Genomic DNA, 55450 nt, shown 5'->3' with positions numbered 1-55450 from the left:
TGTCCTCGCGGGTGGGGCAGATCCAGGGTGTGTGGGTGCATCCGATGTATCGCGGGCACGGGTTCGGGGCGGCGGGTACCGCGACGGTCGCGGAGGCCGTCATCGCGGAGGGCCGCATCGCCAGCCTCTACGTCAACAGTTTCAACACGGTGGCCCGCAGCGCGTACGCGCGCGTCGGCTTCAGCCAGGTCGCGACGTTCGCCACGATTCTTCTGGACTGACTCGCTGTCCGCTTACCGGGTCGGCGGTGTCCGCCGACATAGCATGGGCGGCGATGAACCTGCGGCCATATTCTCGCTTACGCGTCGTCCAGTCGATCGCCCTGTGCGGCGCCGCTGTGCTGACGGTGGGTCTCACGGCGTGCACGCCGAGACCGGACGGTCCGGAACCGGCCGCGCAGGCGTTTCTGACGGCCTTCGCCGAGCAGGATTCGGAGGAGGCCGCCGATCTGTCGGATCGTCCCGACGTCGCCCGCCAGGCCCTCGAGTCCGCGTGGACGTCGCTGCAGGCCGAGTCTCTCGACGCCCGGACGACGGACGTTCACGTCAGCGGTGACACGGCCACCGTCGGGTACACGTACGAGTGGCATCTGCCGAAGGACCGGGTGTGGACGTATTCGGGTGAACTTCAGATGGGGCGGCGCGGCGGCGACTGGGCCGTGCGCTGGAGTTCCACCAACGTCCACCCCCGGCTGGGGGACCGGCAGACTATGTCGCTGCGTTCCACGGCCGCCCCGCGGGCGCGGGTCAACGAGCATTCGGGGTCGGACGTCCTCGTCCCCGGCGTGGTGTACCGCGTGAAGTTCGATGCGGCGCAGTCGGGCAACGTGATCGGCAGCGCCCAGTCCCTCGCGTCGGCGCTCGCCACGTTCGACAACACGCTCACCGCGCAGTCGATCGTCGAATCGGCGACGGCGGTCAAGGGCGACTACCTCGTCACGAGGCTGCGGTCGGACGACTACGAACAGGTCGCCGGCGTGCTCGGCGCCATTCCCGGTGTGAGTGTGTCCGACGAGGCGGATCTCGTGGCCACCGACCGGAACTTCGCACCCGATCTGGTCGGTCAGGTGAAGAAGACCGTGATCGACGAGGTCGACGGCAAGGCCGGCTGGAGTGTGGTGACGGTGAACCAGAACGGTGTGGACACGGATGTGCTCACCGAGACGGCGCCGCAGACTTCCCCGTCGTTCTCGATCAGCCTCGACCGTCCTATCCAGATCGCCGCGCAGAACGCCGTCAATGCTCGCACCGACCAGACGATGATGGTCGTCATCCAGCCGTCGACCGGCGACGTCCTGGCCGTCGCGCAGAACAAGGCCGCGGACAGGGACGGTCCGGTCGCGCTCACCGGCCTGTATCCGCCCGGTTCGACGTTCAAGATCATCACCGCGGGCGCCGCGATCTCGTCGGGGATCGCGACACCCGACACGATGGTGCCGTGTCCGGGACGCATCGAGATCGGTGAGCGCAGCGTCCCGAACTACAACGAATTCGCGCTCGGCACCGTGCCGATGGCCACGGCGTTCGCCCGCTCCTGCAATACGTCGTTCGCGAAACTTGCCAGCGAGATGCGTCCCGACGCACTGACGGTCGCTGCGTCGCAGTACGGTATCGGCCCCGACTACGAAGTGGTGGGCCTGCCGACCGACTCGGGTTCGGTGCCGCCGGCCGAGGATCTGGTGCAGCGAACCGAGGACGGATTCGGTCAGGGCAAGGTGGTGGTGAGCCCGTTCGGGATGGCGTTGGCCGCCGCGACCATCGCGCACGGTTCGACGCCCGTGCCGCGGTTGATCGCCGGACGGGAGACCACGATCGACGGCGAGCATCCGCAGATCAGCCCGGAGATGGTCGACGGCCTGCGCGGGATGATGCGTCTCGTGGTGACGAGCGGTACCGCGGAGCGGATCGAAGACCAGGGCGAGGTGTACGGCAAGACGGGTGAGGCCGAGGTCGAGGGCGGTTCGCACGCCTGGTTCGTCGGGTACCGCGGCGATCTCGCGTTCGCGACGCTGGTGGTGCGCGGCGGCAGTTCCGACAACGCCGTCGCCGTCACCCGCGACATGTTCGCCGCGCTGCCCGAGGGGTACTGACGCGGGCCGCTGTCCACCGATCGGGGGACGCGGAATTCATCCTGTTCAGGGGCTGATCGGTGGACAGACGCTGCCGCCGGGGCGGTCCATAGTTGGTTGCAGACGGAAGAACCCGCACAGTCGGGATCGAAAAGCCAACGTGGACAGGAAGTCGGACCATGACCATCAGTGCAGAAGTGAATCGCGTGGAGACGGCGAACGGTACCCGGAGGGTGTTGTTCGTCGGGCGCCCGGGCGCCGGCACCGAGCTGACGCGGTGGGTTGCGTTGCGGCAGTGGGCTTCCGACCGCGGAATCGAATCGATCAGCGATTGTGAGGGTGACGTCGTCTGCGCGATCGCGACCGAGGACGTCCTGGACGGACTCTGTTCGCCGTCCGATGCGATGGCGATGCAGCTGGCGCGGGCTCGAGGGGTGCCCTGCGTCGGCGTTCGCGACGCACATGTTCTCGAGGATGCGGTCTGACATGGGCTTCGAGATCATCGAGCGCGGCGAGACCCTGGTGGCCGGTCTGCCCGTGCGAAGCCCCCAGCGCGCGTTGGGGAAGCTGAGCGACCCGCGCCTGGACCGCGCATGGACGAGAGTGCTCCACCACGAGGTCGGGGGGCCGCTCGCCTCCACCTACATCGACTTCGCTCCCGACGTCGAGTCGTATTACACCCAGATCGTCGGGTACGAGTGTGCGACGGTGGACGACGCCACGCGGGGTCACGTCATTTCGCGGATCCCGCCCGGCACGTACGCCAAGTTCTCCTCGCGGGGAATGTTTCCCGACGTGATGCTGCGGCTGTGGGCGCAGGTCAGCGAGGCGGAGACGAACGGCGACATCGAGCGGACGTACACCGGGGACCTCGAAGCGTATCCGCACGCCTACGCCGTGGACCTGTACATTCCGATCCGCGTGGACGAGTCCGGGGCGCCGTCGAGTGCGATGGGTGAGAAGCGATGATCGAGATCGTCAAGCGGCAGGCCGAATCGTTTGTGGGCCTGACCATTCCCGAAGGCAAACCCGGGCGTCCCGGGCCGGGCCGCGAACTCGTCGACTACACGGTGGAGCGGATCAGGGATCGGGGGATCTCCGAGATCTTCGTCGTCTACGCGGCCTCCCCGCCGCCTCGCACGTTCACGGTGGTCGTCGGATATCCGTGCGATTCGCCCGACAAGATGGAGCCCGGCGACGTCCTGGTCGGCGTACGTGCCGGCTATTTCGCCCGATTCTGTTGCGAGGACGAATCGGAACCGGATGCGCTCGCCGAGGCGTGGAGCGTCGCCGACTACGCGGCGGCGCGCGGCCGGATCGAACGTGCTTTCACCGAGGACCTCGAGGTGCATCATCCGGACGGGTCGGTCGATCTGTTCCTCTCACTGCACTGAGCGGCGACCGGGCGGGTCACTCGTGCTCGGCGAGTTTCTCGGGGTCGATCCGGGGCCCGCCCTTGCCGAGCCTCTTGTTCACGAGGACGGTCCCGGCCCACAGCACGACACCGATTCCGAGGAGAACGCCCGCGATCTGGTACTGCACCGCGGGACGGTCGGCGAAAGGAGTGACGAGGAAGCCACACGTGAGGGCGCCGATGATCGGAAAGATGGTCGGCACCCGGAAATGCTTGTGCTCCACCGGCTGTTTGCGCAAGACGAGCACGGTGATGTTGACGATGGTGAACACGCCCAGCAGCAGCAGCGCGGTGGTGCCGCCGAGTTCGGGGACCTCACCGACGAACGTGATGAGGCCGAACGCGAGGATCGTGGTGAAGACGATGGCAACGTACGGTGTGCGCCGCGTGGCGTGAACCTTGCCGAGCGGGGGAGGCAGGACGCCCTCGCGGCTCATGCCGTACAGCAACCGGCTCGCCATCAGCATGTTGATCAGTGCCGTGTTGGCGACGGCGAACATGGTGATGAACGCGAAGATTCCGATCGGGAACCCGGGCGCTCCGGCCTGAACGACCTTCAGCAGCGGAGTGTCACCCTCGCCGAGCTCGCTCACGGGTACGAGGGCGATCGCGGTGATCGACACGAACACGTAGATGCAGCCGGTGATGATCAGGCCGGTCAGTAGGACCTTGGGGAAGATGCGGCTCGGTTCCTTGCATTCCTCGGCCATGTTGACCGAGTCCTCGAACCCGACCATCGCGAAGAACGCCAGGGCGGTTCCCGCGACGACCGCGCCGAGTGCGGATCGGTCGCCGGTGTCGAACGTTGCCACCCGGGAGAAGTCGCCGTCGCCGACGCCGAGGGCCCACAGCCCGATCATGATGATGATCAGGAGACCGGACAGCTCGACGCAGGTGAGTACGACGTTGGTCTTGACGCTCTCGCTGACCCCGCGGAAGTTGACGAGACCCACCAGCGTCATGAAGCCGAGACCGAGCAGGGTGATGCCGATCCCGGTGGAGAAGTCGAGGTCGAATGCCTCCACGAAATTGGCGGCGAACGCCCGCGACGCCGTCGATGCGGACGTGATTCCCGAGCACATCACCGCGAACGCCACCATGTACGTGAGGAAGTGCACCCCGAACGCCTTGTGCGTGTACAGCGCGGCGCCCGCGGCCTTCGGGAACTTGGTGACCAGCTCCAGATAGCTGAATGCGGTGATGATCGCGACGACGAACGCCACCAGGAACGGCAGCCACACCGCGCCCCCGACCTGATTGGCCACCTTTCCGGTGAGCGCGTAGATACCGGTGCCGAGGATGTCTCCGACGATGAACAGCAGGAGCAGCCCTGGGCCCATCACCCGCTTGAGGCTCGGCTGTTCGGGCGAATTCGAATCTGGTGCATTCGAACTCGTGGCGTCCGCTGTCGATCCCATGATCCACCGCCTTTCGCTACCGCCTGCGTCCCTCGTTCGAGAAGACTGTGTTCGCTAGGGGAGCAGCCCGAGCCTGCGCGCGGTGACCACCGCCTCGTGCCGCGACCGTGCGTCGAGCTTGCTCATGGCACTGCGCAGGTAACTCTTGACCGTCTCGGGTCCCACCGAGAGGCGCTGTGCTGCTTCGCTGTTGGTGCATCCCAGGGCCACGTGGGACAGGACGTCGATCTCACGTGGGGTGAGGTGGACGCCGGGGTCCTCGTCGCCGCCGTCGGCGTCCGGACGCAGAATGCCCGCCAGTCGCTGCGACAGCCCGCGGAGACGGGCCTGCAACGAGGTGTCGGCGACGGTCTGTGCCACACTCCGCAGCTCCGCGTGGATGTCGCGGAGCTCCTCGGTGGTGGCGCCGCCGGCACCGCCCACGTCGAGCGTCTTCATCATCTCGAGGCGGCGATCCACCTCGTCCCGGATGGCGATCTCGGTGCCGAGGCGCCGGGATGCCGCGACGACGATGTCGGCGGTGCGGTCGCCGATCGGTGCGCAGTCGCGGATGGCGGCGTAGAGCACGGCGCGCGAGCTGCCCCGCACCATGACCGGCACCGCGAGGATGGACCGGAGTCCCTCACTGAGGACGGGCCGGTCGTAGTGGTGGGTAATGGTCGAGGAGCGGCCGTAGTCGTTGACCGCCACCGGTGTGCGCTGGGCGACCACGCGGCCACCGAGACCGGAACGCGAGGGGATCGCGAGGCCCTTGAGGTTGTTGGTGCGAGTGCCGACGAACTCGCTGAGGTGCAGTGTGCCGTCCTGGACCTCGCCGCCGAACAGGACCGGCGCGACGCCGTGAGCTGCGATGGAGCGCAGCTCACCCCGAAGTGCGTCCCCGTCCCGAGGACGCAGCAGCGACGGTGCACGAGCAACCAAGTCGGTCACCCCTTTCCGGGGGTAGTCACAGCGGTCTGTGAGCTAGATCATAACCGTAGTGAGTTCGGGCGACGGCCCGACCATCTGTCACGGGCCATGAGAGCACAAGGAGTACCGCATGACCACCGATCCCACCGCACGCGTGCGTGAGCTGCTGGACCAGTACGACACGCCGACGGCGTCCGCCGCGGAGCTGCTGTGTGATCGACACCCCGCCGACGACGTGGCATTCACCGTCGTCGAATCGGATCTGTCGTCGACGGACCTCACCTACGGCTACCTGCGCGAGCAGTCGACGCGATTCGCCGCCGCACTCGCGGACCTCGGCGTCGAGCCGGGTGACCACGTCGCGACGCTGATGGGAAAGTCGGCCGAACTGGTCGTCGCGCTGCTCGGCATCTGGCGGCGGGGTGCCGTCCACGTTCCCCTGTTCACCGCGTTCGCGCCGCCCGCGATCGCGTTCCGGCTGGGTGCGAGCGGGGCGAAGGTCGTGGTCTCCGACGCCAACCAGCTGGACAAGCTGACTCCCGGGGAGGACATCCCCGCGGACGCGTCCTGGCAGGTCGTCGTCGTGGGCGGGGCCGGCGCCGACGCGCTCGACTTCGCGACGCTCGTGGAGTCGCACGACGCCGCGGATGCGAAGGGGGCGGCCGTCACGGTCGGCGGTGACGGACCCCTCGTCCAGTTGTTCACCAGCGGCACGACCGGCACACCGAAGGGGGTGCCCGTCCGGCTGCGGGCCCTCGCGTCCTTCCACGCCTACCTGGAGTTCGGCCTCGACGTCCGCAAGGACGACGTGTTCTGGAACGCCGCCGACCCCGGCTGGGCCTACGGCCTCTACTACGCCCTGCTCGGACCCCTCGCCGCGGGCACCCGCAGCATCCTGCTGCACGCCGGATTCTCCGCGCCCCTCACCTGGCAGGTGATGGAACGCTTCGGCGTCACCAACTTCGCCGCCGCGCCAACGGTCTACCGCAGCCTGCGGGCCGACCCCACGCCGATCCCCGAGACGGTGGCACTGCGACGCGCGTCGTCGGCGGGTGAACCGCTCACTCCCGATGTGATCTCGTGGGCCGAGGCCAACCTGAACGTGTTCGTGCGCGACCACTACGGCCAGACCGAGCACGGCATGTTCATCGCCAACTCCTGGGCCGACGGACTGCGGGAAGAGGTGCGCGACGGGTCCATGGGCAAACCGCTGCCGGGGTGGGCGTGCGCCGTGCTCGAGGACGACTCCGACGCGATCGCCCCGCCGCGGACCCCCGGTCGGGTGGCGATCGACACCCTGGGCAGCCCGCTGATGTGGTTCACCGGCTACGTCGACGCCCCGGAGAAGACCGCGCAGCGGTTCACCGCCGACGGTCGCTGGTACCTCACGGGCGATGCCGGGCAGACCGACGAGGACGGCTTCTACTTCTTCTCCGCCCGCGACGACGACGTGATCATCATGGCCGGCTACCGGATCGGGCCCTTCGACGTCGAGAGTGTGCTCGTGATGCACGACGAGGTCGTCGAGGCTGCGGTCGTCGGGATGCCCGACGAGTTGCGGGGTGAGGTGCTCGAGGCGTTCGTGGTCCTGCGCGACGGCGTCGACGGGACCGACGAACTGGAGGTCGAGCTGCAGACGCTGGTGAAGAAGAAGTTCGCGGCGCACGCCTACCCGCGCACCGTGCACTTCGTCCCCAACCTGCCGAAGACCCCCAGCGGCAAGGTGCAGCGCTACCTGCTCCGCCAGAAGTAGGCCCTCCGGGCCCGTGCGCCTTTCCGGTAGCTCCAGCTACCAGAAAGGCGCACGGGTGCGTCAGCGCCTGCGGAGGCGGCCGACGACCAGCAGGGCGAGGAGGGTGACCGCCAGCAGCAGGGTGGTGTCGGCGGCGGCGAGGAACACCTGACCGCGGTCGGTGAGCCCGAAGATGCTCACCGGCAACGTCTTCCATGTTGCCGGGTACACCATCACGGTGGCGCCCAGTTCGCCCATCGACAGCGCGATCGACAGGCCCGCGGCGGCGCCGAGCGCTGGAAGCAGGAGTGGCAGTGTGATCCGCAGCAGGACGCGGGTGGGACCGGCGCCGAGGGATTCGGCCGCCTGCCGGTAGGCCGGGTCGAGCCGGTCCAGTGCCGCCGACACGGCACTGAACGTGAAGGCCAGCACGAGGATCGTGTGTGCCAGGATCACGATCCACTTGGTTCCGCCGAGCAGGAGCGGTCGCGAGTTGAACGTGATCAGCAGGCCCAGACCGATCGCCACGGACGGGATCGCGATCGGCAGGTGAAAGACGGCGTCGGTGGTGCGGCGCAACCACGTCGGCGCCTCCCGCGCAGCGAGTGCCGCCCACGTCCCGACCGCCAGCGCCAGCGCGCCCGCGACGAACGCCGTCTGCAGGCTGACGGTGAGGCTGGCGAGATTCTCGTCGGACAGCGCCGCCGCGAAGTTCCGGCCGCCGAGGTTCGAGGGCAGTGGGCCCGTCCAGGATCCGGCCAGCGCGGCAGCGATCACGGTGACGATCGGTGCCGCGAACACGACGGTCACCACCAGGGCGAACAGGCTCAGGGTCAGCGCCCTAGATCTTGTCGTCCACAGCAGCACGGCTGCCTCCCGTCAGCTTGGCGAACACGAATCGGTACGTGCAGTACAGGGTCAGCGACAGCGCCACCTGGATGGTGGCGATCACGGCGGCGCCCGGCAGGTCGAACGTGACGATGCCGCGCGTGTAGATCAGGACGGGCAGCGTCACCACGTCCTTGGCGCCCGTGAACAGGACGATGCCGAACTCGTTGAGGGTGAGCAGCAGCACCAGCGATCCACCCGCCAGCAGTGCGGGCCATGCCTCGGGCATCACCACGGTCCGGAGTACCCGCAGCGGCGACGCCCCGAGACTGGCGGCGACGTCGAGTTGTTCGCGGGGGATCTGGGTGAACGCGGCGAGCAGGGGGCGGACGACGAACGGCGTGAAGAACGTGATCTCCGCGGCGATCACCCCGAGTGGGGTGCCGAGGAAGTTCAGCGGTCCGTCGGTGTCGCCGGTGATCCGCGCGATCAGCGCGTTCACTGCCCCGGCCGTGCCGTAGAGGAACGTGAACGCCAGCGTGATCAGGAACGAGGGCAGCGACAGCACCGCGTCGATCAGCCGTCCCACGACCTTCGATCCCGTGAACGGGACGAACGCCAGCACGAGCGCCAGGAACGTGCCGAGGATCAGGCAGCCGACGGTGGAGAGGGCGGCGATCTGCACCGTCCGCCACAGCGCGGTGCGGAACAGTTCCGACCCGAGGACGCCGGACCAGTTGTCCAGACCCGAACCGGTTTCGGAGTCGAGGGATTCGGTGAGTACCCGGGCCATCGGGTGGGCGGCGAATCCGAGCACGAGTAGCAGGGGTGGGAGCGTCCACGCGATGCCCCGCCACCGGACCGGCTCGGGGCGGGGTGGGGCCGCGGCGGGCGGACGCTCGAGTGTCGCGGTCATGTCGCCGGCACCAGGACGCTGCCGTCGGACGGGAACTGCACGCCGACGACGGTGCCCGGAGGGCGCTGGTCGTGCCCGGGCACGTCCGCGTCCACCTGCACTCCCTCGAAGTCGTCGACGGCGAGCGTGATCCGCGTGGTCGATCCCCGCCACACCGTCGAGACGATCCGTGCCGAGAACGAACCCCGCGCGCCGGGCGCCGTCAGCGTCACCGCATGCGGGCGGACACACAGGAACGCGGGCAGGTCCGACTCCCATTCCACGTGCCCGATGTCGGGTTGAGGGGCGGTGGCAGTGACGGGCACCCCTCCGATCGACACGAGCGCCGACGTCCCGATCACCCGGGTGACGGTGCACGGCAGCAGGTTGGCACCGCCGAGGAATTCCGCGGTGAAACTGCTCGGTGGCCGCTTCCAGAGGTTCTCGGCGGTGTCGATGTCGGCGAGCCGGGAGTTCCGCATGACGGCGATCCGGTCGGCCAGCGCCAGCGCCTCGCTCTGATCGTGCGTGACGTAGAGCATCGCGGTGTCGGGCAGGGCCGCACGCAGTCGCGAGAGCTCACCGAGCATGCTCTCGCGTAGTTGTGCGTCCAGCGCGGCGAGTGGTTCGTCGAGCAGCAGGACTGCGGGCCGGATCGCGAGGGCCCGCGCGATCGCGATCCGCTGCTGCTGTCCGCCCGACAATTCGCGGGGCAGGCGTTTGCCGTAGGCGGCCATGCCGACCATGTCGAGGGCCTCGGCCACCCGCGCGCCGATCTCCGCGCGTGGCACCCGTTGGCAGCGGAGGCCGAACGCGACGTTGTCGGCCACCCGCATGTGCGGGAACAGCGCATAGGACTGCACGACGACGCCGATTCCCCGTTTCGCGGGCGGTAGGTTGGTGACGTCGCGGGATCCGAGCCGCACGGAACCCGAAGTGGGGCGAACGAATCCCGCGAGCGCCGCGAGCGCGGTCGACTTCCCGGAACCGCTCGGGCCGAGCAGGGCCACCGTCTCACCGCGGCCGACGCGCAGGTTGAAGTCGATCAGGGCGTGGGTGACGCCCTTGCCGCGGCCGTAGCCCACGGTGACGCGGTCGAACGTGATGGCCGGCGCGGAGAAGTCGGTGGCTCCGCGGACCGCGGTGGTGTGCGACGGGTGTGCCCGCCTGGCTGGAAGTCCCGACACGATCAGCTCCCGGTGGCCTTCTGGTACGCGGCGACGTCCGAATCGAGTTCGGTGAGTACGTCGTTCCAGTTCGGCGACCACACCTGGACCCCCTGCAGTGCCCGTGCCGGGGCGCTCTCGCCCGCCGCGGCGCGCACGTCCTCGCGGACCGGCATGCCGAGCGCCTCGTCGGCGACCGTCTTCTGCGACTCCTCGGAGAGCAGGAACTCCATCAGCTGCCTGCCTTGCTCGCTGCGGGGCGCCCCCTTCGCCAGACCCATCACGTACGGCAGGGCGACGGTGGTGCGGGTGCCGTCGGCGGCAGCGGGGAAGAAGAGCGCGAATTTCGAGCCGTCGTCGGCGATCGACGTGAGGTTCATCTGCACGTCACCGTTGGCCACGAGCAGTTCGCCGTTGCTGACCTTCGGCTGCAGCTTGCCGGTCGAGGACGACGGTCCCACGTTGTTGGCCTGCAGCTTCGCGAGATAGTCGAGCGCGCCCTCCTTGCCCCTCAGATGCTGGAGGAGCAGTAGCACCGCGGTGCCGTCACCGGCCTGGCCGGGGCTGGAGTATTGGATCTTGCCCTCGAACTGGTCGGACAGCAGGTCGTCCCAGGTCCGGGGAGCAGGTGAGGCCGCCGGGTTGGCGATGAAGGACAGGTAGTTCTCGACGACGGGAACGTAGTGACCGGCGGCGTCCTTCTCCGCCGCGGGAACCGCGGAGGTGTCGACACCGCTCGGAACGAGGAGTCCCTGGGAGTCGGCCTTCTGGATGAACGGCGGCAGCGTGACGACGACGTCGGCCTGTGGGTTCGACTGTTCCTTCTCGAGACGGGAGACGACTTCGCCGGATCCGGCCTCGACGAGGTTCACCGCGATTCCGGTCTGTGCGGTGAAGGCGTCGAAACGCGACTGGTACCAACCGGATAACCCGTCGGCGCTGTACACGGTGACCGTGTCGGTGCCCGAATCGGCGGCGGTGCCGGTTCCGCCGCAGGCGGTTCCGAGGGTGAGGAGGGCCGCGGCCAGCGCGGCCGCGACGATCCGGGGACGAAGACGCATGGGGTGTTCCTAACGATGAGGGGACTGTGAAAAGGAGCTTGCCGTTTGGTCTAGACCATTGGGCCACCGCGTGGAGAACGGCAGGTGAACAATTGGTATAGACCATTTTTCGGGTACGCTCGGCCGCATGAACGACGACGGCAGCGCGTCCGGAGAGTCCGTGCTGATCGATACTGTCGGGGCGCTGTGGTCGCTGCGCGGCGTCTACGACGGCGAGGCGATCGACGAACTCGACCACGCCCTCCAGTCCGCGGGGCGGGCAATGGACGACGGCGCCGACGACGAGTTGATCCTCGCCGCCGCACTGCACGACATCGCCCGCAGTCCCGCGCTCGGGTTTCCCGACGACTGCGCGCACGATCGCGAGGCACGTGACTGGCTCACGCCGCGATTCGGGGAACGTGTCGGGTGGCTCGCCGGGGCGCACGTCGCGGCCAAGCGCTATCTGGTGTCCACCGAATCTGGTTACGCGGCAACGCTGTCCGACCAATCGGTGGCCACGCTGGAAAAGCAGGGCGGTGCCGCCGTCGACGCCGAGTTCACCAAGCATTCCTACTGGCCCGACGCCGTCCGGCTCCGGCGTTACGACGACGCCGCGAAAATTCCCGGGGCGCAGGCCCCGAGCGTCCACGACGTGATCGCCGTCGCGCGCAGGGTGCGGCTCGCGGTGTTGCCCACGCCATGACGGAAACGCCGAACGTCCCCAAGTACTACCGGGTCCGCACCGAACTCGAGTCGATCCTCGCCGAACTCGAGGTGGGGGACGCGATCCCTGCGGAGCGGGAACTGGCCGTCCGGTTCACGGTGTCCCGCGAGACGGTGCGGCAGGCCATCCACGAACTGCTGGTCGAGGGTCGCGTCGAGCGTCGCGGCCGCGGCACCGTCGTCGCCAGCCCGAAGCTCGTGCAACCGCTGTCGTTGCGGTCCTACACCGAGGGTGCGGTCAGCCAGGGCCGGGTGCCCGGACGCGAACTGGTGACGTTCGAGGAACTCGGCGCCGACGCGGATCTCGCCGAGGGGCTCGGTCTCGCGTTCGGAGCGCCGGTGATCCACCTCGAACGCGTCCTGCTCGCGGACGACGAGAAGATCGGGCTCGAAAGCACCCATCTGCCCGCCGACCGGTTCGGGGCGATGGCGCGCCGATTCGATCCGGGTACCTCGCTGTACGCGGCGATCCGCGAGACCGGCGTGGTGTTCGCGTCGGCGACCGAGCGGATCGAGACCGTGCTGGCCTCCCCGCGGGAGGCCGCGCTGCTCGACTCGACCACCGCGATGCCGATGCTGCGGCTCCATCGCGTCTCGCTCGACACCGACGGCGTGCCGATCGAACGGGTGCGTTCCCTCTACCGCGGCGACCGGATCGCCTTCCTCACCACACTGCGGGAGTGACGTCGACGCGCCCGACGGGTCCGGAGGCGCCCGGGCCGTGCACGGGGCTAACCTGGTACCCATGTCTGTCCGCACAGCACTGAGCCCCGGAACCGTGTCTCCCGTCCTCGCCGTACCGGCGGGGATCGAGCGTCCCGAGTACGCGTGGAAGCCCACGGCGAAGGAAGGCAACGAGCCGTGGGTTCAGACCCCGGAGACCATCGAGGCCATGCGGGTGGCGAGCAAGATCGCCGCCCAGGCCCTGCAGGAGGCCGGTAAGGCGGTGGCGCCGGGTGTCACCACCGACGAGCTCGACCGCATCGCGCACGAGTACATGATCGATCACGGCGCCTATCCGTCGACGCTCGGCTACAAGAGTTTCCCCAAGTCGTGCTGCACGTCGCTGAACGAGGTGATCTGCCACGGCATCCCCGACTCGACGGTGATCCAGGACGGCGACATCGTCAACATCGACGTCACCGCCTACATCGGCGGCGTGCACGGAGACACCAACGCCACGTTCCTCGCCGGGGACGTTGCCGAGGAGAACCGGTTGCTGGTGGAGCGGACCCACGAGGCGACGATGCGCGCCATCAAGGCCGTCAAGCCGGGCCGCGCGCTCAACGTCATCGGCCGCGTCATCGAGTCGTACGCGCACCGCTTCGGCTACGGCGTGGTCCGCGACTTCACCGGGCACGGCATCGGCACCACCTTCCACAACGGACTCGTCATCCTCCACTACGACGAGCCCTCCGTGGACACGGTCATCGAACCCGGCATGGTGTTCACGATCGAACCGATGATCAACCTCGGCGACATCGGCTGGGAGATCTGGGACGACGACTGGACCGTCGTCACCAAGGATCGCAAGTGGACGGCTCAGTTCGAGCACACCATCGTGGTCACCGAGACCGGCAACGAGATCCTCACCCTGCCTTGAGCGAGGGCCGGTGGAAGGGCGCCCTGCTCGTCGCCGGCACCACGTCCGACGCGGGCAAGAGTGTGCTCGTCGCGGGACTGTGCCGGATGCTCGCGCGGCGAGGTGTCCGAGTGGCGCCGTTCAAGGCGCAGAACATGTCGAACAACTCCGTCGTCACGCTGGACGGCGGCGAGATCGGCCGGGCGCAGGCCCTGCAGGCCGCGGCCTGCGGACTGGAGCCGAGCGTCCGCTTCAACCCCGTGCTGCTGAAACCGGGTAGCGACCGCACGTCGCAACTGGTGGTGCGCGGCCGCGCGGTGACGTCCGTCGGAGCCCGCGACTACATCGAGCACCGGCAGCACCTGCGCGCGGTGGTGGCCGAGGAACTGGCGTCGCTGCGCGCCGAGTACGACGTGGTGATCTGCGAGGGAGCGGGCTCACCCGCCGAGATCAACCTGCGAGCGACGGACCTCGCGAACATGGGGCTAGCCCGGGCCGCCGACCTGCCGGTGGTCGTCGTCGGCGACATCGACCGCGGTGGAGTGCTCGCCCACCTGTTCGGCACCGTGGCCGTACTCGCACCGGAAGACCAGGCGTTGATCGCGGGATTCGTGATCAACAAGTTCCGCGGCGACGTGTCGTTGCTGGGGCCGGGCCTCGAGCAGTTGACGGCCATGACGGGACGTCCGACGCTCGGGGTGATTCCCTTCGCCGAGGACCTGTGGCTCGACGCGGAGGATTCGCTCGGTGTGGTGGGGGACGCCCCGGTCGGACGTCCGGCACCACCGATCGGCGACGACTGGCTGCGGGTGGCCGCGATCCGCCTGCCCCGCATCTCCAATTCGACGGACGTCGAGGCGCTCGCGTGCGAACCCGGGGTGTCGGTGCGCTGGGTCACCGACCCGTCGCGGCTCGAGGACGCCGACCTGATCGTCCTGCCCGGAAGCAAGTCGACCGTGTCGGATCTGGAGTGGTTGCGCCGCAACGGCATCGCGGATGCGATCGCCGTGCACGCGAAACGCGGCGGTCCGGTGCTCGGCGTGTGTGGCGGTTACCAGATGCTCGGTTCCGTGATCGTCGACGACGTCGAATCCGGCCGGGGCGCGGTGCCGGGCCTCGGACTGCTCGACCTCGAGGTCGAGTTCGCCCCGGACAAGGTGCTCGCGCAGGTGCGCGGGGACGCCCACGGAGTTCCGGTGTCCGGGTATGAGATTCATCACGGCCGCGTGCGGCGCAACGGCGACCAGCCGCTGCTCCACGCGGGCAGCGGCGCCGCGGAAGGCAGTATCCGCGGCGCCGTCTACGGCACGCACTGGCACGGACTGCTCGAGACCGACCGCTTCCGCCGGCTTCTGCTGGACGACGTGGCCGAACACGCGGGGAGAACCGGTTTCGTCACCGCGCCGGACACGGATGTCGCCGCGATCCGGGCGGCTCAACTCGATCTGCTGGCGGACCTGGTGGAGCAGAATCTCGATCTCCGCGCCCTCGCGGACCTCCTCGGCGCGGGCGCCCCGGAAGGTCTCCCGGCCATCGCGTCGACCCTGGTGCGCTAGGCCGTCGCGCGGCGGACGAGCGCCCACGCCGCGACTATCCCTGCCGCCGCGGCCAGTGCCGGAAGCCACACCAGCGGCACCGACCGGGGCACGTCCGCAAACCAGTGGCCGATGTCCGGCCACCACTGCTGCCACGTGATCACGAACGCGGCGGCGCCCGCGGCGAGGAGAGTGCCGACGCCGAGCGTGAAGAGCCCCACCACCCGCCACCGGTGATGCAGTGCGCCCAGGAACATCCCCGCCGCCGCGGTCAGCGACAGGAAGGCGAAGTCGGCGCCCAGCTGAATCGCCGGGTCGGACGTGAAATAGTTGGGTATCGCGAACATCCGCATCCCCACACCCCAGCCGCCGGTGGCCTCCTCGATCAGCGACAGTCCGTAGAGCATCACCCCGAACACGAGAACCTGGACGGCGGCGACGATCAGGGTGGCCGCGAAATAGTCGCGCCGGGTGACGCTCATCCCCAGTGCGAACGGGAACGTCTGTGTCATGGCCTGCAGGTAGAACGCGAGGGCGATCCCGAACAGGGAGAAGACGCCGCCGGTGAAGTTGGTATCGCTGCCGGTGTCGCCGACCATCGCGAAGATGGCCGCCGCGATCGTGAACGACGCGACCAGCACGCCCAGTGGCCACGCGACGAGCAGGGGCCAGGCGACGGTGTGGATGCGGGAGACGGTCAGGACCCGGGTTGTCATCGTGCCTCCTCCTTGGTGGCCGTGGTGCTGCGGACCACGAGTTGTTGAAGGCTGAGCGGCTCGAAATGCAGGCCGTCGTCCACCGCCCGGTCCCGTTCGGAGTCCGACAGGCTGGCCTGCACGGTCGCCCGTTCGTGATTCCCCAGCGATTCACGGTGCAGGACAGTCTTGTTCGAGGTGAAGTCGGCGACGAGCGAGGCCAGGCCGGAGACGACGACGGCGCCTTCCCGAAGCGCGTCGGTGTCCTCGTCGAGGACGATCCGTCCCTTGTCGATCAGGATCACGTGTTCGATCAGGTCGCTGACCTCGTCGATGAGGTGTGTGGAGAGCACGACCGTGCGCGGGTGTTCGGCGTAGTCGGCGAGAAGCCGGTCGTAGAAGAGGTGCCGTGCCACCGCGTCGAGGCCGAGATACGGCTCGTCGAACAGGGTGAGCGGTGCGCGGGAGGCCAGACCGACCGTCACACCGAGCGCGGACGTCATGCCCCGCGACAACTTCTTCACCTTGCGGCACAACGGAAGATCGAAATCCTCCAGCAGTGTCTGTGCGAGTTCCTCGTTCCAGTGGGGGAGTAGGTGCCGTGCGGTCGCGAGGACGTGCCCGACCCTGAAGTCGTCCGGGTACTTCTGGCTCTCCTTGACGAAGCAGACGTCGGTGAGTACCCGGGAATTCTCGTGCGGGGCCTGACCGAAGATCTCGACCACACCCGAAGTCTGGAACTCCTGCCCGGTGAGGATCTGCATGAGCGTGGTCTTGCCGGCCCCGTTTCGGCCGAGGAGGCCGTAGATCTTGTTCTCCTGCAGGGAGAAGTCGATCCCGTCGAGTGCGACGAAGTCGCCGAATCTCTTGCCGAGGCCCCGCGCCGAGGCGACCGTCTTCGTGTCGAACGCTGTGCCGATCATCGTGCTCCCTCCCGTTGGTCGAGCATGGTCTTGAGTTCGGCGATGCTGACGCCGAGTTTGTCCGCCTCGGTGACGAGCGGATCGATGAACTGGCGCGCGAACCGCTCGCGTCGCCGGAAGCGCAGCGCGTTCCGGGCGCCGGAGGTGACGAACATTCCGATTCCCCTCTTCTTGTAGAGGATCCCGTCGGCGACGAGCTGATTCAGTCCCTTGGCTGCGGTCGCCGGGTTGATCCGGTGAAAGGCGGCGAGCTCGTTGGTCGACGGCACCTGGCCTTCCTCGGGAAGGGTTCCGTCGATGATCGAGTTCTCGATGAGCTCTGCGATCTGCTGGAACAGCGGTCTGCCGTTGTCGATCATCGACGCCCGACCCGCCGGTTGATCGGTTCATTACTCATGTAATGAACCATAGAACCAGGGAGGTCCGAGCGCAAGACGTCGCCGATCGCGTAGTTTTTAGCCCATGGAACTGACGCACGTGGCGGTGGGAAATGGAACCTGCACGGTCCGCATCGACGGACCGGAGAGCAAACACACCGTTCTCCTGCTACCGGGGGCCGGCGACGGACCGGATGTCTACGACGGCGTCTGCGAGCGCCTGCACAATTCCGATCTGCGCACGATCGTGCCCGAGGACATCACCGGTCTCGACGAGACGACGATCATGGCGCTGCTCGACGAACTGAAGGTCGGGTGGGTCAACCTCGTCGGCAGCCGGGAAGGAGCCGAACTGGCGTGGTCGCTGGCGGCTCGCCAGTTCGGACGCTTCGCCAGCCTCGTGGTCGCCGACCGGGGGCATCCGGCCGCACCCGACGGCGCCGGTGCGGTTCGCGGATCCGACTGCCCGCCCGTCGAACTCCCCACGACAGTGATGATCGGCAGCCCCGACCGGCGTGCCGAGGCGGACGCGAGCGGACGCTTCGTCTACTCCGACTTCCGCGTCGTTCAACTCGACGACGTCACCAACGTCCCGGCGGCCGCGGCGGCCGAGCTGGCCACCGAGATCGTTCTCCGCACCAGCCCCTGGTAGATCCCGGCCCCACGCCGAGCACGACCGTGCTCAGCGTGGGGCGTACATGATGACGGCCATGCCCAGCAGGCAGATCAGGGCGCCCGAGACGTCCCAGCGGTCCGGGCGGAAACCGTCGGCCACCATGCCCCAGATCAGCGAGCCCGCGACGAACACCCCGCCGTACGCGGCGAGGATGCGGCCGAAGTGGGCGTCCGGCTGCATCGTCGCGACGAACCCGTATGCCCCGAGCGCCGCGACACCGGCGCCGATCCAGATCCGGCCCCGGTGCTCGCGGACGCCCTGCCACACCAGCCAGGCGCCGCCGATCTCGAACAGCGCCGCGACTGCGAACAGCGCGACGGACTTGGCGACCGTCACTCGGCCGGTAGGTCGAGGCCGAGGAGAGCGTTCTCGACGACCTCGGGCAGCGCCGGGTGGATCCAGTACTGCCCCCGCGCCATCTGCTGCGCCGTCAGCCCGAAGCTCATTGCCTGGATCAGCGGCTGGATCACCGTGGACGCCTGGGCGCCGATCACGTGCGCACCGAGCAGCCGCCCGGTGCCGCGTTCGGCGATCACCTTGCACAGGCCCTCGTCGTCCTCCATCGCCCACCCGTAGGCGACGTCGCCGTACGCCTGCACCTTCACCGTGATGTCCCGGCCCGCCTCCCTGGCCTCGGCCTCGGTCAGCCCGACGTGCGCGATCTGCGGGTCGGTGAACACGGCGGCGGGAACGAACCGGTGGTCCGCGGCGCGCAGACCCGACGTGTCCTTCCACGCGTCCTGCAGGAGATTGTGCTGAACGACTCGCGCCTCGTGATTGGCGACGTGCTTGAGCTGGTACGGCGAGGAGACGTCACCGAGCGCGAACACGCCTTCGGCACTGGTCCGTTGGTAATCGTCGACCACGACGCGTCCCTCGTCGTCGAGGTCGATGCCACCGGCGGCGGCCCCGATGGCGTCCCCGTTCGACTGCCGCCCGGTCGCCACCAGGAGAACGTCACCCGAGACGACGGTGCCGTCCTCGAGTTCGACCGCGACGCCGTCACCGTCGCTGCGCACGGCTGCGACGGCGCTGCCGCGGTGCACGTCCCATTTCTTCTGGGCGAGATCCGTGAACCGGCGGGAGACGTCCTCGTCGAGGTGCCGCAGCAGGTGAGAGCTACGCGCGATCAGCGACACCCGGGTGCCCAGCGCGGAGAACACGTGTGCGAACTCGGCGGCGATGTATCCCGCACCGATGATCACCATGCGCTCGGGCAGCTCCGGCAACCGCATGATGTCGTCGTTCGTGTAGTACCGCACGCCGGATTCCCGGACCACGTCGGGGATGATCGGGCGGGATCCGGCCGCGATCACCACCTGATCGGCGGTGACGACCTCCCCGGTTCCGGTGTCGAGGGTTCGTGGGCCCACGAACGTCGCGTGCCCGCGGAACAGCGTGGTGTTCGGGCTGTCCTCGGCGCGGTAGCGCTCCCCGCCGGCCGAGATCGGGTCGATGCGGCCGAAGACCCGTTTGACGATGTCCGGCCAGCGCACCCCCTCGAGCTCCGCGTCGACGCCGTACTTCGCGGAATTGCCGACCGTGCGGGCCACCTCCGCGGCGTAGACGAACATCTTCGTCGGGATGCAACCCACGTTCAGGCACGTCCCGCCGAACGTGCCCTCCTCCAGGATCGCGACCGTCTTGTCCGCGAACCGATCGTCGGGCAGCGAGTTGCCGGACCCCGAACCGATGATCGCCAGATCGAAATGTGTCATCGGTTGGCCTCCGCGGCGTTGTGGCCGTGCAGCCAGTCGAGCCAGAGGTCCACTTCGGCGAACGCCTCCGCCCGGGGCTGGTCGGCGGACAGGAACACGTCGTGCCGGGCGCCCGCGATGGGCACGATCGTGGTGCGGTCGCCGAGGCACCCCGCCCAGCGGGCGATCTGCCGGACGTCGAGGACGGCGTCGGCCGTGTCGACCCTGGGGTCGTACCGCGGCGCGAAATACGACGCCTTGGATCGGAGGATCAGGGCGGGAACCCCGATGTCGAGACCCCGGTGCAGTTGGGCATGGCCGCGGCGTACTGCGCGCAGCCACCCGAACGTGACCGGGAAACCGCTCAGCGGCTTCCAGTCGAGGTTGTAGTTCCAGATGCCGTTGCCCTCCACGTGCAGGCTCACGCCGTATGTGTCGAGCCCGGTCTTCGGGATGATCGACTTACGTTTGACGCGCCCGAGCGCATCGACGGCCACCGTTCCCACGTTCCGCAGGTATGACGGACCCTGCAGGTCGAACCACGGGCTATTGAGGATGACCCCGCTGATGCCGAGTGCGGCGGTGCCGCCCGGCTTGCGCTGCAGGCGGTGCAGCCACAGCGGCAGAACCAGACCGCCCGTCGAATGCGCGACCAGCAGGACTTCGCCGTCACCGGTCTGTTCCCGGACCTGGCGCAACGCCTCGTTCAGTTCGGCGTCGTAGAGTGTCAGATCGGAGACGAAGTGCGGCGTCTGGCCGGGTTCGAGCGAGCGCCCGCACTTGCGCAGATCGAGTGCGAAGAACGCGTAACCCTGTTCGGCGAAGTGCTCGGCCAGGTGCTTCTGGAAGAAGTAGTCGGTGAATCCGTGGACGTAGAGCACGGCGCGGCCGGTCTTCCTCGTCTCCTGCGCGGGCTGGTAGCGGATCAGCGTCGCCTTCACCTCGCCCTCGCCGTCGGGGTCGGTGCCGAGAGGGATGGTCAGCTGTTGATAACCGTCGCCGAGAACGTCGGGAGCCCATGTAGTCACAGATCACAATCTAATGTGCGATTCGGGGGCGCGGGGAGGCGCACAATTGGGGCAGGTGATTCTCGCTCATACGCGCGGGTAACCTATCCGGCGAACACGGCAGGCGTATGCGCGTACGGCTATGGACAAGGAAGTCGATACTCCAGTGTCAGATCAGAATGCGGTAGAGACGAAAACGGATGTAGTGCTGGTGGGCGCGGGCATCATGAGCGCGACGCTGGGGGCGATCCTGCGTCAGGTGCAGCCCGATTGGTCGATCACCACATTCGAGCGGCTCGACGCAGTAGCCGCCGAGAGCAGCGACCCGTGGAACAACGCGGGCACCGGCCACTCCGCGCTGTGTGAGCTCAATTACACCCCGCAGAACGCCGACGGCACCGTGGACATCACGAAGGCCGTCAACGTGAACGAGCAGTTCCAGGTGTCGCGGCAGTTCTGGGCGCACGGCGTCGAGAGCGGTGTGCTGACGCAGCCCAAGGAGTTCATCAACCCCATCCCGCACGTGAGCTTCGTGCACGGCGAAGCCAACGCGAAGTACCTGCGGGCCCGCTACGACGCCCTCGCCGGTCACCCCCTGTTCGCGGGTATGGAGTACATCGACGCCCCCGACGAGTTCACCCGTCGCCTGCCGTTGATGGCGAAGGGCCGCGACTTCAGCGATCCCGTCGCTCTCAACTGGACCCAGGACGGCACCGACGTCGACTTCGGCGCCCTGACAAAGCAGCTTCTCGGTTACGTCGGCGCGTCCGGCGGCGTCGTCCACTTCGGGCACGAGGTCACCGACCTCACCAAGCAGTCCGACGGCACCTGGGTGGTCAAGGTCACCAACCGCCGCAACGGTGTGAAGAAGGTCGTGCGCGCCAAGTTCGTGTTCGTCGGCGCCGGTGGCGGTGCGCTGCACCTGCTGCAGAAGTCCGGCATCGAGGAGGCCAAGGGCTTCGGCGGGTTCCCCGTGAGCGGCGCGTTCCTGCGCTGCACCAACCCGGAGCTCATCGACCAGCACCGCGCCAAGGTCTACGGCAAGGCCGCCGTCGGCGCGCCGCCGATGTCGGTTCCGCACCTCGACACTCGCGTGATCGGCAACAAGCCCGGACTGCTGTTCGGCCCCTACGCCGGCTGGTCGCCCAAGTTCCTCAAGCAGGGCCGCGTCACCGATCTGCCCAGTTCGGTCAAGCCGAACAACCTGCTGTCGATGCTCGGGGTCGGCGTCAGCGAACTCGGTCTCGTCAAGTACCTGATCAGTGAGCTCGCGATGTCCGAGGCCGGCCGGATCGAGACCCTGCGGGAGTTCGTCCCGAAGGCGCTCGGCAAGGACTGGGAGCTGATCACCGCGGGCCAGCGCGTCCAGGTCATCCGTCGAGCCAAGGGCAAGGGCGGTGTCCTCGAGTTCGGCACCGCGGTCGTCAACGCCGCCGACGGCAGCATCGCCGGACTGCTCGGCGCGTCGCCGGGTGCGTCCACCGCGGTGCCCGCCATGCTCGACGTGCTGCAGCGCTGCTTCCCGACCCAGTACGAGTCGTGGAAACCGAAGCTCCAGGAAATGGTTCCGTCGCTGGGCATCAAGCTCTCCGACGACACGGCACTGTTCTCGCAGGTGTGGGACTGGACGTCGAAGGTGCTCCAGCTCGACACCAGCAAGGTGGAGGACGCGTCGGTCGCGGTCTGATGCACCGCCCGGCCCGGGTCCACGGGCGCGCACACTTGCCGGTGCTGTGCGATAGTTGCCTGTCATGACGGCAACTGCAGCACTCAAGCGTTCGTGGGCACTCGATCTCGACAACAAGACGCTCTACGAGTTGCTCAAGCTCCGCGTAGAGGTCTTCGTCGTCGAGCAGGCGTGCCCGTACCCGGAACTCGACGGCCGTGATCTGCTGGTCGAGACCCGCCACTTCTGGCTGGAACAGGACGGTCAGGTGGTCTGCACCCTCCGGCTCCTCGAGGAGCACGCCGACGGCACCACGTCGTTCCGCATCGGTCGGCTGTGCACGTCGCGGCCGGCGCGCGGTCAGGGACACACGACGCGTCTGCTGCGCGCCGCGCTCGCCGAGGTCGGCGACGCGCCGTGCCGCATCAACGCGCAGACGTATCTGGTGGACATGTACGCCAAGCACGGTTTCAAGCCGGACGGCGAGGAGTTCGTCGAGGACGGCATCCCGCACGTCCCCATGCGGCGCGGCGGCGGTGCCGCCCATGGTGTCGGCGGCGGTGCCGCCCATGGTGTCGGCGGCGGTGTCGCGTACGAGGTGGCGGAGGCGGCCCCGTCGAACGCCGGGCAGTAGGCCCCGACTAGGGTCGTCAGGTGAATGTCCGCGGGGAAGTCCTGTTCGAATCAGGCGCGGTCCCGCCACTGTGACGGATCTCTGACCGGCTGCCACCACCCTGGTTGCCGATCCGGTCTCCCAGCCAGATTGCCGCGGCGTTCGTACCGGCCAAAGCTCTCGGCGAGGAAACCGGGACGTGAAGGGATGCAGCGTGCGTACGGATCGTGAAGTGGACCAGGTTCGACCCGACTTTTCGTGGGGATTCCCGTTCAGCGCGGTGGTCGGTCAGGACCGGTTGCGGCTGGCCCTCATCCTCTGCGCGGTCCATCCCGGTATCGGCGGCGTCCTCGTGCGCGGTGAGAAGGGGACGGCCAAATCGACGGTGGTCCGTGCTCTCACCGCGCTGCTGCCGGCGGTGCACGACGAGCACGGGACCCGCCCGGCGCGACTGATCGAACTGCCGGTCGGAGCCACGGAAGACCGCGTCGTCGGTTCCCTCGACCTCGAGAAGGTCCTGCGCGACGGTGAGCGCGCGTTCCAACCCGGACTGCTGTCGGCCGCCCATCAGGGTGTTCTCTATGTCGACGAGGTCAATCTTCTGCACGACCATCTGGTCGACGTGCTCCTCGACGCGGCGGCGATGGGCCGCGTCCACATCGAGCGTGACGGCATCTCGCACTCGCACGCCGCGCGGTTCGTGCTGGTCGGCACGATGAATCCTGAGGAGGGCGAGCTCCGGCCGCAGCTCCTCGACCGGTTCGGGCTGGCCGTCGACGTCGCCGCGTCGCGGGAGGTGGACGTGCGCATGGAGGTGGTCCGGCGTCGACTGGACTTCGAGCGTGACCCCGCACGGTTCGCCGAGCGCTACGCCGAGCAGGACGCCGCCTTGGCCGCCGCCATCCTCGAGGCCCGCGACCGGCTCGACTCCGTCGAGCTCGACGACGTCGAGTTGCGCCGAATCTCTTCTCTCTGTGCGTCGTTCGACGTGGACGGCATGCGCGCCGATCTCGTCCTCGCCCGGACCGCGACCGCGCACGCAGCATGGCGTGGCGCCGGCGCCGTCACGGCGGAGGACGTGCGGGTCGCCGCCGAGCTGACCTTGCCGCACCGCCGCCGTCGGGATCCGTTCGACGAACCCGGCCTCGATGAACAGCAGCTCGACGACGCTCTCCGTCAGGCCGACGAGGACGCCAGGTCCGGTGCCGAGGAACCGCCGGAGCAGGAGCCGGGACCTCCGCCCGGGACCCCGCCCGGACCGGACGGCGGGGACACCGACCCCGAGGGGCCCGACGATCCAGACGGTCCCGGAGGCGGGGCTCCGGCACCCCCCGAACGCCGGGCCGGGCCGACCGGCACCCAGTTCACCACCAAACTCCTCGAGGTACCCGGAGTCGGCGAGGGCGCGCCGGGCCGGCGTTCCCGTTCGCGCTCCTCCCGCGGTCGCGCGGTGCGCTCGACCGCCGAACAGGGGCACGGACTCCACCTGGTGGGCACGCTCTTCGCCGCCGCCGAGCGGCAGGTGGCCCGCGGCCGGAGCGCCGGTCGGATGATCCTCGACTCCGCCGATCTGCGCGGGGCGATTCGCGAGGGCCGCGAGGGCAACCTCGTGGTGTTCGTCGTGGACGCGTCCGGGTCGATGGCGGCCCGGGACCGATTGTCGGCCGTCACCGGTGCCGTCGTCTCACTGCTGCGCGACGCCTACCAGCGCCGCGACAAGGTGGCGGTGATCACGGTTCGAGGACGAGCCGCGGAACTGGTCCTGCCGCCCACCTCGTCGGTGGACATCGCCGTCCGCCGCCTCCGAGGAATGAAGACTGGAGGCAAATCCCCACTGGCAGAAGGATTTCTGCGTGCGCGTGAGGTCGTGTTGCGGGAACGTCTCCGCGATCCGCAGCGTCGCGCGCTCGTCGTCGCACTGACGGACGGGCGGGCGACGGGCGGCAAGGACGCACTGCACCGGGCCAAGGTGGCCGCGGGGTTGCTCGCCGACAGCTCGGTCGCGTCGGTGGTCGTCGACTGCGAGACCGGCATGGTCCGGCTCGGGCTGGCCGCGGAGCTGGCCCGCCGGCTGCGGGGCGGCTACGTCCGCCTCGGTGAATTGTCCGCGCAGCAGGTCGCGGGCGTCGTCCGCGCCGCAGCGTGATCCGGACGCGGATTCGGTAGGGGAGAGAGAAGACACATGCCCAAGGGTGTTCCCGAGAACGTTCCGAACGACGGCCTCACCACACGTCAACGACGCAACGCTCCGGTGCTCGCGGTGCACACCGGACCGGGCAAGGGGAAGTCGACGGCCGCGTTCGGTATGGCGCTGCGTGCCTGGAATCAGGGATTCGATGTCAGCGTGTTCCAGTTCGTGAAGAGCGCCAAGTGGAAGGTGGGGGAGGAAGCAGCCTTCCGCGCCCTCGGCAAGCTGCACGAGGACACCGGTGTCGGTGGGGCGGTGCAGTGGCACAAGATGGGCGAAGGCTGGTCGTGGACGCGCAAGCACGGCAGCGAGGAAGACCACGCCGCCGCGGCCGCCGAGGGATGGCGCGAGATCGCCCGCCGGCTGGGAGCCGAGGAACACCGGTTCTACGTGCTGGACGAGTTCACGTATCCCCTGAAGTGGGGGTGGGTGGATGTCGACGAGGTGGTCGAGGTCCTGCAGAACCGCCCCGGCAACCAGCACGTGGTGATCACGGGCCGCGACGCCCCGCAGGCACTGATCGACGCGGCGGATCTGGTGACGGAGATGACCAAGATCAAGCATCCGATGGACGCCGGCCGGAAGGGCCAGCGGGGCATCGAGTGGTGACCACGCTCTCCGCGGCGCCCGCGGTGGTCATCGCAGCCCCCGCATCGGGTAGCGGAAAGACCACCGTCGCAACCGGTCTGGTGGGAGCGCTGCGTGAGTCGGGCTGCGCGGTGGCACCGTTCAAGGTCGGCCCCGACTACATCGACCCCGGATACCACGGGCTCGCGGCCGGACGGCCGGGACGCAATCTCGACCCGGTCATGGTGGGCGCGCAGCGGATCGCCCCGCTCTACCGGCACGGCAGTTCGGGATGCGACCTCGCGGTCGTCGAGGGCGTCATGGGCCTGTTCGACGGGAAGATCGACGCCGCGTCGCAGGAGCCGTCGGCCGAGGGATCGACGGCCCAGGTGGCGGCACTGCTCGGCGCCCCGGTCGTGCTCGTGGTCGACGCCCGCGGGCACAGTCAGAGCCTGGCCGCGGTCCTGCACGGCTTCTCCACCTACGACACCGGGGTCCGCATCGGCGGGGTGATCCTCAACCGGGTGGGAAGTCCGCGGCACGAACAGGTACTGCGGCAGGCATGCGAGCGCGTCGGACTTCCCGTGCTCGGCGCCGTGCCGCGGATGGCCGAACTGGAGGTCCCGTCCCGGCACCTCGGGCTGATCCCGGCGGCGGAGCACGGTGCCGACGCGGTCGACGCCGTCGACGCGATGACCCGATTGGCCGCCCGCCACCTCGACCTGCCCGCCATCCGCGCGCTCGCGGCCTCGGCGGTCGACGGGCCGGTGTGGGACCCCGCCGCCGAGGTCGGGCCGATTCCACCCGGTCCGCGCCCGACCGTGGCGATCGCCGGGGGCCGGGCGTTCACGTTCGGGTACGCCGAACACCGCGAACTCCTGGGTGCCGCCGGTGCCGACGTCATCACGTTCGACCCCCTGCACGACGCGTTGCCGCCCGGCACGAGCGGCGTGGTGCTGCCCGGTGGTTTCCCCGAGGAGCACGCCGTCGCCCTCGCGGAGAACTCCGCGCTCCTGACACAGATACGCGCACTCGCGACAGCGGGGGCGCCGATCCATGCGGAGTGCGCCGGTCTGCTCTACCTCGCCCGCAGCCTCGACGGCCACGCGATGGCCTCCGTGGTCGGGGTCGACGCCTCGTTCGGGTCCCGTCTCACGCTCGGGTACCGCGAGGCGGTGGCGGTCACGGACTCCACACTCTTCGCGGCAGGTGAGCGGGTGGTCGGCCACGAGTTCCATCGCACGTCGCTCGCCGCGGCCGAGGCGGACGGCTTCGCACCGGCCTGGGGCTGGCGACCCTGGGACGGCGACCCTGCGCGTGAGGGTTTCGTGCGCGGCGGGGTGCACGCCTCGTACCTGCACACGCACCCCGCGGGTCACCCGGAGGCGATCACCCGTTTCGTGGCCGCAGCCCGGACCTTCGCCGCGCATGGGTGACGTCAGCGTCGGCGTCGGGTTCCGTGCGGCAGCGGGCAGCGCGGACGTCCTGGCCGCCGTCCGGCACGTGCTGACGTCCACGAACCTGGGTCCGGACGCGACACTGGACTGCCTGTGCACCCTCGACCGCAAGGCCGCGGATCCGGCTGTCCGCGATGCGGCAGCGGCGTTGGGTGTCCCCGTCCGCGGATTCGCCGTGGGGGAACTGGCCGCCGTCGAGGTGGCGAACCCGTCGGACCGGGTGCACTCGGCGACGGGATCGCCGAGCGTCGCGGAAGCGGCGGCGGTGCTCGGCGCGGGCGGAGGGCCCCTGATCATGACCAAGTGGTCCGCGAATGGCGTCGTCGTCGCGGCAGCCCGTAAAGTTTCGTAGGTTCGAGACGAGACGTGCAGGATTTTCTGGAGAAACGGGGAGAGCGCGTGACTGCTGCCACCGGAGACGAGACCAACTACCTGGTCGGACTCAATTTGGCCGATCGTCGTGTGGTCGTGGTCGGTGGCGGAACAGTGGCACAGCGCAGGCTCGGGCTCCTGATCGCATCGGGGGCGCGGGTGCACCTGATCAGCCGCGCGGTCACGCCGGCGGTCGAGGGGATGGCCACGGCGGGACAGATCACAGTGGAACTTCGCGAATACCGGGACGGCGACCTCGCCGACGCCTGGTACGCCATCGCGTGCACGGACGAACCGGACACCAACGCGGCGATCGTCGCCGAGGCGGAGCGGAATCGTGTGTTCTGTGTCCGCGCCGACAACGCCCGCTTCGGCACCGCCGTCACTCCGGCGAGCGCGAGCTACGACGGGATGAGCTTCGGCGTGCTGGCCGGCGGCGACCACCGCCGGTCCGCCGCAGTGCGCACCGCCCTCGTCGAGGGCCTGCAATCCGGTGTGGTCGCAGACACCGCCGAGTCACCGGCGGCCGGTGTCGCACTGGTGGGCGGCGGTCCGGGGGACCCCGATCTCATCACCGTGCGCGGCCGGCGACTGCTGGCCCGGGCCGACGTGGTGGTCGCCGACCGCCTCGCCCCGCCGGAACTGCTCGCCGAACTGGGCTCCGACGTCGAGGTCATCGACGCCGCGAAGATTCCCTACGGCCGTGCGATGGCGCAGGAGGCGATCAACGCCGCCCTCATCGAGGGCGCGAAGGCCGGCAAGTTCGTGGTGCGGCTCAAGGGCGGCGACCCGTATGTGTTCGGGCGCGGCTACGAGGAACTCGAGGCGTGCGCCGCGGCGGGCGTGCCCGTCACGGTCGTCCCCGGAATCACCAGTGCCATCTCGGTGCCGTCGGCCGCCGGCATCCCGGTCACTCACCGGGGCGTCACCCACGAGTTCGTCGTCGTCAGCGGTCACGTCGCCCCCGACCACCCGGATTCCCTCGTCGACTGGTCGGCGCTGGCCCGGTTGAAGGGCACGATCGTGCTGCTGATGGCCGTCGAGCGCATCGAGGCGTTCGCGACGGTCCTGATGGAGGGCGGACGTCCGGTGGACACCCCGGTCACGGTCATCCAGGAGGGCACGCTGCGCACGCAACGCACCGTGCGCGCCGATCTCCAGACCGTCGCCGCCCGGGTGAAGGAAGAACAGATCCGGCCGCCCGCCATCGTGGTCATCGGGCCCGTGGCCGGGTTTTCTGTGGACGCTGGGTAACGTGAACCCTCGTGTCTGAATCCCGAGTGCCCGAAGGCGCATCCGCGTCGAACAAGTCTGCGGCGAGAGCCACGGTGAATCCGCCCGCCGCCACCCGTGTGATGGGGCTTGCGATCATCGTGCTGAGCGGGCTGCAGATGATGGTGGTCCTCGACGGCACCGTCGCCAACCTGGCGCTCGCGCCGCTGCAAGCCGATCTCGGTCTCAGCGACAGCGGCCGCAACTGGGTGCTGACGTCCTACGCGCTGGCGTTCGGTGGCCTCATGCTCCTCGGCGGACGGCTCGGCGACGCGTTCGGCCGGAAGAAGATGTTCGTCGGCGGTGTCGCCCTGTTCACCGTCGCCTCGCTGCTGTGCGGTCTCGCGGTGGGCGAGTTCATGCTGATCGCCGCCCGGTTCCTGCAGGGTGTCGGCGCCGCGGTGGCGTCCCCGACGGCGCTGGCCCTGGTCGCGACCACGTTCGCGGCCGGACCTGCGCGTAATCAGGCCATCGCGATCTTCGCGGCCATGACGGGCATCGGATCGATCGCGGGCTTGATCATCGGCGGCGCGCTCACCGAGGTGTCGTGGCGACTGATCTTCCTCATCAACGTGCCCATCGGTGTCGTCATCGTGGGGTGCGCGTTCGTGGCATTGAAGGAGACCGCGGGCGAGCGCCTGGCCCTCGACGTTCCCGGGGCGGTTCTCGCCACGGTCGCGGCGACGGGCGTCGTATTCGCGCTGACCGAGGGTCCGGAACTCGGCTGGGGGAGTCCCTACGTGATCGGGGCGCTCGTCGCCGGACTGCTGCTGTTCTGCGCGTTCCTGTACGTCGAACGGACCGCCGACAACCCGCTGCTGCCGTTCTCCCTGTTCCGCGACAAGAATCGGGTGGCGACGCTCGTCGCGATCTTCTTCGCCGGTGCCGTCATGTTCACCGTCGCCGCCTTCGTCGCGTTGTTCGTCCAGGACATTCTCGGTTACAGCCCCCTCGAGGCGGGCCTCGCGTTCATCCCGTTCGCGTTCGGCCTCGGCGGCGCGGCCGCGGTGGCGTCCAAGCTCGCCGTGCGGATCCAGCCCCGGTGGCTCGTGGTCGCCGGCGCGGCGATCATGGTGGTCGGGCTGCTCTACGGCTCGACCCTCGACAGTTCCGCCACCTACCTCGGCAACCTGTTCGTGCCGGTCATCGGGATCGGATTCGGTGTCGGACTTGCCGTCGTCCCGCTCCCGCTGTGCGCCATCGCCGGAGTGTCGGAGACGGAGATCGGTCCGCTCGCCGCCATCGCCCAGGTGGCGCAAACCCTCGGCGGACCCCTCGCCCTGGCCGTCATCGGGGCGATGGCCACCTCACGCACGCTGTCCCTCGGCGGCATCTCCGGCAAGGTCGCCGACATGAATCCGACGCAACTCGAGGCGCTCGGCAACGGGTACACCTTCGCCCTCGTCGGCAGCGCAGGCTGCGCCCTCATCGCGGGACTGGCCGCGATGTTCATCCGCTTCACCCCGCAACAGGTCGCGCAGGCGCAGGCCGCCGAGAAGGCCGCGCAACAGGCGTGAACGCGGTCCGGCCCGGTTTCGGCCCGGTTGTCGGACGCCGTCTATAGCATCCGGTCATGGATTACAAAATCGAGCTGATCATCCTGCCGGTGTCCGACGTGGACCGGGCCAAGACGTTTTACGCCGACCAGGTCGGCTTCGTCGTCGATCACGACCACCGCGTGAACGAGAACGTGCGTTTCGTCCAGCTCACACCGCCCGGGTCGGCGTGCTCGATCGCCGTCGGTGAGGGCCTGGTCGACACCCCGCCCGGCTCGGTGCACGGGTTGCAGATCGTCATCGACGACGCCGATGCCGCCCACGCCGAGCTGTCGGCCCGCGGCGTTCCCGTCAGCGAGGTGCAGGACCTGGCGTGGGGGCGCTTCGTTTACTTCGCCGATCCCGACGGCAACGAGTGGGCGCTGCAGCAGCTTCCGCCACGCAGCTGACCGGCGGCCGGTAGCAGAAATCGGCCTACCCGAGCGCGACGAGCGGAGCATGATGATCCTGTGGTCACGCCCTCCCGCTCGTCCGTCACGGGGGCAGCCGCGGTGGTCCTGCTCCTGGCTTCCTGCGTAGCCGGGGGTTCGGCCGCCGCCGCGCCTGCGCCCGACGCACCGGATCCTCGCGTCGGCCCGCTGTTCCTGGCCGGCACACCGCTCCACGTCTGCACCGGATCGGTTCTGGACAGCGCGGACGGCGACCTCGTGCTCACTGCCGCTCACTGCATCGCAGGGTCCGGGGGTGCGCTGTCGTTCGCACCCGGATTCGATCGTGGCGTGTCCCCGTTCGGACTGTGGACGGTGTCCCAGATCTACGTCGACCCCGCTTGGCTGGAGTCGCAGGACCCGCAGCACGACTACGCCGTTCTCCGGGTGGCCCCGAGCGGAACCACTGTGCCGGCGTCCGTCGAATCGGTGGTCGGTAGGGGATTCGAGTTGGCGTCCGCGCCCGAACCCGCGACAACCGTGGCCGTGACCGGCTATCCGACCCTCGGTGACGGTCCGGTGTCGTGCACCGCCGCGACCACGTCGACGGACAGCTACCCCACGGTGGTCTGCGACGGGCTGGGCGAGGGAACGAGCGGCGGCCCGTGGATCACGGGTTCGCGGGTCGTCGCCCTCGTCGGCGGCCTCGACCACGGCGGGTGCACCGACTCGGTGTCCTACTCGCCGACGTTCGGTTCCGGAACGATCGCCCTGCTGGACCGCGCGGAGCGTCGCGGTGCCGGCGACTCGACACCGTTCGCCCTCGCCGGCGCCTGCACCCGATCCTGACCGACCGTGTCAGCGTGGGGCAGGCCGGTACCGGCGGACGGGCCTGCCCGCGCCCCCGTATTCGAGCCGGACCTCCAGTAGACCCTCGGACAGGTAGTGCTCGAGGTAACGGCGCACGCTGACCCGGGACAGTCCGGCGAGTTCGGCGCATTCGGTCGACGACAGCTCGCCCTTCGACCGCAGGATGTCGAGCACCAGGCGACCGGTTTCGGCGCTGAGCCCCTTGGGGAGCCGGCTCGGTTCCGGATTCTTGCCCTTGCCCCCGAACAGGGAGTCGATCAGGGATTGGTCTGCGCCGGACTGTGATTCGAGGGCGCGGGCGCGGCGGCGGAAGTTCTCGAGTTTTTCCTGCAGCTGCGTGTAGTCGAACGGTTTGACCAGATAATCGGAGGCGCCGCCGTGTAGCGCGCGGCTGACGGTGTCGATCTCCCGGGCGGCGGTGATCATGATGACGCCGACCGCGTTGCCCTCCGCGCGCAGTTGTTGCAGGACGTCGAGGCCGGACATGTCCGGCAGGTACACGTCGAGGAGCACGAGGTCGGGGTGTGCGGTGCGCACCGATTCGAGGGCCTCGGCGGCGGTACGCGCCACCCCGACGGTGGTGAACCCCGGTGTCTTGTCGACGAATCGGCGGTGGATCTCCGCGACCATGAAGTCGTCGTCGACGACCAGGACCTCATACATCGCCACGCCGTCCCGTCATGATCGGAGAGTCTAGCTACGCGGAACGTGGACGGTGAACAAGGCACCACCGGTGCCGGGTGCGTCCGAGACGGCCGCGGAGCCGCCGTGCTGGGAGCTGACGAGACGGACCAGGGCGAGCCCGATTCCGCGGCCACCGGGTGTGCCCGGCTTCGACGTGACACCGCGCGAGAAGATCTCCTCCCGCATCGTCTCGGGAACGCCGGGGCCGGAATCGGCGACCTCGATGAGAATGCCGTCGTCGTCGGTGATCCGGATCGAGATCCGCGCGTCCCGGCCGCCCTCGGACACGTCGACGGCGTTGTCGATGAGGTTGCCGAGGACGGTGATCACGTCGGTGGCGAGCTCGGGGTCGAGGGCGTGCAGGTGCGAGTCGGGTTCCAATGTCAGCGACACCCCGGTCTCGGCGGCGAGCGACGTCTTCGCGATCAGCAGCGCGGCGACGGCCGGATCCGAGATGCGTTGTGTGACAGCGTCACTGATCTCCGCTCGACGGCGGGTGAGGGTGCCGACGAATTCGGTGACGGCGTCGTAGTCGCCGAGCTGCGTCAGACCCGAGATCGTGTGCAGCTGGTTGGCGAACTCGTGCGTCTGCGCGCGCAGGGTGTCGGTGACACTCTTGTGCGACGACAGCTGGCTCTGCATGGACGCCAGTTCGGTGCTGTCGCGCATCGTGGTGACGGTGCCGATCTTGTGCCCCTGGCTGGTGGCTGCTCGCCGGCTCAGCGCGAGCATGCGCGACGACGTCGACAGCACCACGTCGCGGCCGTCCTCCCCGTTGAGGAGGTACTGCCGGACGGCGGGGTCGAGCGCGACGTCGTCGACGTGTCGGCCGACGGCGTCGTCGGGGAGGTCGAGAAGTTCCTGGGCGCTGTCGTTGAGCACGGTGATCACCCCGTCGGGGTTCACCGCGACCACACCCTCGCGAATGCTGTGCAACAGGGCCTCGCGATGGTCGGCAAGGCTTGCGATCTCGGCGATTTCGAGTCCACGGGTGTGGGTCTTGATCCGGCGGGACAGCAGCCACGAGCCGAGAAGCCCGAGACCGGCACCGATTCCGAGATACAGGAGCAGGCGCGCCCCGGCGCTGCTGAGCAGATCCCAGACCGACGGGTAGTCGTCGCTGACCGAGACGACCGCGAGGACGTCCCCGGTGGCGGACAGGATCGGGACGTGTCCGACGATGGCGCGGCGTCCGTCGACGTCGACGTCGCCCGACCAGGCCCGCCCGGTCATCACATCGCTGGCGCCGAGTTCCGCGGGCACCCCGAGCCGCGTCGGATCGGACGACACGGTCACCGCCCCGTTCGGCGCGACGATCTCGGCGAGTGTGGCGCCCGACAGGTTGACGGCGCGATCGACCTCGGGCGCCAGCACGCGCTCGACCGAGCGGTCCGACAGCTGGTCGCGCACCACCGGCGTCGACGCCACGTTCTCGGCGACCGCGATCATGCGCTGCCCCTGGAGGTCACGGAACTCCACGGTCGACTGGTGCACCGACACGGCGGCTACCGCGAGCAGCACGACGCCGACGACGACGAGCTGGAGGAGCAGGACCTGGCCCGCGAGGCTACGCACGCGGGGATGAAGTGGTGACCACAATGAACTTAAGTTCCGTTTCGTTCGCATAGGTGACGTGCATCACCCCTGAGGTTCAGTATTGCGGAAGATCACATTCATGGCGAAATGAGGAACGATGTCGAGAACAGGTAGCGGGAGCAGGGTACGCGCGCTGCTCCTGCTCGCGCTCGTAGGCCTCCTCGTGGCCGGCTGCGGGGTCACCCGCGGCGAGGACGAGGGCCTGCACAGGGTGCGGATGATGGTTCCGAACAGTCCGGGCGGCGGCTACGACCTCACGGCGCGCACCGCGGTGAAGATCATGGAAGACGAGGGCATCACCGGCCGCGTCGAGGTCTTCAACGTGATCGGCGCAGGTGGAACGGTCGCGATGGCCAGGCTGATGAACGAGGCCGGCAACGACGACCTCATGATGATGATGGGCCTGGGTGTCGTCGGTGCCGGCTACACCAACGGATCCACCGCGCGCGTGTCCGAGGCGACCGCGCTGGCCAAGGTGGTCGAGGAGCAGGAGGGCATCCTCGTGCCCGCGGATTCACCGTTGCAGACCATCGACGACTTCGTGGCCGCATGGCGCGCCGACCCGGCGTCGATCACCATCGGCGGCGGGTCCTCGCCCGGCGGGCCGGACCACCTGTTCCCGATGGAGACGGCGCGCGCGGTCGGAGTGGACCCGAACGCGGTGAACTACGTGTCCTACGACGGCGGTGGCGACCTGCTGACGGCCCTTCTCGGCCAGAAGATCACCGCGGGCACGTCGGGACTCGGCGAGTACGTCGACCAGATCGAGGCAGGCCAGGTCCGGGTCCTCGCGGTGTCGGGGAACGAGCGGGTCGAAGGTATCGACGCGCCGACACTCACGGAGGCCGGGGTGGACCTCACCTTCACCAACTGGCGGGGAATCCTGGCGCCGCCCGGACTGTCCGACGGTGCCAAGGCCGACATGGTCGAGGCGCTCGAAAAGTTGCACGACACACCGGAATGGAAGGAGGCCCTGGTGAAGAACGGTTGGAGTGACGCCTTCACGACGGGACCGGAGTTCGAGCAGTTCCTCCGGGACCAGGACGAGCGGGTCTCGTCCACCCTGGCCGAATTGGGGCTGACATGACCGCGCCCGCAGAACCGTCCGCCGTTTCCGCGGACACGGCGCCGGCGCCGAAGCGGAGGGACTACGCACAGTTCATCGTCTGCGCGGTGATGGCCGTGATCGGGGTGTTCCTCATCGTCGACGCACTGTCGCTCAGCGACGGCTTCGCGAAGGTCGACCCGGTGGGTCCGCGACTGTTCCCGCTCGTCATCGGTGGGGGACTGCTGGTCTTCGCCGTGCTGCTCGCCGTCGCGATCATGAGGGGCTCCACCGGGGAAGCCGACAGCGGCGAAGACGTCGATCCGGAATCCCCGGGCGACTGGAAGACGGTGGGCCTGCTCGTCGGGTTGTTCGTGGTGACCATCGCGCTCGTCGACTTCCTGGGCTGGGCGATCATCGGCACCATCCTGTTCGCCGGGTCCGCAACCATTCTGGGCAGCCGGCACTGGGTGCGGAACATCGCCATCGGGGCCGTGCTCGGATTCGGCAGCTTCTACGCGTTCTACGTCGGGCTCGGAATACCGCTGCCCGCAGGCATTCTGGACGGAATTCTCTGACATGGACAATCTGAACTGGCTGCTGCAGGGGTTCGAGCAAGCAGCCACCCCCATGAATCTGCTCTACGCGTGCATCGGCGTCCTTCTCGGCACGGCGGTCGGCGTCCTCCCGGGCATCGGACCGGCCATGACCGTGGCACTCCTGCTTCCCGTCACCTACAACGTCAGCCCGAGCGCAGCGTTCATCATGTTCGCCGGCATCTACTACGGCGGCATGTACGGCGGGTCGACGACGTCGATCCTGCTGAACACGCCGGGGGAGTCGTCGTCGGTGATCACGGCGATCGAGGGCAACAAGATGGCGAAAGCCGGCAGGGCCGCGCAGGCCCTGGCGACCGCCGCGATCGGGTCGTTCGTCGCCGGGTCGATCGGCACGATGCTCCTGGTGCTGTTCGCGCCCATGGTGTCGAGTTTCGCGGTCACCCTCGGAGCCCCGTCCTACCTCGCGATCATGCTGCTCGCCCTCGTGGCCGTCACGGCCGTCCTCGGAACCTCGAAGCTCCGCGGATGCATCTCCCTGCTGCTCGGTCTCGCGATCGGGTTGGTCGGCATCGACTTCCTCACCGGCCAGCCGCGTGCCACGTTCGGCATCCCGCAGCTGTCCGACGGGATCGACATCGTCGTCGTCGCGGTCGCCGTGTTCGCACTCGGTGAGGCCCTCTGGGTGGCCGCTCACCTCCGCCGCAAGCCGGCCGAGGTCATTCCCGTCGGCAGGCCGTGGATGGGCAAGAGCGACTGGAAACGTTCGTGGAAGCCGTGGTTGCGGGGCACCGCCTACGGGTTCCCGTTCGGCGCACTTCCCGCAGGCGGTGCCGAACTGCCCACCTTCCTCTCCTACATCACCGAGAAGAAGCTGTCGAAGCACAAGGACGAATTCGGCAAGGGCGCCATCGAAGGTGTCGCCGGTCCCGAGGCCGCCAACAACGCGTCCGCGGCGGGCACACTCGTGCCGATGCTGTCGCTGGGCCTGCCGACCAACGCCACGGCCGCGGTCATGCTGACGGCATTCGTGTCGTACGGAATCCAGCCGGGACCGACACTGTTCGAGAAGGAACCGCTGCTGATCTGGACGCTGATCGCGAGCCTGTTCATCGGCAACTTCCTGCTCCTGGTGCTCAACCTTCCGCTCGCACCGCTGTGGGCGAAGCTGCTCCGCACGCCGCGCCCCTACCTCTACGCGGGCATCCTGTTCTTCGCCGCGCTGGGCGCGTTCGCCGTCAACCTCCAGTGGCTCGACCTCGCGCTGCTGCTGACGTTCGGACTGATGGGTCTGATGATGCGGAGGTTCGGGCTGCCGGTGCTGCCGCTCATCATCGGCGTCATCCTCGGACCGCGCATCGAACGCCAACTGCGGCAGAGCCTGCAGCTCGGTGGCGGTGACTGGGGCAGCCTGTTCACCGAGCCCGTCGCGATCATCGTCTATATCGTGATCGCAGTGCTCCTCATCGCACCCCTCGTCGCCAAGGTCGTCCGCGCGCACTACCCCGTCGCGGCGCCCGATTTCCCCGACGGACCGGCCGGTGGCGACTCCACCGACACCAGAGAGAAGGCACACGCATGATCGTCGTCGGATACACCCCCGACCAGTTCGGAGCGGCGGCCCTCGAACACGGCGTCGCGGAGGCGCAGCTGCGCGGTACGTCGCTGCTCGTGATCAACACGTCGAAGGGCGACTCCCTCGCCGACCAGTCGTTCGCCGACAACGCCCACCTGGAGGAACTCGAAGGCAAGCTGGCCGCGAGCGGGGTCGACCACGAGGTCCGGCAGATCGTGGGAGACGAGACCGTCGACGTGATTCTCGAGGCCATGACGGCGCCAAGCGCGGAACTGCTCGTGATCGGCATCCGCGACCGCACCCCGGTCGGGAAGCTCCTGATGGGCAGCACCGCCCAGCGCCTGCTGCTGTCCTGCCGCAAACCGGTCCTGGCAGTCAAGCCCGAATAAAGCCCCTGTGAGTACTTATTAACCGCCGGCGGTTAATAAGTACTCACAGGTCAGTCGGTGAGGATGATCAGCTCGCGGTCCGACGCCACCTCGACGCGCAGGCCCGCCTTCGACGCCACCCGCGCCACCCCGCGCACGTCCTGGGGTTCGGCGCGGGAGACGGTGAGCGCACGCGCCAGCAGACCCTTGTGGTGTTTGTTGAAATGACTGACGACGGTGCGGGTGCCGTCCGGCTTCTCGGTGAGGACGGTGGCGATCACGGCCTCGGGGATCGGTCCGAGTTGCTGGTACGTCCCCGACCGCAGGTCGACGACGAGGCCGTCCGCTTCCGCGGCGATCGCCCGGCTCAGTTCCGGTTTCCACAACGCGCGGAGAGTGCCCAGCCCCGGGAGCTTCGATCCGCCCGACAATCGGTAGGCGGGGATCAGGTCACCCGCGCGCACCGCACCGAACAGCGCGGACCCCATTGCCAGCCGCGACAGCGCCTTGGACTTCTGCGCCTTGGTGAACGACTTCGCGTCGAGCGCGTCGAACAGCACACCGGTGTAGCGCTCGAGTGCGGGCCGGGTGGGGGAGACCCATAGTTTGGCGTTGCGCTCGATCTCGTCGGCCTGGGTGGGGCCGAGGCCGAGCGCGAGCTGCGACGCCTCCCCGTCTGCCGCCAGCGCGACCAGCGCCTGGACCAGCACTTCGCGGGTTTCGGTGAGCTGCGGCATCGATAGCTCGGCCAGGTCGAGGGGCGCGTCGGCGCCGCCGTCGGACTTGGTTTCGGAGGGAGGAAGTAGCACCAGCACGCACGAAACCCTACCGACGCGCCCGTCCCCGTCCCAGCCGACTATTCTGGTATCCCGTGATTACCCGCCTGTCCCACCTGTTCCTCCGCACTCTGCGCGACGACCCCGCCGACGCCGAGGTCCCCAGCCACAAGCTGCTGGTCCGCGCCGGTTATGTGCGTCGCATCGCGCCCGGCGTCTACTCGTGGTTGCCACTGGGTCTGCGCGTGCTGCGTGAGGTCGAGCGGGTGGTGCGGGAAGAGATGAACGGCATCGGTGCCCAGGAGATCTCCCTGCCCGCGCTCCTGCCGCGCGAACCGTACGAGGCGTCCAACCGCTGGACCGAGTACGGCGACGGACTGTTCCGGCTGAAGGACCGCAAGGGCGGCGACTACCTGCTCGGCCCCACCCACGAGGAACTGTTCGCGCTCACCGTCAAGGGGGAGTACAACTCGTACAAGGATTTCCCGGTCACCCTGTACCAGGTGCAGACCAAGTACCGCGACGAGGAGCGCCCGCGGGCAGGCATTCTCCGCGGCCGCGAGTTCGTCATGAAGGACTCGTACTCCTTCGACCTCACCGACGAGGGACTCACCGAGTCGTACCGGGCGCATCGCGACGCCTACGAGCGGATCTTCACCCGGCTCGGCGTCAAGTACGTGATCGTGTCGGCGACGTCCGGTGCGATGGGCGGCAGCGCATCGGAGGAGTTCCTCGCGGAGAGCGAGATCGGTGAGGACACCTACGTCCGCTGCCTCGAGTCGGGTTACGCCGCCAACGTCGAGGCCGTGAAGACGCTGGCTCCCGAGCCGGTGCCGTTCGACGGACTTCCCGCCGCGAAGGTGTACGACACCCCGGACACCCCCACGATCGCGACGCTCGTCGACTGGGCCAACGGCGCCGACCTGGGCAGGACCGTCACTGCCGCGGACACGCTGAAGAACATCCTCGTCAAGACCCGGCAGCCCGGTGGCAAGTGGGAACTGCTCGGCATCGGCGTTCCCGGCGACCGTGAGGTGGACGACAAGCGTCTCGGCGCCTCTCTCGAGCCCGCGGAGTTCGAACTGCTCACCGAGGCCGACTTCGCGGCCAACCCCTTCCTGATCAAGGGATACGTCGGACCGAAGGCGCTGCAGGCCAACGGAGTTCGCTACCTCGTCGACCCCCGAATCGTGGACGGCACCAGCTGGATCACCGGAGCCGACGAGAAGGGCAAGCACGTGGTGGGGCTCGTCGCGGGCCGCGACTTCACCCCGGACGGCACCATCGAGGCCGCCGAGGTCCGCGACGGCGACCCGTCCCCCGACGGCGCCGGTGCGCTCGTCGCGGCGCGGGGCATCGAGATCGGTCACGTCTTCCAGCTCGGCCGCAAGTACACCGACGTGTTCTCCGTGGACGTGCTCGGCGAGAACGGCAAGCCCGTCCGCCCGACCATGGGGTCCTACGGCGTGGGCGTCTCCCGCCTCGTCGCCGTGATCGCGGAACAGCACCACGACGAGAAGGGCCTCCGCTGGCCGGCCGAGGTGTCGCCCGCCGACGTGCACGTGGTGATCGCCAACAAGGACGAGACCGCCCGGGAAGGTGCCGAGGGACTCGCCGCCGAACTCGACAAGGCCGGTCTCGAGGTGATCCTCGACGATCGCAAGGCGTCGCCCGGCGTGAAGTTCAAGGACTCCGAACTGCTCGGTGTCCCGCTCGTCGTGGTCGTCGGCCGCGGCTGGGGCGAGGGCAAGGTGGAGGTCCGCGACCGCTTCACCGGCGAGAGCCGCGAGGTGGCCGCCGAGTCCGCGCTGAGCGAGATCGTCGAGACCGTCAGGGGCTGATCAAACCGCCCCACGCCTTTCGTCCGGACTGTTAGCTTGGCCTGACACGTCCGGACGAAAGGCCTGCTGTGACGAATTCCCTGCTGTTCGATCCGACCTCCTACGATCCCGAGCATTTCGATCCGGAGACGCGCAGACTGCTGCGGGCGCTGATCGAGTGGTTCGAGTCTCGGGGCAAGAAGCGGTTGCTCGAGGACGATCTCGAGGCCGTGTGGCCCGACGACTTCCTGGAGTTCGTGAAACGGGAGAAGCTGTTCGCGAAGTTCCTCACCCCCGCCGACCTGGCGGGCGGCGATCCGGACAAGCGCTGGGATGCCGCACGCAACGCCGCCCTCAGTGAGATCTTCGGTTTCTACGGTCTCGCGTACTGGTACGCGTGGCAGGTGACCATCCTGGGTCTCGGCCCCATCTGGATGAGCGGGAACCGCGCCGCGAAGGAACGGGCAGCGACGCTCCTCGACGACGGCGGGGTGCTGGCGTTCGGTCTGTCGGAGAAAGAGCACGGCGCGGACGTCTACTCGACGGACATGCTGCTGACCCCCGCCGACAACGACCCGGATCTGGCGTTCACCGCGAGCGGCGACAAGTACTACATCGGCAACGGCAACGTCGCGGGCATGGTGTCGGTGTTCGGCAGGCGCACCGATGTGGAGGGCAGCGACGGGTACGTCTTCTTCGTCGCGGACAGCCGCCACCCGGCCTACCACCTGCAGGGCAATGTGGTGCACGGCCAGATGTACGTCAGCACGTTCCGGCTCGAGGACTACCCGGTGCGGGAAGAGGACATTCTCCACACGGGGGTGGCCGCGTTCGAGGCCGCGCTCAACACGGTCAACGTCGGCAAGTTCAACCTGTGCACAGGATCCATCGGGATCTCCGAGCACGCGTTCTACGAGTCGATCACCCACGCGCACAACAGGATTCTGTACGGAAGCCCCGTCACCGACTTCGCGCACGTGCGCGGAAACTTCGTCGACGCCTACAGCCGGCTGATCGCGATGAAGCTGTTCAGCGCACGCTCGGTCGACTACTTCCGCAGCGCGAGTCTCGACGATCGCCGGTACCTGCTGTTCAACCCGATGACGAAGGCGAAGGTCACCTCCGAAGGGGAGAAGGTGATCGCGCTGCTGCACGACGTGATCGCGGCGAAGGGCTACGAGAAGAACACCTACTTCCGCGAGGCCGCCCAGCTGATCGGCACTCTGCCGAAGCTCGAGGGCACCGTGCACGTCAACGTCGGCCTGATCCTCAAGTTCATGCCGAACTACCTGCTCAACCCGGCGGAGTACCCGGAGATCGGCACCCGGCTCGACGCCGCCGACGATGCGTTCTTCTGGGCCCAGGGCCCGACCCGCGGTGCCGGCAAGATTCAGTTCCACGACTGGACGAAGACCTACGAGGCGCACTCGGACGTCCCCAACGTGGCTCGCTTCCACGAGCAGGCGACCGCGCTGAGGGAACTGCTCACCACCGCCCCGCCCGACGCGGCCCAGCAGAAGGATCTCGACTTCCTGCTCGACCTCGGGCACTTGTTCTCGCTCGTGGTCTACGGGCACCTGATTCTCGAGCAGGCCGCGATCGCCGGCGTCGACCGCGATCTGATCGACCAGATCTTCGATTTCCAGATCCGCGATTTCTCCGGTTATGCCGTTGCGCTGCACGGCAAATCGTCTGCCACCGAGGCGCAGCAGAAGTGGGCGCTCGGCGCGATACGCCGCCCGGTGGTCGACGCGGAGCGGTTCTCGCGGGTGTGGGCGCAGGTGGAGAACTACGACGGCGCCTACGAAATGCGGCCGTAGACACGGCTCTACGGGGGTGGGGTGGCGTCATCCCTCGGGGTGCCGGTTGCGCCCCCTGTGGTACCTGGTCGGGTGGGTCCGATCGGCGCATTCTTATGTGGCAAGCAAAACCCCACCCCCACAGAAAGATCCACACATGACACACACCCTCAAGCGCACCCTTTCCGCTCTCGCCATCGCGGGCTTCGCCCTCACTGCCGGAGCAGGAATCGCCTCGGCCGACCCCGCTGGTGGAGCCGGCGGTGCCGGGGCTCCGGGTAGTTCGGAGGGCGGCGCCGGCGGCGCAGGCGGTAGCGCCAACGGCGGCTCCGCAAATGGCAACGTCGACAACTCCGGCGGCGTCATCATCGGTGGCGCAGCGGTCGGAGACGGTGCAACGGTCAACACGAACGTCGGCAACGGCGGCAACGCCAACGGCGGCAACGCCAACGGCGGCAACGGTGGAAACGGTGGTCCTGCCACCGGTGGTGCGGGTGGCGCCGGCGGCGCGGGCGCCGGGGACAGCACCGAAAACTGCTCGTTCATCTTCTGCATCTGACCGCGTCGTGACTGCGCGATCTTCCTGAAGTTCGAGGGGCCGCCACCCGCGGGTGCCGGCCCCTCGGCGTCAGTACTGCCCACGCCGCCTCCCCGGCACCACACACTGTGAAAGGTTCTTTCATGTCGATGTCCTTCGATTTCACCACTGCTCTGACGCGCACGGGTGCCACCGTCGCCGCCGCATTCTTCGTCCTCGCCGCAGGCGCCGGCATCGCGTCGGCGGCACCCGACGCCCCCGCCGACGACCCGTCCGTGAGCAACCTCGCGCCCGGACAGAACCCTCAGGGCGGCACCGTGACGATCGGCGGAGCGGCTGTCGGCACCGTGATCGCGATCGACGGCATCAACGCCGGTCCGGACGGAGCGAGCGTCGGCGGCTACGACTTCGGCGGCGGCCAGGGGCAACCCTGGGGGTGACGGGATTCGCACCCCAGGGTGCCTGGTCGCGCCGGTCCGTGCACCGCATTCTGAAGTGGCAGTAGAGAATACCCTCCAGTCGCGAGCGGCCCGGACCGGTCGGTACGTCGCGGCGAGGACCCCGGAACCGGACCTCACAAGGCGAAGATTCCAGGGTCCTCCCGAACTGGCACTCTCGGGTGTCGAGTGCTAAATTAGCGATGCACAGTGAATCTGGCTCCCGTCGGGGTGGCGGGCGCCTCGAGTGATGCAGGAGGTGTGTTGCTGTGCTTCGCTTCGATCCTTTCAATGACCTCGAATCCATGACCAAGAGTCTCCTCGGCACGGAATCCGGAACCGCGCGGGTACCACGATTCATGCCGATGGATCTGTACAAGGTCGACGACCACTACGTCCTGCACGCCGACCTGCCGGGCGTCGATCCCGGTTCCGTCGACGTCAGTGTCGACAACGGCACGCTCACCTTGACGGCTCATCGCAGCGCGCCGTCCGAGGAGAACGTGCAATGGATCGCCTCCGAGCGGTTCAGCGGAACGTTCCGGCGCCAGCTGTCGCTCGGCGACGGCGTCGACCCCGACCGCATTTCGGCGTCCTACGAGAACGGTGTCCTGAGCGTGACAATCCCGCTCGCCGAACGGGCGAAGCCGCGGCGGATCGAGGTCTCCAGCCTCGGAACCGGTGAGCATCGCACGATCGAGGCGGGTCCCGCGAGCGAGACGACCTGACGCTGCGGCGGGAACATCTGCTGTGCGGAAGCCCCCTCGCCGAGGGGGCTTCGGCGTGCCCGCGTCCACCCACCCCAGGGGTGGAAAGCACAACACCTCCGGGTGCACTGGCCACCACTGGGGGTCCTGGTCGGGTCGGACCGTGCGCGGCACAGTAGAGGACAAGCAAGAACGTAACGCTTTACCAGCCGCGAGCGAAGAAACCGAGGAGGCCATCATGACGAACACCCCGGTTGCACACGAGCACGAGGGCCGTCGCCTCACGGTTCGGACCGACGACGGGATCGCGCTGGCGGTTCGCGAGTTCGGTTCGCCCGACGCAGCCACCACCGTGGTGTTCGTTCACGGTCACTGCCTGCGCACCGAATCCTGGTGGGCACTGCGTGAACAGCTGGTTCGTTTCTGGCGCAACGATGTTCGTATGGTCTTCTACGATCACCGCGGACACGGAGAGTCGGGGGAGGCGCCGGCCGCCACCTACACGATCGATCAGCTCGGCCGCGACCTCGGCTCCGTGCTCGACGCCGTCGCACCGCACGGTCCGGTCGTCCTCATCGGGCACTCGATGGGCGGGATGACCGCGCTGTCGTACACGCGGCAGAACCCGCACACGATCGGTTCGCGGATCGTCGGCATGGCCCTGATCTCCACTGCGGCGTTCGATCTCGCCGAGGCCGGTCTCGGTCGTCACCTGCGTAGCCCCGCGGTGTCGCTGTTCCGCACCGCGGTGCGCCGGGCACCCCGGGTCGTGCACGGATCGAAGCGAGTGGGACGCACCGTCTGCACGGCGATTGCCCGCGCGGCGAGCGCCCGCAATCGGGCCGTCGATCCGAGGCTTGCCGCTCTGGTCTCGGCCATGGTCAACACGACGTCCGTCGTCACCATGTCGAGTTTCCTCGAATCCCTGCTCGGGTTCGACGAGCGGCACTCCCTGGCCGCACTCGCTCACATTCCGTCGCTGATTCTGTGCGGCTCGGTGGACATGCTCACCCCGTTCCAGCATTCGGTCGCCATGGCCTCGAAGCTCCCCGCTTCGGAACTCGTGAGCGTCGACGGAGCCGGGCACTCGGTAATCCTCGAGCGCGCCGCCGACGTCGCCCTCGCGATCATCGGCCTCGTCGAGCGCATCGCGCACGGTGAGACCGCCGCTTTCGACCGCGAACTGATGGCCGTCGGCTGATCAGAGATCGCGCTCGTTGATGATGCCGCTGCGCATGGCCCGCTCGGCCAGGCTGACCCGCTTCTGATTCTGCGGGAGATCGCCGACGCCGAATTTCGCGAACAACGCCCGGAGGTGAGTCTTGATCGCGTCGACACTGAGGAACAGTTCCTGGGCGATCTGCTGATTCGACGCGGGATTCGCGAATGCGGCGCCGTGCTTGTACGGCCGGCACAGCGCCGTGAGGACCGCGCGCTGGGTGTCGGTGAGGGACCGGACCTCGGGCATGTCGGTTCCCATCCGGGTGGCCTCGTCGAGAGAACCGCCGAATTCCAGGTACCGGATCTTCGTCCCGCCGATGCGGATGCTGTCGCCCTGGCGGAGCCGTCGGCGCCCCGCCAGCCGTTCGCCGTTGACGAACGTGCCGTTGCGGGAGAGCCCGTCGTCGAGGATGGTCCAGTGCGAGCCGACGCATTCGAGGACGGCATGGAGCCGCGAGACCTCGTCGTCCTCGGTGAGGAGCAGATCGGAACCGGGCGACCGTCCGATCGTGACGCGCGCGGAAGCGGGGGAGAGGTCCACGGTGTGGTGGTGACCCTCCCGGTCGGAATAGCTCAGTCGAGACTCAACGGCTCGGTCCACGGCGACGCCCCTTCCGCACGCTTCCATCGTGCCCCGCCGTGTGTCCGATGAGCAAGATCAAGAGCGGAAATCGCCGATCTCGGATGCGTTCTCGGAGCCCGCGGCGTCCAGGGCGTTGCCGAACGCGCACACGGCGAGCTCCTCGAGCGCCGGATCCTGCCCGGCGTGCTCGGGTACCTGCATGGCGAGCAGGGTGTTGAGCAGCATTCCGTTGGCGATGAAGGTGCGGGCCTGTTCGGGGCTGCACCCGGTGCGCGTTCGGATCTGCGTGTAGAGCCGGGACATCCAATCGCGGGCCAGCGCGCCGATCTCCGGGTTCGCGCCGGACGTGAAGCCGTGCATCATCACGAGCAGGAGGTCGCGGTCCTCGAGCAGTTCGGTGTACGCGATGCCCATCGGGAGCCACGACTCGTCGTTCTCGGGGTCCGCGGCGACATCGTCGAAGTACGGCTCGAAGGTGTCCATGATCCGACGCATCGCGCGGTCGAAGACGTCGGCGAACAGCCGTGACTTCGAACCGAACATGCGCACCACGTAGGGCTGGGACACCCCGGCCTCGCGTGCGACGGCGTCGGTGCTGGTGCCGTGATAGCCGTCCCTGGCGAATGCGCGGGAGGCCGCGGCCAGTACGAGTTCGCGACGTTCGGTCGCGCTCATGCGGGTCTGTTTCACGGGCGATGCCATGTTGACATGTTATCAGTCGATTACTAGTCTTCGAAATAGGTAATCATCTGATGCTTACAACTTCTTCTTCCCGTGCTCACGACCCGGATGCGAGGACCCGTCATGACGACACTCTCCGAACGCCTGGAACACGAATCGGCGGCGCCTCCCCCCGGGTGGGGCCGCGGCCGGCGGGTGCCGGTATGGCTGGCGATCGTCGCCGCCTCGATACCGATGTTCATGGCCACACTCGACAATCTGGTGATGACCAGCGCCCTCCCGGTGATCCAGCGCGACCTCGGCGCGTCGGTGGGGCAGTTGCAGTGGTTCATGAACGCCTACACACTCGCCTTCGCGACGTTGATGTTGACGCTGTCCGCGCTGGGCGACCGCCTCGGCCGTCGCCGTGTATTTCTCTGGGGCATAGTGCTCTTCGCGCTCGCGTCGATCGCGTCGGCCCTGTCGACCACCTCCGAGATGCTGATCGCCGCGCGCGCCGTCCAGGGCGTCGGCGCGGCAGCGATCATGCCGCTCTCCCTCACCCTCCTCGCCGGTGCCGTGCCGGTCGCCAAACGCGCGCTCGCCATCGGGATCTGGGGCGGCGTCTCCGGACTGGGGGTTGCCCTCGGCCCCGTGGTCGGCGGCGCCGTCGTCGACGGGGTGTCCTGGCAAGCCGTGTTCTGGATCAACGTCCCCGTCGCAGCGGTCGCGATCCCGTTGGCGCTCTATGCGCTCGGCGAGTCGAAGGGCAAGCGGCAGCCGCTGGATCCGCTCGGCGTCGTCCTGGCCGGAGCCGCCGTGTTCCTCGGAGTCTGGGGCATCGTGCACGGCAACGACGACGGCTGGACCAGCGCCACGGTGCTCGGTGCTCTCGTCGCATCGGCGGTACTGCTCGCGGCGTTCGTGGTGCGCGAATTGCGCACCCCCTTCCCCGTGATGCCGCTGCGGCTGTTCCGGTCCCGGCAGTTCTCCCTGGCCAACGTGATCGGGCTGACGTTCACGCTGGGAATGATGGGCGCCGTCTTCCTCCTGTCGCAGTACCTCCAGATCGTCATGGGGTACTCACCGTTCGAGGCCGGCCTGCGGACCCTGCCGTGGACGGCCGCACCCATGCTGGTGGCGCCGATCGCAGGCCTGCTCGCGCCGCGGCTGGGAGTCCGGACCCTCCTCGTCACCGGACTGGTCCTGCAGGGGTTGTCGCTGCTCTGGATGGCGTCGCTCATCGTCCCCGGCGCCACGTACGGCAGCATGATTCCGGCGTTCGTGATGGCGGGCGCAGGGATGGGTTTGACGTTCGCCCCCAACGCGACCGCCGTCCTCGCCGACATGCCCGAGGCCGACCACGGCACGGCCAGTTCGACCAACGCAACGCTCCGTGAGATCGGCGTCGCGCTGGGGATCGCGCTCCTGACTGCGGTGTTCCTCGGTGCGGGCGGCAGTCTGACGCCGACGGGATACATCGACGCCCTCGCGCCCGCCCTGTACGTGGGAGCCGGATTCGTGGCGGTCGCGGTCGTCGCCGCCGCCCTCATGCCGGGACGATCGAAGGCGGTCCTGGCGTCGACGTGACCCTGCCGGAATGCGGGCGGGCCCGGACCGTGAGGTCCGGGCCCGCATCAGTTCCAGGGCAGGGAGGAACGCATCGGAGAGTTCGCCGGGAACGGCGTACTCGCCGCACCTGCGCGACCTGGCGGGCGTCCCACGCCAGAAATCCGACGTTACCGCCCCGACGAGCTGGGTCACGCCCATACTCGACCGCGAGTACCAGGGCGGTGTGTTCGCCGAAGCCGATCGGCGACTCGGTGAGCCGAATCGGCCGATCGGCCGAAGGGCTCCGTCACCGCGAGACCCGCGGCACGGGCGCGCTCGACCACACCGTCCAGGTCCCCGATCCGTGCGGTGGGCGCGATCGACGGGGTGTCCTCGCCGAAACCCGCAGTGACGACAACAGCGCGTGGACGTTGCCGATCGCGTCGCGGCTCGCGAACTTGATCGTGGACAGCTCTTCCTGGGACCTTTCGGGTCTGCTGTCCCACAGCTCGAGTGAGACCGAGGCCTGCACGTGATCAGTTAGAGGCTGTGTGCGAGAACATCGTGAAGTTTGCGGGCGATCGCGAGGCGCTCCCTGCTGGCGCATCGATACTGCTCGTCCAGGGCGCTGCATTCCGCCGCCTCGGCACGTTGCCGGCGGGCGTCGAGTGTCCCGCGCATCTGCCGGATGATCGCGGCGGCGGGGAGGGAGCATCAGCCAGGCCGCGATACCCGTGAGGACACACAGCGAGAGGAACACCGGACCGTACCTGTAACCCCGGGCCACGTAGAGCATCGTGACGGCCAGCACGACGAGCAAGACCGTGACGGGAAGCCGTCGCCGTGTGCGTCGCTCGCGGCGGGTAGGCCGTCGATGTGCTTGCGGGCGAACAGAAGTGGTTGATCCACAGGTTTTCGCATTTGCGTCCGGGGAACGCTTGCCGTAGACGGCGGGTGGACACGCCTGTGAGGCTGTTGACCAAGGCGCAGAGTTGCACTGTGGGTGGATCAGTAGGTGCACGTGATGGTTTCGCCATCGTATTCAGTAAGTGTTGCCCCCGGGACTTGTCGGACCCCTCTGTCATGATCTATTCACACATCGGGTCGGTGAAGGCTAGTCGGCTAGGGGAGGCGGTGGGTGCGAGGTGAAACGGATTGTGGTGGTCAAGCTCGTACCCACTGCTGATCAGTTTGCGGCGCTGGAGTCGACGTTGGTGTTGTGCAATGAGGTTGCCGGGGTGGCTCAGTCGAGGGGACTGCGGTCGCGGCGGGCGTTGCAGGTCGCGCTGTATCCGATGGTGAAGACGCGGGGGCTGTCGGCGCAGCCGGCGTTGCATGTTCTGCGGAAAGTTGCCGACGCGTACGCCACCCGGCAGGCGAACCTGACCAACGGAAACTACGGTCGGCCGGGGTCGACCCGGTATACGGCGGTGGCCGGTACCGCGGTCGCATTCCGGCCATATGCTGCCCAACCGTTCGACGACAGGTGCCTGTCGTGGCAAATGGACGTATCGACCGTGTCGATCTGGACCACGGCTGGGCGGATGCGGGGTGTGCGGTTCGTGTGTGCGCCGTGGCAACGCACACTTCTTGCTGCCCGCAAGGGTGAAACGGACCTCGTCTACCGCGACGGGCACTTCTACCTGTATGCCACCGTCGACGAACCGTCACCGAAACCGGCCCCGCCGCCGGACACCGCCGAAGGCTGGTTGGGTGTGGATCTGGGGATCGTGAACCTCGCCGTCACCACCGACGACGATCCGGCCACCCTCGACGTGCGGTGGTCCGCACCGGTCGTGGGATCGCGGTGGAAGACCTGTCGGGTATCCGCGACCGGGTACGGCTAGCCCGGCAGCAGCGGACCCAACTCCACTCCTGGGCATACGCTCAGCTGCGAGCGCAGATCACCTACAAGGCCGAGAGGTCTGGGGTGCCCGTCGCTGTCGTCGACCCCCGGAACACCTCGCGAACCTGCTCACAATGCGGGTACTGCGACAAAGCGAACCGGGTCTCGCAAGCAACGTTCCGATGCCGACACTGCCAGTGGACCGGTCACGCCGACCACAATGCGGCCCGCAACATCGCCGCACTCGGACATCGCACGTACAGGGCCGCCCAATCAACCGCGCCCATAGCAGCCACCCCTCCCGCAGCCAGTGAGAACGTGAGCACAAACCCGGCCCTTCAGGGCCGAGTAGTTGATCTACATCACTTTCGCGACCGGCGGCACCACCGACATGGCGTCGTCCGCACCCCCGGAGGCGCTGCTCGCGCAGAGGCTGCCCTCGGCGGTGCCGCAAGTGTTCACCCAGGGCATGGCCATGTTCGGGGGCGCGCTGATGCTCATCCTCGGCGCCCTCACCATCGGCAGCGGCTACGGGTGGGGGACGTGGAAGACCGTGTTCACCCAGGGGCCTCCGCGATCGGCCGCGCTCAGCGGAACCCTGCTCGCTCTGCTGATAGTGGTGATCGGACTCGTTCTCACGGTGGCGGCCGTGGATCTCGGGGTGGCCTCGGTCGTCGCCGTGGCCGAATCGGAGTCGGCGAGTCTTCCTGCCGCGGAGGCGATGCTGAAGGCGCTCGCCTCCGGGGTGCTCATCCTCGGGATGTGGACCGCCGCCGGTGTCCTCGTCGGCGCTCTCGCACGGGGGCCGGCGTTGTCGGTCGGTCTCGGACTCGTGTGGGTGCTGGTGGTCGAAAACCTCCTCCGCGGGGTCGCGGCCGTCCTCGACCCCGTGTCGGTGGTGACGGACGTCCTGCCCGGTACCGCCGCGGGCTCGCTCGCCGGATCGCTCCGAGACTTCGGCGGTGACACCACCCCCGGCGTCCTGAACATCCTCGACGGCGGCACGTCGGTGCTACTCCTGGCCGGGTACGTCGCCGCGTTCGCGCTGGGAACGGTCTGGCTCGTCCGCCGGCGCGACGTGAACTGACCGCGCGAGGTAGCGGCTCAGAACAGGGGGCCGCCGCCGAACGGTTCGCGGTGTGACGGCGGGGTCCGGCCCTGTGTGTCGGTGATGCCGTATTCGACGGCCAGCTCCGCCGTGACGAAGGTGTGGCCGCTGCGCTGCGGGAGGGTCGGGTCCGAGTGCAGGGCGCAGATCACCTCGCCGATGAACTCGGGGGACTCGGCGTCCGCGACGGGGAACCCGGCGATGGTCTCGAGGCCGCTGGCGACGATCATCTCCGTCCGCACAATGCCCGGCCACAGCGAGACCGCACGCACGTCATGCGGAGCCAGCTCCGCCGCCATGTCGCTGGCCATCTTGTCCAGCCCGGCCTTGGACATGCCGTACAACACCGAGTGCAGATGCCCGCGGGTCCCGAACGACGAGATGTTCGCGATCAACCCGGAGCGGCGGGGCACCATCAACCGCGCAGCCTCCACGGACGCGACGTAATGGGCGCGCAGTCCGACACCGATCAGCGAGTCCCAGTCGTCCAGTGGCCGCTCCCAGAACGGGGTGCTGAACCCGCCGAATCCCTTGGGGGCCGCCCACACGTTGTTGACCAGCAGGTCGAGGCGGCCGGCCTGCTCGTCCGAGATCCGGGCGAACAGGCTGTGCACGTCCTCGTCGTCGCGGTGATCGCAGGCCACCGCGATGCCGGTCCCACCGGCGCCGGTGACCCTTCGCGCCGACACCGACAGCGGGCCGCCCTCCGTCACCGGGCCGCGCCCCGTGACGTAGACGGTCCACCCGGCGGCGCCCAGCGCCGTCGCCACGCCCTTGCCGACGCCGCGGCTCCCACCGGTGACCAGAGCTACCCCGGCGCTCACTGGACCACCACCGTGTCCTGGGCGAGCGGACGGGTGATCGACCATCGAGTGGTGAAGTGGCATCGCGACATTCGCCAGCCGCCGTCCTCGAGACGGTAGGTGTCGTCGTACTCGCCGGAGGACACGGTCTCCGTCCGCTTCAGCAGATCGACCTGGCGGAACTTCAGCGTCCACGCGCCCGACGCCTCGGTGTCGCTGTGCAGCACGATGTCCGGATGGAAGCCGTGGTGCATGTCAAGGATCACGTGCTTGCCGTCCACTTCGTGGAGCGCGATCCCGCGGAAGATGTCCGTGAGCCGGTCGGCGTCGTCGAACCGGCCGAGCGGGCCGAAGTCTATCGACGCACCGGACGAGACGAAGCAGGCACGGAACGCGTCCGGATCCTTGCCGTCGCACGCTCGCCAGTAGCGGTACTTGAGCGCCTTGATCGCGTCGATCCGCTCCAGGTCCGCCAGACGCTGCTCCACCGAGCGTTCGTCCACGCCGCCGTCCTCCCGTTGCCGTTCACCGTGTCGGGAGAGACGCTAGGCCGGGAACGCGCCGGGTGGGTGCAGAATCCCGGTGGGCGGGAACCTGCGCGTCGTCAGGGCTGGCCGGGGAACGGGTCGGTCACCGGATCGGTCCCGAGAGCCACGCGCCAGGTGGCTTCCCGGACGGCCGCCTCGGTCAGCGCGGTGACGCCGAGCGTGCGGGTGTCCTCGGTCTCGCCGTGTTCGACGACCGCCCGCCACGCGACGGCGGTGTCGGTCTCGACCTGGGCCGCCAGCTGCGCGGCCGTGATCGGATCGGTGACCGGGAAGGGCAGGGTGTAGCCCGCCTCGGCGGCCGGGGCCGTCAGTCCTGCCGCGGTCAGCGTGTCCAGGAGTCCGTCCCGGCGCGCCCGGTGGGCTGCGGCGGCGGTGGCCACCTGGGTGGCCCGGGTGGGATTCGAGAAGGCGGCGACCACACCGTAGGCGAACACCGCGGAATGTTCGGCGGTCAGCGCGTCGGCGAGGCTCTTCCCCTCGGCTTCGGTGGGTGTCGTCACGGCAGCACCACCGCCAGGTACGTTCCGCACGCGGCGCTGATCGACGCGCACAGCCCCGCGCGGTGGGCGGTCAGAGCGCGCGCCGAATCGGCTGCGCTGCGCTGCGACTCGGCCAGGTCGGCGCGCAATTGATCGAGACCGGGCGGCGGCGCCGGCGCGGTCGGAGTCGGCGACGGGGGAGCGGACGTGGTCGGTGCGGTGCCGTCCGGGTAAGTTCCTGCAGCCCTGGCGATTTCGGCATCCAACGCGTCGGCGTGCGCGGTGCGCTGGGCGCGGACGAGTTCGAGTGCCGCGCCGCGATCCGGGAGCAGCGCGATCGTGGCCGCCGCACCGGCGGCGTCGCGACGAGCCAGACGCGACTGCGCGACGAGTGAATCGACCTCGGTGTCGGAGTCCGTGTCGTCGGCGCACCCCGCCAGCAGGGGGACGCTCGCGACGCCGAAGGCCGAGGCTGCTGCGAACCGGAGAGCGGTGCGCCGGGACACGGCCGGACCGGATGTCGGGGGCCGGGGGACGGTGGGCATGAGCACCGGTCCATGGTGCCAGGTCGGGCCGCGATCCCGGGAATCGAGCACCGGGGCTGGTCACGGGCGCCTCGAATCGGCGTTACTCTTAGATGCTCGAACCCGTCCCGGCGGGTTCGCGGTGCTGCGTGCGCGGCACGATGACCTGCGAGACCACGACATACGACGAGCGACAACTGAAACGAGGAGCTTCCCCGATGCCGGTTCCATCCAAGGAGAGGGTGACGGAGCTCATCTCCGATCTGGTGCAACGCCAGGGCTACGACTTGGAGGGCGTTGCAGTCACCCTCGCGGGTCGGCACAGCGCAGTCCGGATCATGGTGGACAGCGACGCCGGACTCGAACTCGACGCGGTTGCGAACCTGAGCCACGAGATCTCCGCGGTCTTCGATTCGGTGTCCGATTTCGGGGAATCGCCGTACACACTCGAGGTCACGTCTCCCGGTATCGACCGGCCGCTCACACACGAGCGGCACTGGCGCCGGGCCCGCGGCCGCAAGGCGCGTATCGACCTCGCCAACGAAACCGTCGTGGGTCGGATCGGCGTCCTCGACGGCGACTCGGTCGCGGTGGTGATCGGCTCGCGCACGGGCCCGGAGGTTCGGCGCGTCGCGCTCCCGGACATTCAGAAAGCTGTTGTGCAGGTGGAATTCTCGAAACCCGACCCGAGAGAGCTGGAACTCGCGGGCGGGATTCCCGAGGGTCGTGTGGCACCCGCGGACGCAGACGCGTCGGAAGATGAAGAAGTAGTAGAGGGGTTGGACAAGTGAATATCGACATTGCGGCGTTGCGCGCCATCGAGGCCGACAAGGGCATCTCGATCGAGACCGTCATCTCGACCATTCAGACCGCGTTGCTCACCGCCTACCGGCACACCGAGGGGCATCAGCAGCACGCACGGATCGACGTCGACACCAAGAGCGGCATCGTGCGGGTGATGGCGCACGACGTCGACGCCGACGGCAACATGGTCGGCGAGGAATGGGACGACACCCCGGAAGGCTTCGGCCGGATCGCCGCGACCACCGCCCGCCAGGTCATCCTCCAGCGGCTGCGCGACGCCGAGCACGAGCGGAGCTTCGGTGAGTACGCCACTCACGAGGGTGAGATCGTTGGCGGCGTGATCCAGCGCGACACCCGCGCCAACTCGCGCGGCATGGTCGTGGTGCGGATCGGCAGCGAGGCCAGCGGCGCCGAGGGTCTGATCCCGCCCGCCGAGCAGGTGCCCGGCGAGAACTACGAGCACGGCGAGCGGCTCAAGTGCTACGTCGTCGGTGTGGCCCGTGGACAGCGCGGACCGCAGATCACGCTGTCGCGCACCCACCCGAACCTCGTCCGCAAGCTGTTCGCGCTCGAGGTTCCGGAAATCGCGGACGGTTCGGTCGAGATCATCGCCGTCGCCCGGGAGGCCGGGCACCGGTCGAAGATCGCCGTCCAGTCGCGGGTGCAGGGGCTGAACGCCAAGGGTGCGTGTATCGGGCCGATGGGCCAGCGGGTGCGCAACGTGATGAGCGAACTCGCCGGCGAGAAGATCGACATCATCGACTTCGACGAGGACCCGGCCCGGTTCGTCGGCAACGCGCTGTCACCGTCGAAAGTGGTCTCCGTCACTGTCGTGGATCCCGAGGCGCGCGCCGCGCGTGTCGTCGTCCCCGACTTCCAGCTGTCGCTCGCCATCGGCAAGGAAGGGCAAAATGCCCGTCTTGCTGCGCGCTTGACCGGGTGGCGGATCGACATCCGCAGCGACGCCGCACCCGCCCCCGAGTCGGCAGGCGGACCCGCCGCGACCAGTCGTTGAGCCGGGAATGCGGAGATCGGGGCGAGTCGGCGGTAGAGTGGTCAATGGTTCAGCATGAGCATCCCGATTCCGCGCGCGTTCCTACCGGTTCACCGGTGCGAACATGCATAGGATGTAGGGAGCGCGCGCTGGCTGTCGATCTGCTCAGGGTTGTGGTTAGTGAGAGCGGGCCGCAAGGTCATGTTCTCGCCCCGGACCCGAGGCGCAGGCTTCCCGGTCGAGGTGCGTGGCTGCACCCCGTCGAGGCTTGCCTGAGTCTCGCGGAACGACGCCGAGCATTCGGCAGAGCGTTGCGAGTGTCCGGAAGTGTTGACGTGTCAGAAGTCGACCACTGGGTACGAGCAGGGCACCCACCCAGAGCAGTACCTCTCGAACAGAACAGGCACAAGCACTCATGAGCACACCGTGAAGCACCAGCGATGATCGTCCATCGGAGATAACCCGAGGTCGTGCGGGCCCCTCTCAGGGGAGCCTCCTGCTCGACCTCATCAGTGAGGAGAGCAGTGGCAGGCAAGGCCCGCGTGCACGAGTTGGCTAAAGAACTCGGTGTCACAAGTAAAGAACTACTCGCAACGCTCAAGGAGCAGGGCGAGTTCGTGAAGTCGGCGTCCTCCACGGTGGAGGCGCCCGTCGCCAGGCGTCTGCGGGAATCCTTCCCGTCGGCGAAGTCCGCCGATTCCGCAGCCCGTCCGGCTGCCAAGCCCGGCGCGCCCGCGCCGAGCACCCCGGCGACCGCAGCGAAGCCGGGCGGTCCCCGTCCCGGCCCGAAGCCGGCAGCCCCGGCTCCG

Annotated in this window: 61 protein-coding genes and 1 pseudogene (1 of these 62 cut by a window edge); 40 read left to right on the top strand and 22 right to left on the bottom strand. The window is 68.5% G+C overall.

The window, feature by feature from the left end; all coding sequences use genetic code 11:
• The 5 genes from HGB39_RS23865 to HGB39_RS23845 form a co-directional block, all read left to right on the top strand.
• Positions 1-221: the end of a GNAT family N-acetyltransferase gene (locus HGB39_RS23865; RefSeq protein ID WP_005573719.1), read on the top strand. It extends 616 nt beyond the left edge of the window; only the last 221 of its 837 coding nucleotides appear in the window; the start codon falls outside the window, past its left edge; the stop codon is at positions 219-221.
• A 53-nt stretch (positions 222-274) separates the two neighbouring features.
• Positions 275-2089 carry a penicillin-binding transpeptidase domain-containing protein gene (locus tag HGB39_RS23860; RefSeq protein ID WP_210752941.1) on the top strand — a complete coding sequence of 605 codons (1815 nt, stop codon included), beginning with the start codon at positions 275-277 and terminating at the stop codon, positions 2087-2089.
• A gap of 158 nt (positions 2090-2247) precedes the next feature.
• Positions 2248-2553 (top strand): hypothetical protein, encoded by a 306-nt coding sequence (locus HGB39_RS23855; RefSeq protein ID WP_005573723.1) that lies wholly within the window; start codon positions 2248-2250, stop codon positions 2551-2553.
• 1 nt (position 2554) lies between these two features.
• Positions 2555-3037: a GyrI-like domain-containing protein gene (locus HGB39_RS23850; protein WP_005573725.1), complete on the top strand. Its 483-nt coding sequence runs from the start codon at positions 2555-2557 to the stop codon at positions 3035-3037.
• Positions 3034-3462: a GyrI-like domain-containing protein gene (locus tag HGB39_RS23845; protein WP_005573726.1), complete on the top strand. Its 429-nt coding sequence runs from the start codon at positions 3034-3036 to the stop codon at positions 3460-3462. The genes HGB39_RS23850 and HGB39_RS23845 overlap by 4 nt, the downstream gene beginning before the upstream one ends.
• Before the next feature lie 16 nt (positions 3463-3478).
• On the opposite strand, the gene HGB39_RS23840 is transcribed toward HGB39_RS23845, so the two are convergent.
• Both HGB39_RS23840 and HGB39_RS23835 read right to left on the bottom strand, forming a co-directional pair.
• Entirely contained in the window at positions 3479-4900 is a 1422-nt protein-coding gene (locus HGB39_RS23840; RefSeq protein WP_054247398.1) for an APC family permease, read from the bottom strand.
• Between the two features lie 54 nt (positions 4901-4954).
• Positions 4955-5830, bottom strand: a complete 876-nt coding sequence (locus HGB39_RS23835; protein ID WP_005259316.1) for a helix-turn-helix transcriptional regulator — start codon at positions 5828-5830, stop codon at positions 4955-4957.
• 109 nt (positions 5831-5939) lie between these two features.
• Between HGB39_RS23835 and HGB39_RS23830 the strand changes: the two genes are divergently transcribed.
• Entirely contained in the window at positions 5940-7562 is a 1623-nt protein-coding gene (locus HGB39_RS23830; RefSeq protein WP_005566031.1) for an AMP-binding protein, read from the top strand.
• Between the two features lie 60 nt (positions 7563-7622).
• On the opposite strand, the gene HGB39_RS23825 is transcribed toward HGB39_RS23830, so the two are convergent.
• From HGB39_RS23825 to HGB39_RS23810, 4 genes are read right to left on the bottom strand one after another with little or no spacing between them, the layout of a single operon-like run.
• On the bottom strand, positions 7623-8408 hold the full coding sequence (locus HGB39_RS23825) for an ABC transporter permease (protein ID WP_037204600.1): 786 nt from the start codon (positions 8406-8408) through the stop codon (positions 7623-7625).
• A complete protein-coding gene (locus HGB39_RS23820; RefSeq protein ID WP_054247400.1) occupies positions 8383-9285 on the bottom strand; it encodes a 2-aminoethylphosphonate ABC transporter permease subunit in 903 nt (300 codons plus the stop codon). Before HGB39_RS23820 ends, HGB39_RS23825 begins: the two co-directional genes overlap by 26 nt.
• The gene (locus HGB39_RS23815; RefSeq protein ID WP_005571381.1) at positions 9282-10451 is read right to left on the bottom strand and encodes an ABC transporter ATP-binding protein; all 1170 of its coding nucleotides are present in this window, start codon (positions 10449-10451) and stop codon (positions 9282-9284) included. The genes HGB39_RS23820 and HGB39_RS23815 overlap by 4 nt, the downstream gene beginning before the upstream one ends.
• A gap of 2 nt (positions 10452-10453) precedes the next feature.
• Positions 10454-11491: a 2-aminoethylphosphonate ABC transporter substrate-binding protein gene (locus HGB39_RS23810; RefSeq protein WP_005571383.1), complete on the bottom strand. Its 1038-nt coding sequence runs from the start codon at positions 11489-11491 to the stop codon at positions 10454-10456.
• Positions 11492-11618: 127 nt separating this feature from the next.
• On the opposite strand from HGB39_RS23810, the gene HGB39_RS23805 reads away from it, so the two are divergent.
• The 4 genes from HGB39_RS23805 to HGB39_RS23790 all read left to right on the top strand — a co-directional run bounded on the left by HGB39_RS23805 (position 11619) and on the right by HGB39_RS23790 (position 15334).
• Complete coding sequence (locus HGB39_RS23805; RefSeq protein ID WP_005571386.1) at positions 11619-12176, top strand: HD domain-containing protein; 558 nt, start codon at positions 11619-11621, stop codon at positions 12174-12176.
• Entirely contained in the window at positions 12173-12880 is a 708-nt protein-coding gene (locus tag HGB39_RS23800; RefSeq protein WP_005571388.1) for a GntR family transcriptional regulator, read from the top strand. The genes HGB39_RS23805 and HGB39_RS23800 overlap by 4 nt, the downstream gene beginning before the upstream one ends.
• A gap of 61 nt (positions 12881-12941) precedes the next feature.
• Positions 12942-13799, top strand: coding sequence for a type I methionyl aminopeptidase (map, locus tag HGB39_RS23795; RefSeq protein ID WP_005259297.1), 858 nt, complete (start codon positions 12942-12944; stop codon positions 13797-13799).
• Positions 13796-15334, top strand: a complete 1539-nt coding sequence (locus HGB39_RS23790; RefSeq protein ID WP_064080780.1) for a cobyric acid synthase — start codon at positions 13796-13798, stop codon at positions 15332-15334. The genes map and HGB39_RS23790 overlap by 4 nt, the downstream gene beginning before the upstream one ends.
• Here HGB39_RS23790 and HGB39_RS23785 read toward each other — a convergent pair.
• The 3 genes from HGB39_RS23785 to HGB39_RS23775 are packed head-to-tail and all read right to left on the bottom strand — an operon-like array spanning position 15331 to position 17290.
• The gene (locus tag HGB39_RS23785) at positions 15331-16029 is read right to left on the bottom strand and encodes a hypothetical protein (protein ID WP_005565594.1); all 699 of its coding nucleotides are present in this window, start codon (positions 16027-16029) and stop codon (positions 15331-15333) included. The two genes, HGB39_RS23790 and HGB39_RS23785, sit on opposite strands and share 4 nt — an antisense overlap.
• Positions 16026-16931, bottom strand: coding sequence for an ABC transporter ATP-binding protein (locus HGB39_RS23780; protein ID WP_005565593.1), 906 nt, complete (start codon positions 16929-16931; stop codon positions 16026-16028). The genes HGB39_RS23785 and HGB39_RS23780 overlap by 4 nt, the downstream gene beginning before the upstream one ends.
• A complete protein-coding gene (locus HGB39_RS23775; RefSeq protein ID WP_005259287.1) occupies positions 16928-17290 on the bottom strand; it encodes a GntR family transcriptional regulator in 363 nt (120 codons plus the stop codon). Before HGB39_RS23775 ends, HGB39_RS23780 begins: the two co-directional genes overlap by 4 nt.
• Before the next feature lie 103 nt (positions 17291-17393).
• On the opposite strand from HGB39_RS23775, the gene HGB39_RS23770 reads away from it, so the two are divergent.
• Positions 17394-17960, top strand: coding sequence for an alpha/beta fold hydrolase (locus tag HGB39_RS23770; protein WP_005259286.1), 567 nt, complete (start codon positions 17394-17396; stop codon positions 17958-17960).
• A gap of 30 nt (positions 17961-17990) precedes the next feature.
• On the opposite strand, the gene HGB39_RS23765 is transcribed toward HGB39_RS23770, so the two are convergent.
• Genes HGB39_RS23765 through HGB39_RS23755 form a run of 3 tightly spaced genes read right to left on the bottom strand, consistent with a single transcriptional unit; the run spans position 17991 to position 20709 of the window.
• Positions 17991-18320, bottom strand: coding sequence for a YnfA family protein (locus tag HGB39_RS23765; RefSeq protein ID WP_005565591.1), 330 nt, complete (start codon positions 18318-18320; stop codon positions 17991-17993).
• Positions 18317-19702, bottom strand: coding sequence for a mycothione reductase (gene mtr / locus HGB39_RS23760; protein ID WP_005565589.1), 1386 nt, complete (start codon positions 19700-19702; stop codon positions 18317-18319). The genes HGB39_RS23765 and mtr overlap by 4 nt, the downstream gene beginning before the upstream one ends.
• Positions 19699-20709: an alpha/beta hydrolase gene (locus HGB39_RS23755; RefSeq protein WP_005259280.1), complete on the bottom strand. Its 1011-nt coding sequence runs from the start codon at positions 20707-20709 to the stop codon at positions 19699-19701. Before HGB39_RS23755 ends, mtr begins: the two co-directional genes overlap by 4 nt.
• Positions 20710-20830: 121 nt before the next feature.
• Between HGB39_RS23755 and mqo the strand changes: the two genes are divergently transcribed.
• The 10 genes from mqo to HGB39_RS23705 all read left to right on the top strand — a co-directional run bounded on the left by mqo (position 20831) and on the right by HGB39_RS23705 (position 31596).
• Positions 20831-22375: a malate dehydrogenase (quinone) gene (mqo, locus tag HGB39_RS23750; RefSeq protein ID WP_037204597.1), complete on the top strand. Its 1545-nt coding sequence runs from the start codon at positions 20831-20833 to the stop codon at positions 22373-22375.
• 64 nt (positions 22376-22439) lie between these two features.
• Complete coding sequence (locus HGB39_RS23745) at positions 22440-22988, top strand: GNAT family N-acetyltransferase (protein WP_005565587.1); 549 nt, start codon at positions 22440-22442, stop codon at positions 22986-22988.
• Positions 22989-23199: 211 nt separating this feature from the next.
• Positions 23200-25113: a VWA domain-containing protein gene (locus HGB39_RS23740; RefSeq protein ID WP_064081034.1), complete on the top strand. Its 1914-nt coding sequence runs from the start codon at positions 23200-23202 to the stop codon at positions 25111-25113.
• Positions 25114-25149: 36 nt separating this feature from the next.
• Positions 25150-25764: a cob(I)yrinic acid a,c-diamide adenosyltransferase gene (gene cobO / locus HGB39_RS23735; protein ID WP_064081033.1), complete on the top strand. Its 615-nt coding sequence runs from the start codon at positions 25150-25152 to the stop codon at positions 25762-25764.
• Positions 25758-27158, top strand: a complete 1401-nt coding sequence (locus HGB39_RS23730; protein WP_168442946.1) for a cobyrinic acid a,c-diamide synthase CobB — start codon at positions 25758-25760, stop codon at positions 27156-27158. The genes cobO and HGB39_RS23730 overlap by 7 nt, the downstream gene beginning before the upstream one ends.
• Positions 27151-27531: a cobalamin biosynthesis protein gene (locus HGB39_RS23725; protein ID WP_005259267.1), complete on the top strand. Its 381-nt coding sequence runs from the start codon at positions 27151-27153 to the stop codon at positions 27529-27531. Before HGB39_RS23730 ends, HGB39_RS23725 begins: the two co-directional genes overlap by 8 nt.
• A gap of 47 nt (positions 27532-27578) precedes the next feature.
• Positions 27579-28805 carry a uroporphyrinogen-III C-methyltransferase gene (gene cobA / locus HGB39_RS23720; RefSeq protein WP_064081008.1) on the top strand — a complete coding sequence of 409 codons (1227 nt, stop codon included), beginning with the start codon at positions 27579-27581 and terminating at the stop codon, positions 28803-28805.
• 101 nt (positions 28806-28906) lie between these two features.
• Positions 28907-30340 (top strand): MFS transporter, encoded by a 1434-nt coding sequence (locus HGB39_RS23715; RefSeq protein WP_051055328.1) that lies wholly within the window; start codon positions 28907-28909, stop codon positions 30338-30340.
• Between the two features lie 56 nt (positions 30341-30396).
• Positions 30397-30768 carry a glyoxalase superfamily protein gene (locus HGB39_RS23710; protein WP_005259260.1) on the top strand — a complete coding sequence of 124 codons (372 nt, stop codon included), beginning with the start codon at positions 30397-30399 and terminating at the stop codon, positions 30766-30768.
• A gap of 60 nt (positions 30769-30828) precedes the next feature.
• Entirely contained in the window at positions 30829-31596 is a 768-nt protein-coding gene (locus HGB39_RS23705; RefSeq protein ID WP_005565334.1) for a trypsin-like serine peptidase, read from the top strand.
• Between the two features lie 9 nt (positions 31597-31605).
• Here the strand turns inward: HGB39_RS23705 and HGB39_RS23700 are convergent, their stop codons facing one another.
• Positions 31606-32280, bottom strand: a complete 675-nt coding sequence (locus HGB39_RS23700) for a response regulator (protein WP_005565335.1) — start codon at positions 32278-32280, stop codon at positions 31606-31608.
• Positions 32281-32310: 30 nt separating this feature from the next.
• Complete coding sequence (locus tag HGB39_RS23695) at positions 32311-33927, bottom strand: sensor histidine kinase (protein ID WP_052023961.1); 1617 nt, start codon at positions 33925-33927, stop codon at positions 32311-32313.
• Between the two features lie 67 nt (positions 33928-33994).
• Between HGB39_RS23695 and HGB39_RS23690 the strand changes: the two genes are divergently transcribed.
• From HGB39_RS23690 to HGB39_RS23675, 4 genes are read left to right on the top strand one after another with little or no spacing between them, the layout of a single operon-like run.
• Positions 33995-34984 carry a Bug family tripartite tricarboxylate transporter substrate binding protein gene (locus HGB39_RS23690; RefSeq protein ID WP_005259246.1) on the top strand — a complete coding sequence of 330 codons (990 nt, stop codon included), beginning with the start codon at positions 33995-33997 and terminating at the stop codon, positions 34982-34984.
• Positions 34981-35520: a tripartite tricarboxylate transporter TctB family protein gene (locus HGB39_RS23685; protein WP_005565338.1), complete on the top strand. Its 540-nt coding sequence runs from the start codon at positions 34981-34983 to the stop codon at positions 35518-35520. The genes HGB39_RS23690 and HGB39_RS23685 overlap by 4 nt, the downstream gene beginning before the upstream one ends.
• Position 35521: 1 nt before the next feature.
• Entirely contained in the window at positions 35522-37081 is a 1560-nt protein-coding gene (locus HGB39_RS23680) for a tripartite tricarboxylate transporter permease (protein WP_005240632.1), read from the top strand.
• Positions 37078-37464 carry a universal stress protein gene (locus HGB39_RS23675; protein ID WP_005259244.1) on the top strand — a complete coding sequence of 129 codons (387 nt, stop codon included), beginning with the start codon at positions 37078-37080 and terminating at the stop codon, positions 37462-37464. The genes HGB39_RS23680 and HGB39_RS23675 overlap by 4 nt, the downstream gene beginning before the upstream one ends.
• Before the next feature lie 50 nt (positions 37465-37514).
• On the opposite strand, the gene yaaA is transcribed toward HGB39_RS23675, so the two are convergent.
• On the bottom strand, positions 37515-38258 hold the full coding sequence (gene yaaA, locus HGB39_RS23670) for a peroxide stress protein YaaA (protein ID WP_005565339.1): 744 nt from the start codon (positions 38256-38258) through the stop codon (positions 37515-37517).
• Between the two features lie 56 nt (positions 38259-38314).
• Between yaaA and HGB39_RS23665 the strand changes: the two genes are divergently transcribed.
• The 6 genes from HGB39_RS23665 (at position 38315) to HGB39_RS23640 (ending at position 44721) form a co-directional block, all read left to right on the top strand.
• Positions 38315-40060: a proline--tRNA ligase gene (locus HGB39_RS23665; protein WP_005565341.1), complete on the top strand. Its 1746-nt coding sequence runs from the start codon at positions 38315-38317 to the stop codon at positions 40058-40060.
• 68 nt (positions 40061-40128) lie between these two features.
• Positions 40129-41859 (top strand): acyl-CoA dehydrogenase family protein, encoded by a 1731-nt coding sequence (locus tag HGB39_RS23660; RefSeq protein ID WP_064080733.1) that lies wholly within the window; start codon positions 40129-40131, stop codon positions 41857-41859.
• 136 nt (positions 41860-41995) lie between these two features.
• Entirely contained in the window at positions 41996-42397 is a 402-nt protein-coding gene (locus HGB39_RS23655; protein WP_005565344.1) for a hypothetical protein, read from the top strand.
• Between the two features lie 122 nt (positions 42398-42519).
• Positions 42520-42816, top strand: coding sequence for a hypothetical protein (locus tag HGB39_RS23650; protein WP_005261398.1), 297 nt, complete (start codon positions 42520-42522; stop codon positions 42814-42816).
• Positions 42817-43082: 266 nt separating this feature from the next.
• Positions 43083-43541: an Hsp20/alpha crystallin family protein gene (locus HGB39_RS23645; RefSeq protein ID WP_005261399.1), complete on the top strand. Its 459-nt coding sequence runs from the start codon at positions 43083-43085 to the stop codon at positions 43539-43541.
• A gap of 217 nt (positions 43542-43758) precedes the next feature.
• Positions 43759-44721, top strand: a complete 963-nt coding sequence (locus HGB39_RS23640) for an alpha/beta fold hydrolase (protein WP_005261400.1) — start codon at positions 43759-43761, stop codon at positions 44719-44721.
• Here the strand turns inward: HGB39_RS23640 and HGB39_RS23635 are convergent, their stop codons facing one another.
• Positions 44722-45369, bottom strand: a complete 648-nt coding sequence (locus HGB39_RS23635) for an FHA domain-containing protein (RefSeq protein ID WP_043943784.1) — start codon at positions 45367-45369, stop codon at positions 44722-44724. It abuts the gene before it with no gap.
• 30 nt (positions 45370-45399) lie between these two features.
• Positions 45400-46026: a TetR/AcrR family transcriptional regulator gene (locus tag HGB39_RS23630; protein ID WP_005565346.1), complete on the bottom strand. Its 627-nt coding sequence runs from the start codon at positions 46024-46026 to the stop codon at positions 45400-45402.
• A gap of 102 nt (positions 46027-46128) precedes the next feature.
• On the opposite strand from HGB39_RS23630, the gene HGB39_RS23625 reads away from it, so the two are divergent.
• Both HGB39_RS23625 and HGB39_RS23620 read left to right on the top strand, forming a co-directional pair.
• On the top strand, positions 46129-47574 hold the full coding sequence (locus tag HGB39_RS23625) for a DHA2 family efflux MFS transporter permease subunit (RefSeq protein ID WP_005565347.1): 1446 nt from the start codon (positions 46129-46131) through the stop codon (positions 47572-47574).
• 233 nt (positions 47575-47807) lie between these two features.
• Positions 47808-48071, top strand: a complete 264-nt coding sequence (locus tag HGB39_RS23620; RefSeq protein WP_240960285.1) for a hypothetical protein — start codon at positions 47808-47810, stop codon at positions 48069-48071.
• A gap of 4 nt (positions 48072-48075) precedes the next feature.
• Here HGB39_RS23620 and HGB39_RS23615 read toward each other — a convergent pair whose 3' ends face one another.
• Entirely contained in the window at positions 48076-48216 is a 141-nt protein-coding gene (locus HGB39_RS23615) for a hypothetical protein (protein ID WP_005572109.1), read from the bottom strand.
• A gap of 557 nt (positions 48217-48773) precedes the next feature.
• Here HGB39_RS23615 and HGB39_RS38945 point away from each other — a divergent pair.
• The 3 genes and pseudogenes from HGB39_RS38945 (at position 48774) to HGB39_RS23605 (ending at position 50468) form a co-directional block, all read left to right on the top strand.
• On the top strand, positions 48774-49382 hold the full coding sequence (locus tag HGB39_RS38945; protein ID WP_240960286.1) for a transposase: 609 nt from the start codon (positions 48774-48776) through the stop codon (positions 49380-49382).
• A pseudogene (locus HGB39_RS38940) lies at positions 49316-49558 on the top strand (IS200/IS605 family accessory protein TnpB-related protein); the annotation flags it as partial. The gene HGB39_RS38945 and the pseudogene HGB39_RS38940, both read left to right, overlap by 67 nt.
• Before the next feature lie 175 nt (positions 49559-49733).
• Positions 49734-50468 carry an ABC-2 transporter permease gene (locus tag HGB39_RS23605; RefSeq protein ID WP_064080734.1) on the top strand — a complete coding sequence of 245 codons (735 nt, stop codon included), beginning with the start codon at positions 49734-49736 and terminating at the stop codon, positions 50466-50468.
• Positions 50469-50485: 17 nt separating this feature from the next.
• Here HGB39_RS23605 and HGB39_RS23600 read toward each other — a convergent pair whose 3' ends face one another.
• The 4 genes from HGB39_RS23600 to HGB39_RS23585 all read right to left on the bottom strand — a co-directional run bounded on the left by HGB39_RS23600 (position 50486) and on the right by HGB39_RS23585 (position 52864).
• Positions 50486-51313: an SDR family NAD(P)-dependent oxidoreductase gene (locus HGB39_RS23600; protein ID WP_081276609.1), complete on the bottom strand. Its 828-nt coding sequence runs from the start codon at positions 51311-51313 to the stop codon at positions 50486-50488.
• Positions 51310-51795, bottom strand: a complete 486-nt coding sequence (locus HGB39_RS23595) for a nuclear transport factor 2 family protein (protein WP_054248970.1) — start codon at positions 51793-51795, stop codon at positions 51310-51312. The genes HGB39_RS23600 and HGB39_RS23595 overlap by 4 nt, the downstream gene beginning before the upstream one ends.
• A 101-nt stretch (positions 51796-51896) precedes the next feature.
• On the bottom strand, positions 51897-52340 hold the full coding sequence (locus tag HGB39_RS23590; protein WP_005261410.1) for a ferritin-like domain-containing protein: 444 nt from the start codon (positions 52338-52340) through the stop codon (positions 51897-51899).
• On the bottom strand, positions 52337-52864 hold the full coding sequence (locus HGB39_RS23585; RefSeq protein WP_064080736.1) for a hypothetical protein: 528 nt from the start codon (positions 52862-52864) through the stop codon (positions 52337-52339). Before HGB39_RS23585 ends, HGB39_RS23590 begins: the two co-directional genes overlap by 4 nt.
• A gap of 197 nt (positions 52865-53061) precedes the next feature.
• Here HGB39_RS23585 and rimP point away from each other — a divergent pair, with 197 nt between their 5' ends.
• The 4 genes from rimP to HGB39_RS23565 form a co-directional block, all read left to right on the top strand.
• Entirely contained in the window at positions 53062-53634 is a 573-nt protein-coding gene (gene rimP / locus HGB39_RS23580; RefSeq protein WP_043788091.1) for a ribosome maturation factor RimP, read from the top strand.
• Positions 53631-54662 (top strand): transcription termination factor NusA, encoded by a 1032-nt coding sequence (gene nusA, locus HGB39_RS23575; protein ID WP_005240670.1) that lies wholly within the window; start codon positions 53631-53633, stop codon positions 54660-54662. Before rimP ends, nusA begins: the two co-directional genes overlap by 4 nt.
• A 44-nt stretch (positions 54663-54706) precedes the next feature.
• Complete coding sequence (locus HGB39_RS23570; RefSeq protein WP_081276610.1) at positions 54707-55060, top strand: YlxR family protein; 354 nt, start codon at positions 54707-54709, stop codon at positions 55058-55060.
• 105 nt (positions 55061-55165) lie between these two features.
• A partial coding sequence (locus tag HGB39_RS23565; RefSeq protein WP_312029807.1) for a translation initiation factor IF-2 N-terminal domain-containing protein occupies positions 55166-55450 on the top strand: 285 nt, incomplete at its 3' end.

Origin of the sequence: Rhodococcus opacus (assembly GCF_012396235.1) — a bacterium.
In the GTDB taxonomy this organism is placed as follows: Bacteria; Actinomycetota; Actinomycetes; order Mycobacteriales; family Mycobacteriaceae; genus Rhodococcus_F; species Rhodococcus_F opacus.
Note: the sequence above shows the minus strand (reverse complement) of the source record. Positions and strands in the feature narration are given on the sequence as shown.

What these genes read in the sequence shown, in the direction of transcription:
- HGB39_RS23860 (WP_210752941.1), top strand. Translation starts at nt 275, where the DNA reads ATGAACCTGCGGCCATATTCTCGCTTACGCGTCGTCCAGTCGATCGCC.
- HGB39_RS23855 (WP_005573723.1), top strand. Translation starts at nt 2,248, where the DNA reads ATGACCATCAGTGCAGAAGTGAATCGCGTGGAGACGGCGAACGGTACC.
- HGB39_RS23850 (WP_005573725.1), top strand. Translation starts at nt 2,555, where the DNA reads ATGGGCTTCGAGATCATCGAGCGCGGCGAGACCCTGGTGGCCGGTCTG.
- HGB39_RS23845 (WP_005573726.1), top strand. Translation starts at nt 3,034, where the DNA reads ATGATCGAGATCGTCAAGCGGCAGGCCGAATCGTTTGTGGGCCTGACC.
- HGB39_RS23840 (WP_054247398.1), bottom strand. Translation starts at nt 4,900, where the DNA reads ATGGGATCGACAGCGGACGCCACGAGTTCGAATGCACCAGATTCGAAT.
- HGB39_RS23830 (WP_005566031.1), top strand. Translation starts at nt 5,940, where the DNA reads ATGACCACCGATCCCACCGCACGCGTGCGTGAGCTGCTGGACCAGTAC.
- HGB39_RS23820 (WP_054247400.1), bottom strand. Translation starts at nt 9,285, where the DNA reads ATGACCGCGACACTCGAGCGTCCGCCCGCCGCGGCCCCACCCCGCCCC.
- HGB39_RS23810 (WP_005571383.1), bottom strand. Translation starts at nt 11,491, where the DNA reads ATGCGTCTTCGTCCCCGGATCGTCGCGGCCGCGCTGGCCGCGGCCCTC.
- HGB39_RS23805 (WP_005571386.1), top strand. Translation starts at nt 11,619, where the DNA reads ATGAACGACGACGGCAGCGCGTCCGGAGAGTCCGTGCTGATCGATACT.
- HGB39_RS23800 (WP_005571388.1), top strand. Translation starts at nt 12,173, where the DNA reads ATGACGGAAACGCCGAACGTCCCCAAGTACTACCGGGTCCGCACCGAA.
- map (WP_005259297.1), top strand. Translation starts at nt 12,942, where the DNA reads ATGTCTGTCCGCACAGCACTGAGCCCCGGAACCGTGTCTCCCGTCCTC.
- HGB39_RS23785 (WP_005565594.1), bottom strand. Translation starts at nt 16,029, where the DNA reads ATGACAACCCGGGTCCTGACCGTCTCCCGCATCCACACCGTCGCCTGG.
- HGB39_RS23780 (WP_005565593.1), bottom strand. Translation starts at nt 16,931, where the DNA reads ATGATCGGCACAGCGTTCGACACGAAGACGGTCGCCTCGGCGCGGGGC.
- HGB39_RS23775 (WP_005259287.1), bottom strand. Translation starts at nt 17,290, where the DNA reads ATGATCGACAACGGCAGACCGCTGTTCCAGCAGATCGCAGAGCTCATC.
- HGB39_RS23770 (WP_005259286.1), top strand. Translation starts at nt 17,394, where the DNA reads ATGGAACTGACGCACGTGGCGGTGGGAAATGGAACCTGCACGGTCCGC.
- mtr (WP_005565589.1), bottom strand. Translation starts at nt 19,702, where the DNA reads ATGACACATTTCGATCTGGCGATCATCGGTTCGGGGTCCGGCAACTCG.
- mqo (WP_037204597.1), top strand. Translation starts at nt 20,831, where the DNA reads ATGGACAAGGAAGTCGATACTCCAGTGTCAGATCAGAATGCGGTAGAG.
- HGB39_RS23745 (WP_005565587.1), top strand. Translation starts at nt 22,440, where the DNA reads ATGACGGCAACTGCAGCACTCAAGCGTTCGTGGGCACTCGATCTCGAC.
- cobO (WP_064081033.1), top strand. Translation starts at nt 25,150, where the DNA reads ATGCCCAAGGGTGTTCCCGAGAACGTTCCGAACGACGGCCTCACCACA.
- HGB39_RS23725 (WP_005259267.1), top strand. Translation starts at nt 27,151, where the DNA reads ATGGGTGACGTCAGCGTCGGCGTCGGGTTCCGTGCGGCAGCGGGCAGC.
- HGB39_RS23715 (WP_051055328.1), top strand. Translation starts at nt 28,907, where the DNA reads ATGGGGCTTGCGATCATCGTGCTGAGCGGGCTGCAGATGATGGTGGTC.
- HGB39_RS23710 (WP_005259260.1), top strand. Translation starts at nt 30,397, where the DNA reads ATGGATTACAAAATCGAGCTGATCATCCTGCCGGTGTCCGACGTGGAC.
- HGB39_RS23700 (WP_005565335.1), bottom strand. Translation starts at nt 32,280, where the DNA reads ATGTATGAGGTCCTGGTCGTCGACGACGACTTCATGGTCGCGGAGATC.
- HGB39_RS23695 (WP_052023961.1), bottom strand. Translation starts at nt 33,927, where the DNA reads ATGCGAACGAAACGGAACTTAAGTTCATTGTGGTCACCACTTCATCCC.
- HGB39_RS23690 (WP_005259246.1), top strand. Translation starts at nt 33,995, where the DNA reads ATGTCGAGAACAGGTAGCGGGAGCAGGGTACGCGCGCTGCTCCTGCTC.
- HGB39_RS23685 (WP_005565338.1), top strand. Translation starts at nt 34,981, where the DNA reads ATGACCGCGCCCGCAGAACCGTCCGCCGTTTCCGCGGACACGGCGCCG.
- HGB39_RS23680 (WP_005240632.1), top strand. Translation starts at nt 35,522, where the DNA reads ATGGACAATCTGAACTGGCTGCTGCAGGGGTTCGAGCAAGCAGCCACC.
- HGB39_RS23675 (WP_005259244.1), top strand. Translation starts at nt 37,078, where the DNA reads ATGATCGTCGTCGGATACACCCCCGACCAGTTCGGAGCGGCGGCCCTC.
- HGB39_RS23655 (WP_005565344.1), top strand. Translation starts at nt 41,996, where the DNA reads ATGACACACACCCTCAAGCGCACCCTTTCCGCTCTCGCCATCGCGGGC.
- HGB39_RS23650 (WP_005261398.1), top strand. Translation starts at nt 42,520, where the DNA reads ATGTCGATGTCCTTCGATTTCACCACTGCTCTGACGCGCACGGGTGCC.
- HGB39_RS23640 (WP_005261400.1), top strand. Translation starts at nt 43,759, where the DNA reads ATGACGAACACCCCGGTTGCACACGAGCACGAGGGCCGTCGCCTCACG.
- HGB39_RS23635 (WP_043943784.1), bottom strand. Translation starts at nt 45,369, where the DNA reads ATGGAAGCGTGCGGAAGGGGCGTCGCCGTGGACCGAGCCGTTGAGTCT.
- HGB39_RS23630 (WP_005565346.1), bottom strand. Translation starts at nt 46,026, where the DNA reads ATGGCATCGCCCGTGAAACAGACCCGCATGAGCGCGACCGAACGTCGC.
- HGB39_RS23625 (WP_005565347.1), top strand. Translation starts at nt 46,129, where the DNA reads ATGACGACACTCTCCGAACGCCTGGAACACGAATCGGCGGCGCCTCCC.
- HGB39_RS23615 (WP_005572109.1), bottom strand. Translation starts at nt 48,216, where the DNA reads ATGCGCGGGACACTCGACGCCCGCCGGCAACGTGCCGAGGCGGCGGAA.
- HGB39_RS23585 (WP_064080736.1), bottom strand. Translation starts at nt 52,864, where the DNA reads ATGCCCACCGTCCCCCGGCCCCCGACATCCGGTCCGGCCGTGTCCCGG.
- rimP (WP_043788091.1), top strand. Translation starts at nt 53,062, where the DNA reads ATGCCGGTTCCATCCAAGGAGAGGGTGACGGAGCTCATCTCCGATCTG.
- HGB39_RS23570 (WP_081276610.1), top strand. Translation starts at nt 54,707, where the DNA reads ATGGTTCAGCATGAGCATCCCGATTCCGCGCGCGTTCCTACCGGTTCA.